Raw genomic sequence first — 57,671 nt, 5'->3', positions numbered from 1 at the left:
GTATTGGGTACGCATGGACATATTTCTTACCTGTCTGTATTCAAAATTAAAAATGATTTGATGCAGTGGATAACCACATCATTTATTTGGTGGGGAGATGCTCGGGAGCCACCACGCCCATGGAAACAATATACTTGAGTGCGGCATCGACACTCATGTCCAGCTCTATGGCTTCATCCCTGGGTAACATCAGGAAAAAGCCGGAGGTCGGATTCGGTGTAGTTGGCACATATACGCTGACAAAATCGCCTTTGAGGTGATTAACCACATCGCCACCCGGTACACCGGTCAGAAAACCTATGGTCCAGCAATCACGGCGCGGATATTCAATCAGTACGGCTTTGCGGAAGGCATTGCCGGATGATGAGAACAGCGTATCCGATACCTGCTTCACGCTCGAATAGATGGAGCTGACGATAGGAATGCGCTGTAACAGGCCTTCCCAGGCTTTGATGACATAATTGCCAATAAAGTTTTGCGCCAGCAAACCTGTCACAAAGACGATGAGCAAAGTCAAAATCGTGCCTATACCGAGCACCTTGAAGCCGACCAGTTTTTCTGGACGCCATTCCACTGGCAACAATAACAGGGATTGGTCCATGGTACTGATAATGGCGTGCAGTACCCATAGCGTGATCGCCAGAGGTACTAAAATCAGCAAGCCAGTAATAAAGTATTTACGCATGGTAATCGTCTGCTTTGTGAATGGAACGGCAATAATAAGGGATAAAAGACAATTCAGGCAGCCTTGCCAGCATCGCTGGCAGGGGCAGGTGCACTTGACTCAGCCGCTGGCGTCGCTGCCGGAGCAGGGCTTGTCGAAGTTGCTGCACCGCCTTCAGCGGTTGACGCTGCTGTTGGTGCAGCCGCGCCACCGCCAGAGCCATTGCGGAAGTCAGTCACATACCAGCCTGAGCCCTTGAGCTGGAAGCCGGCAGCAGTCACTTGCTTGCGGAAGGAAGACTTGCCGCAGGTCGGACAGACACTGAGCGGCTCGTCAGACATCTTTTGCAATACATCCTTGGCAAACCCGCATTCTTCACAGCGGTAAGCATAAATCGGCATGGCGTAGCCCTAAAAAACTGATAAAACCCTGAATTATAAAGGTTTTTGATCAGAATTTGCGCATTGCATCATGCCGAGTCCAGGAAAGGATCAAACTGCCGACTTCTTTTGGACAAATTGCGGCAGCAAAGACCCCGCAATCATGCCTGTCATGCTCATCAATACCCCTACCAGTTGTGGCGGCCACAAAGTCAGATCGTAGTTATTCAGAGATAAGACAGGGCTCAGAATTTCTACTAATTTCTGTGGCCAGGTTCCGTAAGCCTGGACAATTTCCATCGTTACCCATGTAGAAATACCAAGAATGATGGAAGCCAGGCCGCCCTGGGTAGTTGCCCGTTTCCAGTACAGGCCAAAAGCCAGTGGCACAAAGGCGGCAACCAAGGTTACTTTGTAAGCATTTTCCACCATTTTGTAGATGCTGGACTCGGTATTCATTGCAAAAACAGTAATAATGGCAGTAAATACCAGCACCACTGCACGCATCATCAACAAAAATTGCTTATCGCTTTGCTTGGGGAAAAATGGTTTCAGGATATTTTCAGAAAAAGTCACTGAAGGTGCCAGCAGGGTAGCACTGGCGCAGCTCTTGATCGCTGACAGCAGGGCACCAAAGAACATTACCTGGGCCAGCATGGGCACCTTGGTCATGATCAGGGTAGGCAAAATCAGTTGCGAGTCTTTATCGATCAGGCTTTCGACCATCTTGGGGTCGATCAGGGTTGCGGAATACGCCAGAAACATGGGGATGAAGGCGAAGCAGAAATACAATACACCACCGAGTACCGATGCGTTGCCGGCAATTTTTTCATTCTTGGATGAAGCCACACGCTGGAATACGTCTTGCTGCGGTATCGAGCCCAGCATCATGGTGATCCAGGCGGCAAAGAACCAGAGCGACTCTTTCGCTGTAGGCTGGGGCCAGAATTCCAGCTTGCCTGCATTTGCTGCATGTTCGATAACAACTTTGGCACCGCCAACCATGCCTGAGACTTCCCAGCCTATATACAACATGCCAATCACGATGATGATCATTTGCAAAAAGTCAGTGATCGCCACCGACCACATGCCGCCCATCAATGTATAGATCAGCACGCTGCCTGCACCGATGATCATACCCCACTCGTTGGTAATATAACCACCAGATACCACACTGAACACCAGGCCCAGGGCCTTGATCTGGGCAGCCACCCAACCGAGATAAGAGACGACGATACACAGGGTTACCAGCACTTCGGCGGTGCGGCCAAATTTATTACGGTAGTAATCGCCTATGGTCAGCAAATTCATGCGGTACAAAGGCCGCGCGAAGAACAAACCAACAAAGATCAGGCACAGCGAAGAACCAAAAGGATCAGCCACCACACCTCGCAAGCCCTCCTTGACGAAGGTCGATGAAATGCCCAGCACCGTTTCCGAGCCAAACCAGGTGGCAAATACGGTGGCGGTGACCACATACATGGGCAGGGAACGGCCAGCGACTGCATAGTCCTTGGAGTTCTTGACATAACGGGCAGCATAAAGGCCGATGCCTACAGAGATTACCCAGTACAGGATGACAAACCAGATGAGTGTATTCATGGGGAAACGTGCAATGATGTCAATAAAAAACCCGCTTTTTTTTGCTGCGGGCATTATAGACGTAAGTTACACGAAGTTTGATGCTGGAACAGGTAATTTTCTGCGATGTATTGCGCTTATTTGCTTAAAAAACACGCGAATTTGGCTTATGTATCAGAATGTACCTGTAAATAACATCCGCCTCGAACAAGCCGAAAATTTCACTCTCTATAAGTAACAATATCGGGAACAATACCGGAAACCAAATACTTATTACATAAGCAACAACTTGAAACACTTTGAAACATGAATTTCTTCATTTCTGTGTATTCAGATAAAATCAGCTGAAACTTGCAAACTTTGCAGTTTTTTTGAACAAGTTGTTAATCCAGCTTGCTCAGTAAAATTTCACTCAGGCAATACTCATCACATTTACGATAGGAACATCCATGGAACTGGCAAGCACCCAGCAAGGTTACGGACCAGCGCGTGAGCGTTTTATCAGCAAGACCTTTAATCATCTCGGCGGCGCAATTCTGGCGTTCACTGCGCTTGAAGTCATTTTATTCAAATCCGGCATCGCCGATGTCATGGCACAAGCCATGCGCCACCTGCCTTGGTTCCTGATCCTTGGCGCCTTCATGCTGATAGGCTGGCTGGCATCACGTGCAGCTCACACGGTAGAAAGCCTGCCCCTGCAATATGCAGCGCTGGGCGCCTACATCGTGGCTGAGGCGATTATCTTTATCCCCATCCTGTCCATCGCTAACAAGGTTGCGCCTGGTGCCATTGCCAATGCTGGCCTGGTCACCATACTGGCAACTGTAGGCCTGGTCGGTATTGCCTATGTGTCGCGCAAAGACTTTTCTTTCCTTGGCAGCGTCTTGAAATGGGGTGGCCTGGTTGCCCTGATCCTGATCGCCTGCGGCATGATCTTTGGTTTCCAGCTTGGCCTGTTCTTTTGCGTAGGCATGGTCGCCTTTGCCGGTGCAGCGATCCTGTATGACGCTTCCAACGTCATTCACCACTACCCTGAAGACCGCTATGTCGGCGCTGCGCTGGAGCTGTTTGCTTCTGTTGCCCTGATGTTCTGGTATGTATTGCGCATCGTCATGAGCCTGCGTGACTAAGCAGGGATCAGGTATTTATTCAGCACCAAGTAGTTTTAGTATTCAGTAGTTGCATTCATTCCAGCCTGCATACCTGCAGGCTGGAATGTAGTCCTCGCCTTCCTTGCCTGCTTACTTCCCGCCTTTATTTGCCCCCGCCACACCCGCAGCCTGCAAGTCTTTGCTCTTGTTCCTGAAATCTGTGGTCAACATGGCCTGGTCCAACAGGTAACTGGCTTTGGTCAGCAAATCCACCACACCAAGATAGAACTGTGGATTGATCTTGTCTGCCGTATCGGTAGGCTGGTGGTAGTCGGCATGGTCTTCGACACCAAAATAGATATGCGGCACTCCTGCCAGGAAGAAAGGCAGGTGATCTGACTGTTTTGTCCAGTCATCCTGCCCCTGCTCTGGCCTGTCATGGCCAAATTTGAGCTTCACGCCTTGCGTACCGTCGAGGCTGGCCAGCAAATTCTTGAGTGCAGGTGTATGGTAGGCCCCGCTGGCATACAGCTCGCCCTTGTCACCACGGGCTATCATATCGAAGTTCATGTTCATGCCTATGCGCGCCATATCCATGACAGGCTTGGCCGCAAAAGCACGTGAACCACTGAGCCCCATCTCTTCTGCATCAAACAGGATGTACATGAGGTCATGCTGAGACGGATTTTCTTTCATGGCAGCAGCAATCGCCAGCACCGCAGCCACGCCAGAGGCATTATCATCAGCACCGTGGTAAATCTTGCCGCCTTTCTCGCCAAGATGATCATAATGCGCTGTAATCGCCAGCACAGGTGCGCTTGCATGTCCGTTCATACTGCCGGGGCTGCAGGTAATGATATTTTTACCCTTTCGGCTGGCACCCTGGCGGGTCTGAAATTCAAACTCATGCACAAAATCGTCCTTGCATGGTGTCAGCCCCAATTGCTGCAGGCGACTGATAATGTAGTCACGTGCCAACGCGCTGCCCTTGCTGTCTGTCGCACGGCCTGCCATTTCTTCGCTGGCGAGTTTATTGACGTCGATCATGGCCTGAGCAGTCAGAGCTGCGGATTCAGCTGCCTGCACAGGCAAATGTGCGAGGCCAATGGCAAATACTGGCAACAGACTGGGTAACAAACTTCTAAGCGCTTGACGAATTTTTGACATGGATCATTAACCTGATGTTTGATGAGAGTGATATTGGTCGATGCTGGATCGTTGCAGCTAAATCTTTTACTAAGACAAGCGGGCATCAATATAAGTTCTACTTACATAAAACACCATGATCCTATGGCATTCATGTTCCAAAATCGCGCCAAACATGGCCGCAAGCTTGCAATTACTGGCATTACATGGCATAACCCCCCACCTGAGCTTATCGCGACAAAGTTTTTAACAATCCCTTGAAATCATTTTATAGCCAGCTTACGAAGCACAAGATTTATCCATAGATGTCGAACCTCACAAAACTTGTTGTCAACACAGATGCAGAATTTGAAGCCCTGGCGGCTTCATGGCGGCTGCTGGAAACACAAGTGCCGCACTTGTTGCCATTCCAGACCTATGACTGGAACCACGCCTGGTGGCAGGTTTTTTCGGATTCATCCTGGTACCACAAAGATGAACTGGCGATCTGCACCCTGCATGAACAAGGGCAACTGGTTGCGGTAATGCCGCTGACAAATACCCATGTCGGCCTGCACAGTCTGTTCATTTATCGTTATGTGCGCCCCTTTGGCTCAGATCCCAACCTGACAGAAATACGTATACCACTGGCCTTACCCGTTTACACCGAAACCATCTTGCAGCAATGGGAAGACCTGTCACGCCATGAAACCTTTGGCCTGACAGAGTTCCAGGTTATCCACACCAGACAACATGCGGCGCGATTTTTGGCCAGCAATGCGGCAGTGCACCCCCTGGAAGCGCGGGATATCCCCAACTACATCCTGCATCTGAACGAGAACTGGGCAAGTTTTAAATCCGGGCTCAAACGCAATATCAAGGAATCACTGCGTCACTGCTATAACTCACTGGCGCGTGACAACCTGAGCCTGAAGCTGCAAGTCTGGCAAGGCCGCGAAGAAATCAAGTCCAGGCTACAAGAATTTTATACCCTGCACGCGGCCCGCGCAGGTGCCGCCAATACGGTGGAACACCCAGACTATTTTGCTGCCCCCAAACACCGCGCCTTCATGGACGCCCTGCTGAACAATGATTTTGGCCAGCGCATGCGCCTGTTCAGTCTGGAACTTGATGGCCGCGTGGTTGCCGTGCGACTGGCATTTACCATGGGCGAAGAACTGTATCTCTACTATTCAGGCTATGACCTGAAGTTTGCCCGCTACAGCGTCATGACGACTTTGCTGGCAGAAATCATACAATGGTCATTTACACAGAACTTCAAGCGCGTCAATTTATCGGTAGGCGAAGATGTATCAAAAACCCGCTGGGGCCCAGCTGTCACGGAATATGTTGAATACCAGTGCGTGAAAAACCAGGCCTGGCGCAAGACACTGGGCAGCACCATCCTGAAGATGCGCAAATCACGTCGGACAAAAGCCTGAGCCTGCATCCTACATCAGCTTAAAAAAAACAGTTACACTTGCCTGCGTTGGCATACCATGCCCACCTGTATTTGCATAGGCTAAGGAAAACTCTTGCGCTTCATCCACACCTCAGACTGGCACCTGGGCCAAACCCTGCACAGCGCCGAACGCGGCCTGGAACACCAGCACTTTCTGGACTGGCTCATCATTGCGCTGGAACAGCAACAGGCAGACGCATTGCTGATCGCCGGTGATGTGTTCGACAACGCCAATCCGTCTGCAAGTTCACAAAAACAGTTTTACCGCTTCTTGCAGCAAGCCAAGGCACGCCTGCCCAAACTGGATATTGTTATCATCGCTGGCAACCATGACTCACCCGGCAGGCTGGAAGCACCTGGCCCGCTCTTGGATGGCATGGACATCAGCGTCATAGGCATGGTGCCTCGTCTGACAGATGGCAGCATAGATATAACAGCCATGGTCTTGCCATTACGGCAGAATGATGAAATTGTCGCCTGGTGCCTGGCGGTACCCTTCTTGCGTCCTGGCGACGTACCAAGGGTAGAAAATGCCAGTGATCCTTACATGACGGGCATCGCCCAGTTATACAAGGATGTGACGGCACATGCACTCAGCCTGCGCCAGCCTGGTCAGGCCGTCATCGCCATGGGGCATTGCCATATGGTAGGTGGCGAAATATCAGAAGACTCTGAACGCCGCATCGTCATCGGCGGTACCGAGGCTTTGTCCGCCAGCATGTTTGGCAATGAAATTACTTATGCAGCACTGGGCCATTTGCACCTGGCACAAAGAGTCGGCAAGCAAGAACACCTGCGCTATTGCGGCAGCCCCCTGCCCCTGTCATTTTCTGAAGTCGATTACCAGCATCAGGTTTTGTGTGTGGATATTGAGGGCGACAAACTCACGCAGGTGACACCGCTGCACGTACCACGGACGGTTCAACTCTTGCGCATCCCCAAACAGGCTGCAGCTCTCCCCACTGTGCTGGATGCACTCGATGGCCTTGATCTCGCCAGCATCACTGATGCGAGCAAAGGCAGGCACTATGATCCCTATCTGGAAGTCCGGGTCAAGCTGGAAGCACCAGAGCCCGGCCTGCGTGCCCGCATAGAAAGCTATATCGAGGGCAAGCCCTTGCGCCTGCTGAAGATAGATACGCACTACCCAGGCAAAGCGCAGGATGACAATAGCGACGAACAGGCAACGCAGGATACGCTTGACCGCTTGCAACCAGAAGATATTTTCCGCCGCCTGTATCACGGTAAATACCTGCAAGATGCTCCGGGCGACATGCTGCAGGCTTTTGGCGAACTCTTGCATGGTGAGGACACGCAATGAAGATACTCGCCATACGCGGTAAAAACCTGGCTTCTCTCGCTGGTGAATTTGCCGTCGATTTCACACAAGAGCCTTTGCAGTCTGCCGGCCTGTTCGCCATCAGTGGCCCCACCGGTGCAGGCAAAAGCACCTTGCTGGATGCCTTGTGCATGGCCCTGTATGAAAACACGCCAAGACTGATCAAGGCAGGCACGACAAAGTTACCCGATGGTGCAGATGCAGTAACCCAGCAAGACACCGGCAATCTGCTCAGGCGCGGTACTGGCGAAGGCTATGCCGAAGTGGATTTCGTCGGCACCGACGGCAATGCCTATCGCTCACGCTGGAGCGTGCGCCGTTCACGCAATAAAGCCACCGGCATCTTGCAGCCCACTACCATGTCGCTGCACCAGTTACCGCAACTGCAGCCCATAGGCGGCAAGAAAACCGAGGTCAAGGAAGAAATCATCAAACGCCTTGGCCTTAAATTTGAACAATTCACCCGCGCCGTTTTGCTGGCACAGAATGAGTTTTCCAGCTTCTTAAAAGCCGATGACAATGACCGTGGCGAACTGCTGGAAACCCTGACCGGCAGCGATATTTATGGCAAAATTTCACAACGCGCCTTTGCCCGCTCCAAGCTGGAACGCGAAGCGCTGGAACGCTTTCACGTACGCCTGGCAGACAACAAGCCACTAAGCGCAGAAGAACGTACGCAACTGGATACAGACCTGAGCCTCAGCAAAACCCAGTTGGAACAACTGGACGCCCAACTCGCAGAGCTGCAAACACATGTGCGCTGGCATACCGATGACAGCAGGTTGCTACTGGGAGAACAGCAGGCCCAGCAGAAATTGCAAATTCACGAACAGGAAAAAACAGCCGCTGCAACAAGAGCCGCTTATCTACAACAAGTAGAAAGCATACAAACTGCGCGCCCACTGCTGACAGAACTCGACCGCCTGCAACAGACAATCAACCAGGGACAGGCAGACATTGCCACAGCGCACAACAACATACAGACAAGCACACTCAGCGCACAAGAAAAACATCTGGCCCTGACGCAAGCACAGCAAGCATTGCAGAAAGCCGAACATGCGCTGCAAGAAGCAACGCCTATGCTGGATGCCGCCAAGGCACTCGACAGCAGCCTTAATATTTTGCGCAGCAACTGGCTGGCTGCACAACAAACAAAAGTGCAGGCAGAACAGGCACTGGCAACTGCAAGGCAACAACACAAGGGCAAACAGACTGACCTGGCACAACTGCAAAAAAAGCAGCAAGACCTGCAAATATGGCTGACCCAACACGCGGGCTTGCAAAGCCTGGCCGATAACTGGACAGCATGGGAATTATTATTGAAGCAGGCTGCAACTGCTAAAAAAGATGCCAGCTACCAGCAACAAAACATACTTGATCTACAAAAACAAAAAGACAAGCAAGAACAACTGCTGGCAGAACGTGCACTACAACTACAGGCGAGCGAACAAAGCTGGATAACCACTGAAAATTTACGCGAACAAGCGGCAGCAAAACTGGCACAGTTCGACTTGCCCGGCATGCAGGCACAAAGACTGGCACTTGATCAAAGGCGCGAACTGTTAAGTAATGCTGTTGACTTGCACAAGCAAATGCATGAACAGGCACAACGCAAACAGGTTTTGGATAACCTGCAGCAAGCCAGTCATTCAAGCATGCTGGCTACGGATAAAACCATTGCACAGATCAATGCTCAATTACCCAGCCTGATTGCTGCAAAAGAACAGGCACAAAAAAGCCTGCAACTGACCCAGGCCGCCTGCAACGCCAATGTAGAAAGCCTGCGTGATGCACTGCAAGACGAGCAAGCCTGCCCAGTCTGCGGAGCGACTGAGCATCCCTACAAAACCGGCAACCAGCAATTGCATGCCTTGCTGGTGCAACTGGAGAATGAACTCAAACATTGCCAGCAAGTTGAGCAAGACCAGCGCCAGTTACTGGCAACCGCAACGGCTGAGTACAGGCAATATCAACAACAGCAAAAGCAATTACAGCAAGAACTGACGGTATTGCAGCAACAGGAAAAAATCGTAGCAAGCACCTGGCAAGCGCAAAGCATCGCCACTGAATTGCAGAATGCGAAAATCGAGAATGAACAAGCCAGTACCTGGTTAAGCCAGCAACAAACTGGCTTGCAAGAACAACTGCAACAATTGCTTAAAACCGAGCAAGCCTATCAGCAAGCAACAAAGATCAGGGATGAGGCATTTGCCACTACAGAAAAAGTACGCTGCACCTTGCAAGAACATAGAGACAGCCACACAGCACTGACCCATGCCCTTGAGAAATTCACGGTCGCATTGGCGCAAGCAACAGAAAAAGAACAGGATGCCAGTCAAAGACTGGACGATGCCCTGGCACAATTGGCGGCAGCATTTGCCGCCCAATCAGATGAAGGCAACAGTTGGCAAGACAACTGGCATGCATCGCCACTGGAATTCCAGAACCAGTGTGCAATCCATGTACAGCAATGGCAGAGCCATCAACTTGCATCCAGCCAGAGTACTGAACAACTGGCAAAGCTGCAACTAGAAATCGACAAACTGCAAACACAATCCCAGCAATTGGAAGAAAAGCTTTCCAGCGACAACAAACGCTACCTGGATGCAGATACTGCATTAAAACAGCAGCAGGCCAAACGACAGGAATTATTCCAGGGACGCGCCGTCAGCGAGGTAGAAACGCAATTCACACTGAGCATCAATCAGGCAAAAGCAGTACTGCAAACCCAACTGCAAGCCCATGATGAGATACGCCAGCAACTGGCACGCCTGCATGAAGCGCAAGAACAAATCAATAAACGCATCGCCCAGCAAAACCAGGAACTGCAAATCGCAACTGAAAAACTGCAGGAGTGGATAACTCAGCAGCAAACCACTGTAGAAAACCTGGACGAGGCACACTTGCGTGAATTGCTGGCACATCCACATGAGTGGATTGATGCAGAACGCCAGGCCATGCAGGCCATCAATAATGCAGTCCAGCAAGCCACAACCATATTGCGTGAACGGAGCCAGCAAAGGCAACAGCACTTGCTTCAACGTCCCGCTCCACTCAGTTTTACTGAGGCAGAACCCATGCATGATGAGACTGAACAAGAAAGTGAGACTGCGCCAATTGATATAGGCGAGAGCGAACATCTGCAATCCGTGTTCAGCAATATCAGTGAGAAACGCCAACAGGCACAGCAAGAATACAGCCGCCATCAACTCACGATGGCACAGGATGAAGCACGCCACCAGCAAGCCAAGAGCCTGATCGCCACCATGCAGGAGCAAGAAAGCCAGACCCGCCTTTGGGCACAGATGAATGAATTGATAGGTGCAGCAGACGGCAAGAAATTCCGTAACTATGCCCAGCAAATCACGCTAGACGTCTTGCTCGCCTATGCCAACCAGCACCTGCACCAGCTCTCACGCCGCTACCGCCTGCAACGCGTGGCAGACTCGCTGGCCTTGATGGTCATAGACCAGGACATGGGCGATGAACAGCGCTCTGTACATTCGCTGTCCGGCGGCGAATCTTTCCTGGTATCGCTGGCCCTGGCGCTGGGCCTGGCATCGCTGTCGAGCAACCGCATCAAGGTTGAATCCCTGTTCATCGACGAAGGCTTCGGCAGCCTCGATGCAGATACCCTGCGCATCGCCATGGATGCCCTCGACAGTCTGCAAGCCCAGGGCCGCAAGGTCGGTGTGATCTCGCATGTGCAGGAGATGACGGAGAGAATATCGACAAGGATACAAGTACAAAGAGTATCGGGCGGAAGCAGCCTGGTACATGTGACTTAAAGTGGTGAACTACCTAATTTCTACGACGATTGCAATCAACTTAACCAAATAGCACTAAATACAATGTGTGTCCTATGCCGAGATAGAAGAGGAAGAGTTTAACAACTGTAATATGCTTGTATTCCATCACAGGTATTGCTTAATCTACATTTCACTGATATGTTACCTTTTAGGCATCTTCACGCCCTTGACATAACAATGACATGACCGGAAAAATTTAGCTGAATAGCATTTAGGGGAAATTAAATGAGTGAAACAACCGAATTATCAATAAAGGGCGAAAGTATACAAAGTCTATATGGTTCCTATTTGAAGGAGATATTTCTTGTAAACCGCCGGTACCAGCGCAAACTCGTTTGGACCATTGAAGAAAAACGCTCATTTATAGATTCCATAGTCAAAGGTTACCCAGTTCCCCTGATACTACTGGCGGAGGTTAAGACAGAAAAAGGGCGAAAACTTGAAATTATCGACGGCATGCAAAGGATGAATGCAATCATGTCATTCATTGATCAAGAGTTTGATCTAGGGGATAAGTACTTTAACTTAGATACAATGGCTGATACAAAATTCTTAAAAGATAGCGGAGTAATAACTCAAAAAGGCGAAGCTCTTGATCGCAAAATATGTGCTGAAATAGTTAGGTATCAAATTCCACTTTCAGTCTATCAAGAGTCTGGTGATAGCCACATTGATGAAGTTTTCCGTAGGCTAAATTCAGGTGGTAGACATTTGTCAAAACAGGAACTGAGACAGGCAGGTGCAGTAAGCAAGTTTGCATCGATAGTCAGAAAATTAGCCAGCAATATTCGTGGTGACTCGAGTGCATCGGACGTTTTAGATTTAAATGCAATGAAAAATATCAGCATTACAAATCGAAACTTAAAGTATGGGATTTCAGTTGAAAACATATTTTGGGTTAAAAATAACATCATAACGAAAGAAGCACTAAGGCAGTCTCAAGATGAAGAAGTAATTGCAGATATTGTTGCTTGGGTTTCCTCAGATAAAGGATTGAGATCTAGCTCTGATGTATTAAATCAGCTATATAACTTCAATACCGAAGGTGAAGATGAGTCATCGCTTTTTAATAGTATTGAGCTACAGATACAAAAAGTTAACGAAGAGATAGTAATTTCAAATATTCAAACTGTATTCGATGAAATTATCAAATTAGTGGAATCAACTGGAAAAACCTTCAACGCATTACTTTTCGAGAATCAGCAAGCAAAAATTTCCAGATACTTTCAAATTGTTTTCTACGCTTTTTACAAGCTATTAATAAATGAAGGCATGGAAATCTCTGATACAAAGAAACTTATTGATTTGTTGGATAAGGCCGGAGATAGGACGATATCGTTAGCAGCAGGTGGTGGTAACTGGTCGGCAAAGGAAAAACAAACTCAATCTGATGCTCTTTACGGAGTTATTAGAGGTTGCTTCATTAAGTCCAATAATAACGATCCAGCGAGAAATCAATGGATAACAAGATTTGAAAACATTTTAATGCAGTCCTCAACCGAACAAGCTCTATATGACTTCAAAGTTGGGCTTCACAAGATAGAAGAAAATCCTACTGCATTGGATAAAGATACGTTCTCCAAAATTATCAGGACGTTGACGGCTATGGCGAATACGTTTCCAGGCTCAACAGGCTACTGCTTACTTGGTGTAGCTGACAATAAGGCTACGGCAGATCGGCATCAATCAATATACGGAGCAGGCTACATTTCGTATTCGTCTTTTTACATTACAGGCGTTGGCGCTGAAGCAATAAAATACTATGGAGATATCGACAAATACTTTACAAGAATTGTGCAGCTTATTAGGGAGCAGCCAATAAGTGAAAGGGACAAGGATAATTTGGCGAGAAATATTACTACGGTAAGATATTTCGATAAAGATGTGGTTATCTTAAAAATTGAATCTGATGAAAAACCTTCAGTTTACGAAAGTGGCTATCATGTTCGTCATGGCAGCAATAATCACGAAGTGAAACCAGAAAACTTCAGTGAGCTATTTGCCCGATTTCAAAAGTAAGCAAATCTAACGAATCTAGGAATTATATTGATTCGCTCAAGTTAATTCCTGTGGTCGCACAAACTATAAAATGAAAGCTTAATGATAGACGCATTAATAGCCGGACGCATTTACGGCCAGGTTGAAGAACGCTCAGGACAAAATGGTTCTGTCTATGTCACCTGCAAGGTACGTGCCGCAACAGATGACGGTGACTTCATCATCTGCAATGTCATCGCCTTTAACGATGCAACGCGTAATACCTTGCTGGGCCTGGGCGATGGTGACAGCCTGTCATTGTCGGGAGCGCTGACACCTAAGGTGTGGACAGACAAACAGGGTAAAGCCAGGCCAGCGCTGGATTTGATTGCGCATGCTGTGATCACCGCGCATTTAAATACGGCTGAATAATCATTGCCACGCAGTAGGGTGCGCCGTGCGCACCATTCGGCAAAATTTGATTTTCAGATGGTGCGCATGGCGCACCCTACTGCCGATATTTTTTCAAGCCCGCAGCTACTTCACCAACACCAGCAAACGATTATTGGCCGGCATGGCGATGTCTTGCTGCAGTTGCATGCCATGCTGATTCGCCAGTTTAATGATCTTTTCAATATCGCGTATGCCCATGTGCGCAGCCTGTTGCCTGAGTGAGGCATCAAACTGCTGGTTGCTTTCGCTAGTGAACTGGCCTGCATAATTGAAGGGGCCGTAGATCAAAAAAAGTCCGCCATTGTTGAGCATGTTGGCAACACCGGCAAACATCAATTGCACTTCTTCCCATGCCATGATGTGGCAGGTATTAGCGGTAAAGACAACATCAAACTGTTTTTGCGGCCAGGGGCTTTTTCCTATATTCAGTTCCAGCGGTGGCAGCACATTTGGCAGCGCTGCCTCGTCCAGCCAGGCCAGTATGCCGGGATGATATTCCGCCCTGTCACTGGTTTGCCATTGCAGGTGCGCTAATTGCCGCGCGAACGTCACAGCATGCTGGCCTGTGCCACTGCCGATTTCCAGCAGGCTGTGACTACGGGTCAGCAAGGGAGTGATAGCTTGCAGTATGGGGCCACTGTTTCTTTCACAGGCAGCGGAATAGGGTTTGTTCATGGGTAAGCTTTCTTGACAAACATGGGGCTTTCATCGTGGCGCTACTCTACGCGGAAACTGGTCACTCTACAATCTGCTGATTTTGTCATGCGCTTGTTGCAAGTTTAGTGCGATACTTACAAAATCTGCAATCTGTGCAACTCCCAATGACAGGATTATCCATGCAAAAGAAATTGATCATGCTCGCCGCCTTGCTGCCACAACTTGCACTGGCACAAAATCCTGCAAATTCAAAAATCAGCAATGTGCTGGTCTATCCCGGTGGCGCCAATGTAGAAAGGCTGGCCAGGGTAGCGGCGGGTGCCAGGGAACTCAAACTCAATTGTCTGTCCGCCCGCTTTGATGTCGATTCCCTGAAAGTGCAGGCTGATGCTGGCATACAGGTAGGTGACGTCAGTGTGCAAACGGTGGACAGGGCGCGTGCGCCGGAATGTGCCAATACCACTCTGGATTTGCGCATACGTGAGTTGCAGGAACAGAAAGCCAGCATCAGTGCGGAGAGTGAAGCGCAAGAACTGGTAATTGGCTATCTGAAAAGCTTTGGCAATGAAAAGCAGAACGGCAATACAGCGCTGGTCACTACCGCAGAACAATTACGCCGCACCGGGCAAGATGCCTTGCAACGCCGTCTGTCTGCGCAAAAACGCCTGAATGAACTGGACCTGCAACTGACGCCCTTGCTGGCAGAACAGCGCAGGCAATTCCAGGCCAACCCACAAGTGCGCAGTGTGCAAATACGCCTGGCGGCGCAAAACGAAGGTGAAGTGAAGCTGTCTTATCGTCTGAGTCAGGCGGGCTGGACACCGGTATATCGTGCCTATCTGGACACCGTCAAATCACAGGTGAGGCTGGAGCGCCATGCCCAGGTTGCCCAGAATAGTGGTGAAGACTGGAATGGTATCAACCTGAAGCTATCGACTTCACAGCCTGATCAGTCCAGCCAGTTGTATCCACCTTCGCCATGGACCTTGAGCATCACCCCGCCCTTGCCTAAAGAAGCCTTGTATGCGCGCCCCATGATGGCACCACCCGCTCCTGCTCCTGTTGCCATGGCTGTTGCCGCTCCAGGTGATTATAGAGGAACCGAGATGCCCAGCTTTGATGTCAGCGTATTCCAGAGTGAATATGCGGCAGAATTCCAGGTGCCAGGAAAAATCAGCCTGAATAGTGACGGCCAGAAAACCGGTTTTGTACTGGGCAGCCAGATCATTGATGCACAGGTATTGGTGCGCGTGCAACCCAAACAGGAAGCCCAGGCTTACCTGCTGGCCAATGCCGCCCGCCCTGCTGGTTCATGGCCGAGTGGCAATCTGCAGTTATACCGTGACAATGATTTTATCGGCCAAAGCCAACTGGCTTTTGGCAGCCAGGAAAAACTGGAGCTCTTCTTTGGCCGCGATAATATGGTCAGGGTAGAAGTAGAACCAGAGCTGCGTGATGATGCGAACAAGGGTTTCATCAGCAGCCGTATAGAAAAGAAATATACCAACTCCTATGTCATAGAAAACAATCACAAAACCGCGGTCACATTGCAGGTATTAGAAGCCTCGCCGGTGGCGCGCCATGAAGACATCAAGGTAGAAACGAAGTTTACGCCTGACGCCACACAAAACAGCTGGAACAAACAACCCGGCATCATCGCCTGGCAATTGCCGCTGGAAGCAGGCAAGAAATTGAAGCTCAGGGCTGACTATACGATCAGCTATCCCAAGGATGCGATGGTGAATGGTTTGCGTTGAAGCCCAGGGAAATCGACATTGAGTTAATCCAGCTATCTTTCAAGTAATTTGCGTATTCGCATGACTATATCAAATCGCCTCAGCCAGTTTTTCATGCCAAAGAGTTCTGTAGTATTGACGCCCGCACTTCGGTCAAGCATCGCTGCTGGCACCGATTATTACTCTTTGGAAAATCCGGAATTTTATGAAATTTTCCTAGACTGGCGCACCGGTGTATCTGTTAACGATGAAAAGATATCAAGCCTTTCTGTGATGACTGCAGAACGTCATCTGCATCACAGAAATGGTTATTTGCGTGAATTCTGCTTGCGTGTACTGATCGTACATGAACGATTTTCTGCCTTCAGGATCATTATTGCCAGGCTAAACGACTATGCTACGGAGGTACGTGACCTGGCAGAAGCTACCGTACGCGACTGGATAAACATTTTGCCCGCAGAAGACATAATTGCAGCCTTGCCGGATATCTATGCACTACAAAAGCAAAGCCGAAGCAATGCGCAACAAGTGATGAAGCAGGTATTGGTAAGATTGGCAGCGCCACAATGTCATGCGATCATTCTGGAGGGAATCAGTTCACGGGATCACAAAATTCGCGCTCTGTGCTGGCAACTGGCACTGAATGTATTTCGCTGGGGCCCGATGGAAAAGATCGTACGGGCAATAGACAGCATGGATACCCTGTTGGGGCAATTTGTAAGTGCAGATGTAATGAATCTGAGTGATTCCGAGGTTCTAGAATTGTATGCGCGCTGGACAAAGATTAAGGTCATGCAATTAAGACGTGCCATCTTATTAGCACTGAAGCAGCGTCAACTACACCCCGAAGATGAATTGTTTGTTCTGGCGCTATGGGATAACAGCTATACCATACGTAATCTCGCGCGCGGCTGGGCTGGTGCACAAACAAAGAAACTGACTGCCGAATATCGGCACATGCTGGCCAATACCATGTCCATACGCAAGAAATTGTTCGCTCTGGAAGGTATACGCCTGCAAAAATCCGGTGCAATGCTGGATGTTTGTTTAGGTCTTTTACGTGATGAACATCCGGGTATACGCAAATCTGCCTTGCTCACACTTTGTAAAATAAATCCAGAAAAACTGCCTGAATATGTGCACGATTGCATTTATGATCCATCGATAATCGTGGTCAAGGAATGCATGAAAATTTGCATAACTACGGGAGATTTACTGCAATTTTCTGCCTTGGAACAAATTACAAAAAACAGGAAAACTGAACTGGATTTTTTTAGGCAGATAATTGAATATGCCACGCATACCACGCCGTGGCATGGTTTACATATTGTGTCATTAACCGAACTGGCAGACCAGGAGGTGCAGTCAGCTATTCAACAAAGCCTACGTTCTTTCCTGGCACATTGGTCCAGACGTGTTATTTATGGAAATCCCACGCCCTTGCAATTTAACGCAATTTTGTCCTGGCTCAGCAAAGAAAAACTTGATGCCATGGGTCATTCAGGCAGAGAAATAGGCTTCATTTTTGATGTCGAAATAAATAGACAAGCAAAGCTCGCTGATGATAATTGATTCGTAGAGCCAATATGAAGAAATTCCAATTCCCACCAAATCCACAACTACAACCATACATAGATCGCCTGTGGGGCTGGGAGAGTGAGGCGGATGAATTCATCGCCTTGCCAGAATTATTACCTGGCACAGGGGCGGAGCTGTATTTTCATTATGGTTCGCCATTTCAGTTTCATAATAGCGGCTCAGGTAAGCTGGAAAAGCTGGCTCCCAGTCATTTGCTGTGCGTGCGCCAGCAGAAGCTTGCTCTTGTTGCTGCGGCAGATATTGGCTTTATCGCAGTGCGTTTCAAGATAGGTATGTTACCGCGCTTTACCGACATCCCCATGAGTGAGCTGGCTGACCAGACCGTGACAGCAGAAGACATCTGGGGTCAGGCGGCAAGAGGCTTATGCAGTCAATTGTCATCTGCGGATACGCTGCAAGAAAAACTGAAATTGATCAATGCCTTCCTGCTCGGGCAACTACGCCTGGCAGCACCAGATGCATTGATAGAACAAGCCATGCCTCTGCTCTATCGACGATATGCAGACATCAGCATACAAGGGTTGGCCGATCATTTTCACATCGGGAGGCGCCAGTTTGAACGCCGCTTCCTGGCTGTCAGCGGGCAGACTGCCAACACGGTGAAATGCATGAGCCGCTTCCAGCATGCCGTTCGCAGCCTGATGTTAAGCGAAGCAAGTAATGCTGCGGTCACTGCACTGGATCACGGTTATTATGACCAGGCGCATTTCATCCATGACTTTAAAAAGCTCACTGGTAGCAGCCCCGAGCCATACCTGAAGCTGGCACGCACGAAGACGCATTTTTACAATGCCAGTCTGAGCCTTTAAAATAAACTGACTGCTCCTGAACATCACGGAGTAAAACATGTTGTTATTATTGGCTCAACTGCAAGCGAAAACTGCCGCAAGAGGCGAAGTTAAAACCATACTGAAAAGATTGGTCGCATCAACACAAGATGAAGCGGGCAATATTTTTTATGCAGTACATCAGCAACAGGATCAACCGGATAATTTCATGGTGTATGAGTTGTACCGCGACCAGGCTGCCTGCGATGTACATCTGCAATCTGAACCTGTTATGGCAGCATTGCAAGGCATGGAAGCTTTACTGGAAAATTCACCAGTGATCACTTTCTGCGATACCCTTGCTCATACAAGCATGAAGGCTTAGCGACATTGTCGTTCAGCGCCGGGGATCTCGCTCAGGCACGCAAACTCAGTATTTGCCATGCCGCGAACCCCAGCAATAAACACCCACCAGCGCGGTTAATCAGCGTCATTATTGTGGCGCTGATTTTCTTGCGTATCAATGCCACTCCACCGCTCAAGATCAACCACCACAAGGCTGATCCTGAAAATACGCCTGCGACCATGAGAGCTGCGGCAGAAGGATGCACGGCAACCGGGCCCGCGATGCTGGCAAACACGGCAATGAAAGACACGATGGTCATGGGGTTGGTGATAGTCAGCATGAAGATGGATAAAAATGTGCTGATCACAGTCTGCTTGTTTGCGACATCCTGGTCCACAAGTTGCGCTTTGCTCAATAGCAATTTGCCACCCATCCATGCCAGGAAGGCGGCCCCGGCTATTGCCAATGGCGTACTCAGCGACACAAAATAATCGGTGATAGCGACCATACCGAATGCACCTATCGCACCATACACCGCATCAGCAAAGGCTGCGCCCATGCCACTGACAAAACCGGTGCGCATGCCATATGCCAGCGTACGCTGTATGCACAGCAGGCCTATGGGGCCAACCGGTGCGGCAATCGACAGGCCTATCAGCATTGCCTTTAAAAACAGACTCCATTCCATGAATACTCCCCCAAATCAAATACGAGATGGCTCCAGTATGAAGATTTGAGTTCGGGAATAACATGGAAAATTTCAGGTAAAACTGCTACATTGCCTTCATAATTCTTGCGTATCCTCATCTGGACTTAAATATCATGGATATCGACGCCAAAGCCTGGAAAATCCTGGCTGCCCTGCAACGCGATGCCCGCATCTCCCTGAAGGCACTCGCCGATGAAACCGGTCTGTCACTGCCCGCCACCTCTGAGAGAGTCAAGCGCCTTGAAGAAGCGGGTATCATCAAAGCCTACCGCGCAGAGTTGAATGCAGAAGCCCTGGGCCTGCAAGTGCAGGCCGTGATTGGTATCACCGTGCCGCAGCCACAAAAAGCCAGCCTCATTACGCTTCTCAAATCTTTACCTGAAGTACTTGAATGTCTGCACGTAACGGGGCAGGATTCATTCTTGCTTCGTGTTGCGACCAAAGACTTGCGTCACCTGGAAAGCTTTGTGGGCAATATCAATCATTATGGCGAAACACGCACGTCCATTATCATGTCTGCACCGATACCCTTACGGGCTTTGACGCAGCTGGATGCTCATGGACAGTAGCCAGCTTTTCCACATGCTTGCGCTATATCAAAGCCTGCGTCAGAAACCGGCGGAACTAGTTCCATTGAGGAATAGCCTTTCAATTTTGTAGCGCCTAGTCTGCACTCCATCGTATTCACTATGTATATGGAGTTGGCATGCAACGCAGAACATTCATCACCGGCAGCCTCGTAACAGCTGCCAGCCTGACTTTGACTTTCCCTACCCTGGCCCAGGTCGCTGGCGTCAACGACGCCATCAACAAGGCTGGCCGTCAGCGCATGCTGACGCAAAGACTGGCCAAGGCTTACCTGCAAATTGGCCTGGATGTGGAAACAGAAGCATCAAAGAAAATACTGGACCAGTCCATGTCCAGCTTTGACCGCCAGTTGGTAGAGCTGCATGCCTTTGCGCCCACGGCGGATATACGCAGCAATTTATCCAGCATGGAAAAAACCTGGCAGGAATACAAACAGGCACTGGTAGGAAAAGCACCTAATCAGGGCGACGCCAGGCTGGTACTCAAGCATAGCGAAACCCTGCTGCACATGGCCGATGAAGTTACCACGCAACTGGAAAAACATGCTGGCAGCAGCGCAGGCAAACTGGTCAACCTGGCAGGCCGGCAACGCATGCTGTCGCAACGCCTGGCCAAACTCTACCAGGCCACCAACTGGAATATCGCACCCGGCAATGCTGCCAGCAGCATAGAGAGTACCCGCAAGGAATTCTCTACCGCCATGCAAACCCTGCAAGTATCAAGTGGCAGCAATACCAGGCTCAAAGATGAATTACTGCTGGCCCAGTCACAATGGACTTTCTTCGAAGCAGCCTTGCGCCAGTCCGGCGATGGAAAACTGCAGAGACATTCCGCCGCTAATGTCGCCACCATAAGCGAACGCATACTTGAAGTGATGGATAAGATTACCGGGATGTATCAGAAAATGGCGGTTTGAGAAGAGGATGTTCAATCGTAATGTGAATATTGGTAGCCCTGCTGTTGCTGTTGCTGTTGCTGTTGCTGTTGCTGTTGCGTTTGATTTTGACGTTGCTTTTGACTTTCAGCAGTTCCCATGTGTAGCCGCCGTTTGTGCAGTACAGAAAATGGATTAAGAAGGACCGCTGTTTGAGGTGTAGCAGGGGTTTCGGACAGCATGCTGTCCGCCAGCGTAACGGCAATCGCTTGCAAGCGGCGCAGTGGAATCGACGCCTGGGTCGCCTTTCTTTGAATACGTTCTTTGGCGACGCAAAGAAAGTATTTCGGCTGCCGGGCCTAGACCCGGCTTGTGTCCACGAAGGGCAATCGCTTTAGTCAAAGCATGGCATGTAATAAACGACACGGCATGCTACAAACGACACTGGATTCCAGCCAAAAAACGCGCTGGAATGACGTCTTTGGTATTGCAGTTTATTGAAGAATAGTCAGCTTGGTAAATATTTTCAAATCTGTAAATCTTCAAATCACGTCTACCAAAATCCCTCGTCCGTTTCCAGCCAGCCCAAACCAACAACACCCCGCATACTTCCTCCATCAAACCGAAGGTCTTATAACATTCAAGCGAGGACAGCATGCATATCAGCAGCGAATCAGCCATACTCTATTTCGGCACCCCCGTCATCCTGGTCAGTACAGTCAATGAAGATGGCAGTTTTAACCTGGCCCCTATCTCATCCATTTTCTGGCTGGGCTGGCGTGCCGTCATCGGCGTGGGCTCCAGCGCACAAACCGCCAGCAACCTGAAAAGAAATGGTCAGTGCGTACTCAATCTGGCCTCAGTCAATGAAGTAACTGCCGTCAACAAACTGGCGCTGACCACAGGTTCGGATGCGATGTCGCCCTGGAAGGCAGCGCGTGGCTACCGGCTGGAGAGAAATAAATTTGAGCTGGCAGACTTGACGCCGCAAGCATCAGAAACTGTGAGCGCGGCGCGGGTACAGGAATGCCTGGTGCAGCAGGAATGTACAGTCGCCGCCATGCATGGTATTGCGGAAGACGAAACCATGCTCAAGGGTGGCATACTGACTTTCGAGTTGCGCATACAACGCCTGCATGTGGATGCGTCTCTACTGCTGGATGGCAATCCTGACCGGATAGACCCGGACAAATGGCAGCCGCTGATCATGAGTTTTCAGAAGTTTTATGGTCTCGATAATCAGCAGGTACATACATCGACCCTGGCTACGATACCGGAAAAAGCTTACCGCAGTCCGGATGTCGATAAGGCCCGTCAGATCAGCAAGATAACTGTCCTGTCAGAGACTTAGACCTTCATCATCGACGCGGTCCGGGGTTGGGACAAGAGCTCGGCAAAGACTTGCCAGCGGCTTTGTTCATCGCCAGGTTTGGCAAGTTTTTCTACATAGGCCTTGGTCATATCCTGGCCAAGGTTGTAGTTGATGACGTAAGACCTGTGCTTTTCCATGAAGCGCAGGCGTTGCCGCGATCTGGCTTCGTCAGACAAGGCATATTTCATCAGCATGGCGACGGCGGCTTCGGTTTCTATATCACCATCAAGATACAACTTGGCGACCATATTGCCAGCGTAAGTCAGCTTTTGCAGGACGGCCTGCACCTGGTAGTAATGTTCAACTTTGGCCGGGTCTATGCCCGCCAGCGGGAACAGGACTTCTTTTTCAAAGGCCATGCGCTCTGCATGTGGGAAGGCGACTTCTATGCCGTAGTTGGCACTGCCCTCGGCCAGGAAAGACATCGGTGAATACAGGGGATAGACGCTGTACTCCACCCAGGCGTTGTCATTGACCAGGTGCTTTTCTATCAGCAGATTAAAGACATGATGGCCGGGGTAGCCCTCATGGCTGGCCAGGTCTATCGCGCGGCTGATAAACATGGGGAAGTCGGTATTGACCTGTATCAGGCTGTAGCTATTGCCCTTGTACCAGTTGTAGGCACTCCAGACCTGGTCCTTGACATATTCAATCTCGAAATTTTCTTCTTCCGGCAGGCTGATATGTTTCCTGGTGCGGGCGCGGGATTCGTTGATGGCAGCCTTGAACACGACATCAAGCTTGTCTTGCGGGATTTCAAACTGCTTTGCATAAGTGCTGAGGCGGGTATTCAAATCACCTTCACCCGGCAGTAGCTCACTCAGTTCAGCCAGGATGGGGTCGAAATCTGCCGGGCTCAGTTCAGGTGACCGGGCATCGTACAAGGCTTGCGATTCATCATCGAAAGATAGTTTATGACCTGCCAGATGAGCAATGTAGGTGCGCACGGCGGCGACATGCAAGCGTAAAAAATCCTGGCGCAGCTCTTGGCCGGCCACTGCTGCTGGCAGGGCTTGCGCCTGTGCTGTCAGTTCTTCTGCCTGCTGCAACAAGTCTGCCAGGGGCAGTTTTTGCGATGCTGCCTGCCATTCTGCAGGGCCGTAATAGGCATCGACATAGCCGGGATCATGCTGACCAACTGCCAGGACGAGTTTGACATAGGCTTCTGCCACCTGATTAAGTTCCATGAAATGTTCTCCGCATGTATTTATAGAAATATTGTTGCCAGTATTTTACTGCGGTTGGACACCTCAGGTTTGCTCAAGTTCAGGCTGATGTCATCAGCGCAGTGCACAAAAATTGACATGCAGTTCAGCTAACACTATATTGCGCTACCGCCTGAGCTCATCCTTACAAAAATTGAGCCATGGCGTGACACTGAGGATAGATATGCGGCCCACGAGGCAGCAGATCACAATCAGGGCTTACGCAAAATTGTAATTGCCAGTCTTTGCTGTGCAGTCGGGGTGGTTTTGCGTCAGTCCTTAATAAAAATGGAGGATACATGGCTCTGCAACAGCTTGATGATGAACAGATACGCACCTGGACACGACGACAGAAGGATCAGTGGTGGTTTGATAATATCTACCGCAAGGACATGGCACAGCTCACCCTGCGCTCTGCCCTGACAGGTTTCTTGCTGGGTGGCATACTGGCCGCCACGGCATTGTATATCGGTGCCAAGACCGGTATAGGTATTGGTGTAGGCCTGACTTCGGTGATTTTGTCGTTTGCGATTTTCAAGATTTTGCATAGCATGGGCGTGACTGCCGACTACAGCATACTGGAAAACAACCTCACGCAATCGGTCGCCACTGCTGCTGGCTACATGGTCAACCCCATGATTTCCAGCCTGGCGGCGTATATGCTGATCACCGGCAAGATCATCCCCTGGTGGCAGATGCTGATCTGGGTCGTGGTGGTCGCGCTGATAGGTGTGCTGGTCGCCTTCCCGCTGAAACGCCGCTTTGTCAATGAAGACCAATTGCCCTTCCCCGAAGGCCGCGCCTGTGGCGTGGTACTTGACTCGCTCTACACCGACGGTGCAGGCGGTGGCATCTACAAGGCCAAGCTGCTCGGTTATACCAGTTTGTTTGCCGGTTTGTACCAGATCATCGTCAGCGATGGCTGGATGCGGCTGATACAGTTCAAGATTTTGCGCATGGACAAATGGGCAGGCATGACAGAAGCCTGGAACCTGCCTGAGCGCATGGATACTTATTACTACACGGCAGCCATGAAGTTCCAGTGGTGGATACCCAAGATCATGGGTACCGATATACGTCAACTCGGCCTGCGCCTGAATCTGGACGTTGCGATGTTTGGCGTTGGTGGCCTGATGGGCATACGGGTTGCCAGCAGCGTCATGCTGGGTGCTTTCATCAACTTTGTGATCCTCGCGCCGTGGATGATACAAAACGGCGATATCGCTGCGCGCACTTTGCCAAATGGCACGGTAGTCGCCATTTCCCGTACCGAGATTGTCAACCAGTGGGGCCTGTGGTGGGCAGTGACGATGATGGTGGTGGGCTCCATGGTTGGTTTGCTGGCCAAACCTAAGCTGTTCAAGGCGGCCTTCAAATCCATGACTGGCGGCGGCAAGAAAGAAAAAGAGTCCGGACCCGATCCTTTGAAGGATATAGAAGTACCGCTGTGGATTTCTTATGTAGGTGTACCTATCCTGTGTGCACTTGCTGCCTGGCTGGTGAATACCCTGTTTGGCGTGCCTTACATCATGGCGCTGATTGCCTTCCCGCTGATTTTTGTGCTGACCATCATCTGTATCAATGCCATGGCGCTGACTTCCTGGGCACCTATTGGTGCGCTGGCCAAGATCACGCAATTCAGCATGGGCGCGATAGACCGCAGCAATCCGGCCAATAACCTTTTACCAGCCGGTATGACTGCAGACATCGCCTTCAATGCGTCGTCACTGCTGTCTGATATCAAGCCTGGTTATATGCTGGGTGGCAAGCCGCGCCACCAGGTCATCGGTCATATCATTGGTATCGTCTCTGGTGCACTGGCTTGCGTGCCGCTGTTCTTCCTGTTGTTCCTGCCACCAGATGCAAATGGCTTGCGCAGCACGGCGACTATCGTCAGTGAGCAATTCGCCTTCCCGTCTGCCTTGCAGTGGAAGGGTGTGGCCGAGATCATTGCCAAGGGCGTCAGTGGCTTGCCGACTTCTGCCATCATCGCCATGGCGGTAGCGGGCCTGTGCGCAGTGTTCATTGAAGTGACCAATGTCATCACCCGTGGCCGCTTGCCGCTGTCTTCAGTATCCATAGGCTTGGGCGTAGTCTTGCCACCAGAATCCTGCTTCGCGATGTGGCTGGGTGCCTTGATCTTCTGGTACATGGGCAAGCGGAATGCTGAAAAAGGCACGAAAGGCCATACTTTCTGGGTAGAGGGTTGTGAGGCTATCAGTGCAGGGTTGATCTCGGGTGCGGCTATCCTGGGGATAGGTAATGCCATTATTAATGTGATGATGTAGTTGTACATTCGTAGGTTGGGCTGCGTTTGTAGGTTGGGCTGCGGGGTACCAGCCCAACACTCGGCGTTTAAATAACGTATACGTTTGCAGAAGCCCAGTGTTGGGCTGGTAAAGCGTAGCCCAACCTACGAAGCTTCGCACAACCTACGCCCCGTCCAGGTCTATGCCTGCAAATACCTTTGCAGCATACCGACCAATTCACTCTTCCCCCGCAACTGAAACTCCACCGGTGCCTGGTCTATTACCAGCCTGTGCGTGAAATGCTCAATCGCATGCACGACAAAATAAGCCTGCATCTGGCGGTCAGCAACTGCTGCAACGTCAGCTCGCAAACTCAGGCTGCGTGCCACTTCTTCTATCAAAAACTGTTCTGCCTGCTTCGCAGTCTGCCGCAATTGTGCTGGCAGCAAGCCTTCTTCATATAACAACCTGTGCAAACCTGGATTGTGCTCATGCAAGGCAATCATGTGGCCGACGATGTCATGCAATACCGGCTCCAGCGCTTGTGTGGTCGTGCGCAGGGTCTCAAGCAGGCGCATGCTGAGAGCCAGTCCCTCGGCCAGATGCTGCTCGGCCAATGCCGTCAATATCGAGTCCTTGTTGGGGAAGTATTGGTAGAGTGAACCTATCGAGACCCCGGCGCGGCTGGCGATACGTGAAGTAGTGCCTGCGGCATAGCCAAATTCATCGAAAATATGAATAGCTGCTTCCAGTATGGCTTGCACTGTGACCCTGGATCGCTGCTGGGAAGGCTGTTTTAAAGGCCGGGTGAGAGGCTGACCACGTGATTTACTCATGGCAATAAGCAGCTCCTGAATGCGAATAGACAATATGAATGATTATTCATATTATAGTCCGACAAACATTGACCGGACTATCGCAGCATGAATATGAATATGAATATGAATATCAATATGAATCAGGCACGCTCCAGCCAGACTTACTGGCACTGCTATCACGACCCAGCTCTGCTGGCACGCGTGCTGGCCGTAGTGCAAACCCGCCACCTACTATCGACAGGAGTGGAGTTGCATATAGACCTGTACCGGCAACAGGATAAAACTGCCCCTGTGCTGATATTGAATCACGGTGGCGGTGGCTATGGAGGTTTGTTTGTTGGCCTGGCCCTCGCTTTTTATGAGCAGGGCTATACCGTCATCGTGCCTGACCAGAAAGGTCAGGGACGCTCTGGCGGCGCGATGGGCGACTTTACCGTGGCAGAGGCTGTGCAAAACATCGTCGATGTGGCAGCCTGGGCAAGAACAGAGTTTAGCGGCCCGCTCTACCTTTGTGGGGGCAGCATAGGTGGTGGCCTGACGTACGCCGCCGCTGCCGTGCTGGCAAAACAGGGCCGACCACCGGTCGCGGCTGTTTGCCTTAACCTGTATGACTTTGGTGACCCCGTCACGGGCCTGGCGTTTACCCGCTTTGCAGCCTTGGCAAACATCCCCGGCCTGGCCAAAGCATGCAGAGCCATGAGCGTTCTGCTGGCAAAACTGGCACCACGCATGCGCCTGCCCTACCGCCCGCTGGCGCGTTTTGAAAACATGATGGATGAACGCGATCTGGCAACCGGCTTTTACGCCAAATGGCAGTCCGACCCATTGACCCTGCGTACGGTGACGGCACGCTACTTCGCCAGCATGCTCGATACCGCATTTGTGATCCCGCTGGAAGCAAATACACAAGTGCCCGTACTGGTCATCAACCAAAAGCGGGACAAGATGGTCAACCCACAAATGACACGCGATTGTTATCAGCGCCTGTCAGGTCAAAAAACGTATGCAGAAATTGACTGGGGGCATTTTTCTTTGGAGCCAGAATTCAATGCAGAATTGGTCACCCTGGGTCAGCAATGGCTGGGCAAGATCAAGAACATGGGGATTTAGTCGAACAAAATCAAGCACTTGTGCAATGCACAGCAGAAATTCCAAATAATGTGAAATACCTGACATCCAAAACCCCTGCTCGTGCGTTAAGGTAATTAAGGAGCAAATTTGCTCACCCACATTACTCGCGCAGGAAGAAATTCATGTCAGCATATACTCAATCGCGTAGCAAACCCTTATTGAAAATTGCTGCCCTGGCTGTTGCCAGCCTGTTTTACATAGGCGTGGCCCACGCACAGGATGAGCCGCCAGGCCGTGTCGCCAGGGTCAGTTACTCCTACGGCAATGTCAGTTTTGCCGATGCGGGCAGTAATAGCTGGAGCTTATTGGTGCAAAATCGCCCCATCTCTACCGGCGATAGCCTGCAGGTGCCCTATGCGGGCAGGGCAGAAATGCATGTAGGCCCGAATGCCTTGCGCCTGGCAGAAAACACACGCATGAGCTTTAGCCTGCTTGATGATGACAATACGCAAATCGACCTGAACCAGGGCAGCATGGTGATACGCGTGCGTGAGCTCAACAATAGAGAAAACTTTGACATCCGCACACCCAACCTGGTGTTCTCACTGCAAGAGCCAGGTGAATACCGTATCAATGTCAACGACGACAATACCACCACCGTAGTGGTGCGGCGTGGTACCGCGATTGCCCGTGGCGAGCGTGATACTGTCACGATAAGACAGGGTGAGCAGTCGCGCTTCTCTGGAGCGAATCTGCAACATACGATGATAGGCTATGTACCGCCGCCAGATACTTTTGATATGTGGGCAGCAGACCGCGACCGTGCAGAAGAAAGTGTAGAAACCGTGCGCTATGTCTCGCGCGAAGTCATAGGCTATGAACAGCTTGATCAATATGGTTCATGGGAAACCACCAGCGATTATGGCGCAGTCTGGTACCCGCGCCAGGTCAGCGCGACTTGGGCGCCGTACCGCGATGGTAGCTGGGTCTGGGTTGCGCCCTGGGGCTGGACCTGGGTAGATCGTGCCCCTTGGGGATTTGCACCTTATCACTATGGCCGCTGGGCCTATGTAGGTACACGCTGGGCCTGGGTGCCCGGACCGCGCCAGCATCATATCCGTCCGGTATATGCACCGGCGCTGGTAGCTTTTGTCGGCGGCAACACTTACATCAATAATTATTATGGCTCCAAGCCGGGTTCACATCCTTCGGTTGCCTGGTTCCCGCTAGGGCCTGGTGAAGTCTATAAGCCAGGTTACGCTCATAGTAACCAATACATACAACGCCTGAATCAAAACATGGTGGTCAACAGCACGATCACGAATGCCCGCTTTGTGAACCAGGGCGTGCGTAATGCCGTGACCATCGTACCCACCAACACCTTTGTACGCGGTGAGCATGTATTGCCAGTCTCCAGAAACCCTGTTGCAGCAGTACAAAACCGCCAGGCCCCGGTAGTAGTCACAGAGGCACCGAATATCACGCCGGTCAGTAATAACCGTTTTGGCGAAGCACGCCAGGGCAACTTGCGTAACGCTGAACAATTCAGGCAAAGAAATCTGGACATGCCACCGGCACGCAATGACCGCGTGGGCACAATCACCAACCTGAACCCGAATGAAGCCAGGCCAGTAAACCGCCCGGCAGAAATCAATGGCAACCCACGTGGACAAAATAATGCAGTCGCAACACCGAATGCACAGCCAAATACTGTGTCGGGCATTATTTCAAATGCAGTTAATACGCCACCTGCCAACGGTAATAGTCTTGCCCCTGCGAATAACCCATCCAATCAGGGCGTGGGTAATATGAACCGCAGCCCGGAAACACAGGGTAACGCGCCCCGCATCTATGGCAATGGTGCGCCTAACAACGTCAACCAGGGCAACAATGTCTATCAGCGTCCGCAACTGAATAATCCATCAGCTAATCCACCAGCGGCAACAGTGAATGTGCAACCAAACAATAATGCTGCACCGAATGTGGCACCGCCGGTCAATGTTATCAGTAATCCACCTGTGCGCTCGCCTGCTGCGAATGCCCCGGTCAATAATGCGATCATGGGCAGCCCCAATCCTGTGAACCAAAACAGACCAGCTGAAAACAATGACAGGTCTTCCAGATATGGCAATGGCATCAACAATAATCCAGCACAGGAAATACGTGTGGAACGCCAGCCAGAGCGTATAGACCGTGGCAATGAAAGACCGGTTGAACGAGTCAGGGAGAGACCAGTGCCAGTCGCACCGGTAGAGCGGCCTGTGGAAAGACCGGTAGAAAGACAGGCACCTCAACCCATGATACAGCCAGCACCACAGCAGGCTCCACGCATGGAACAGAGGATGGAGCCAAGAATGGAACAGAGACAGGCTCCGGCACCGGCGATAGTGCATACACCGGCTCCTGCTCCAGTAGCAGCCCCGGCTCCACGGGCCATGCCAACCCCGGCACAAGCGCCAGCTCCGGCACCAAGGGCAGAACCGGCAAAAGAAAAGGATGATGCACGCAATGCGAAGATGCGTGGTCTGAGCGAACGCTAGAACCTAATGCCCCGCAAAAAAAACCAGCCTGCCCTGTCACAGGGATTGCAGGCTGGTTTTTTCGTCGCGTTTTCTAAAGCTGCTTGAGCTGACACGCATGTCTCGCGGCGGATGTGGCAATCGAGCCCCTTCCCCTCCCCCTTTTCATTTTCATTTTCATTTTCATCATCATTCCTGTATTTCCCTCCTTACTCTCTCACGCTTTACTGTGATGTGACGAAAGCTTGCTGCCGAGGTTTGGATTTTTTGAACCAGGCTTGCCGTCTCTTGCCCAAAGCTGTGTGCCATATCAAGGCTGACAGCTTCACTACCTTCACCCAATAAAGAGAGACGACCATGCATGCATCACATAGCTTGCGGCTGATACTGGCTGCTACCGGTATCTGTATTTTGTTTTCTGCCAGCCGCATCAAGGCGCAAGACATGCCCTCTGCTTTTGCAATCACGCTGGAGATGCGGGGCGTGCGTTTTGCATTACACCAGGCAGCGACACCACAAAATGCACAACAAGAAATCAAACTCAAGCAGCAAGTAATACTACAAAAAGATGGGAGGTTTCGCACCATCAGTGAATCTGTTTGGCCAGGCAATATACGCTTTCAATTTCTGACGACTGGCGACAAAGACGGTGCGGCAGCGGTGGATTTGCTGCAATGGCGGCAAGGCATAGAGATAGAGCGCGAGAATGCAGCTGAGGCACGCAATGAATATGCCGACCTGCTATTCCTGAGCCCGGTACTCTTGCTGGAACTTGGCAGCATGCGCATGCCCATCGATTTGCCCGGTGCTGAAAATAAAAATTACCAGCAAGTGAATTTCAATGATGTCGCAGGCCGCCCTGCCAGCATGATCATAGAGCGCAGCAGCGGCCAGGTATTGAGTGCAAAAACCGCGGCCTCCACTTATGAATACGCCGATTACAACAGTATGCAAAATTTCAGGCAACCCCGGCAGATCACAGTAAAAGACGGTGGGCGGCTGGTACTGCAATGGAAGATCAGTGCGGCGGCAGCAGAACATGTTAATGCCCACAGCTTTGCGCTGCCCGCAACGTATATAGAAAAACAGGACAAGGGAGCACTGCGTGCCACCATGATAGCCCCCGGCACTTACCGGGTTGATGGTAGTGAGTCTGGCTATCACACGGCTTTCTCGGTCGGTACACATAGCGTGGCAATCTATGATGCGCCTGTCAGCGCAGCAGAAGCAGCCAAAGTCAGGACATTGATAGAACAGACAGCTCCTGGCCGCAAGCTGGCCTACATGGTACTGTCACATAGCCATCGCGACCACATAGCCGGTACGCCGTCATACATACAGGATGGCCTGCACATTCTCGCGGGCAAGGATGGCCGCCTGGCCATCGAACGGCAACTGGGCCAGGCAGTCGCCAGCAAGGTACAGGAAGTCACCAGCGTGTTTGATATCGACCTCGGTGGCCGCAGCATACACATTTATCCCATCGTCAGCAGCCACGCATCTGATATGCTGATAGCTTATGACAAAAGCACCCAGACGCTGTTTCAGGGTGACCTGTTTTACCTGCCTGAAATCGGCCCCATCCCACCGGTGTTTGATGTAGGCCTGGAGCTGGACAGCCTGATCACACAACATCAGCTGCAAGTCCAGCAACTAGTTGGCGTACATGGCCGCAGCGGTAGTTTCACAGAATTTAAAAAGGCATTGGAATTGAGGATGACAGAAAAACCATCTGCTGAAAAAAACTGACAAGCTGCCAGAAACTCAAATTCCATTTGTAGAAAACTGTGTCGGCATGCGTCATAAGCGACACAGTTTTTGCGTACAGCTATCTTCAGCGCAACAATTGTTGTAAATTCCGGTAATGCAATACACACGCAAGACACTATCATCGCAGTCCGCAAATGCTACTTACATTTTGCATAACAAGATAATGGTTCAAGATGCGCCGGGAAAATCTCTCCACCTGCAAGGCTTATTCGCACCTGCTTAACATCCTGCTGCTTGGTATGCTGGCATTGCCCGGCTTGATGATGCCTGCAATGGCACAAGATTTGCAAATTTTCACCGAAGACTGGCCTCCCATCAGCTTTGGCAGTGGCAATAAGGCAGAGGGCATGGCTGTTGAGGTCGTGCAAGCCATGCAGGCACACATAGGCAACAGCCAACCCATACAAGTCGTACCCTGGGCACGCGGCTACAAGGCCTTGCTGGAAGAACCCAATACCCTGTTGTTTACGGTTGGGCGTTCTGAAGAGCGCGAAAAACTCATGGTCCTGCTAGGTCCGATTGCGGTCTCAACCACATCTTTATATACCCGCAAAGGCAATGCCGCTCGTCTGCATAGCATGGGCGATGAAATACAAAAACTCAAGGTAGGCGCCTATCGTTCCAGCATCTTCGCAGATACCGCGCGCAAGAAGGGCTTTCAAAATATAGAACAGGCACCGACACCGCAAATCATTGCGAATATGCTGCTGGCCAAACGATTCGATTTATGGGTGGAAGGCAGCCTGGTAGTTTCATCGGTGCTCAAGGAAATAGGCCACACTGCAGATGATGTGGAAAAAGTCAAAGTCCTCGACAGTCTGGAACTGTACCTGGCATTCTCCACCTCCACCTCGCCAGCCACGATCAAGGTCTGGGAAGATGCCTTGCGCTGGCTGAAGAAGGAAGGCCAATTCGCCCGCATCCATCAGAAGTGGCTACCGAATGAGCCACCACCGATGGCAGTAATACGGCTTGATCCGCCCGGCAAGCCCTGAGTCAAACCTGAGTGCATCAGGACATGTCAGGTTTTGCCGGCGTGGTTTCAGGCGTAGCGTATATTTTCAAAATGAAAAGCAAAAGGTGTGGAATTGGCACCGGGGCCGCCGCCTGTCATGACGATATCGGCCTCGGCAATACCAAGCAAAGACAGTTCGGTATTGATGTTGGAGATGATCGCAGAATTCATGACCTGCCCCTGGGCCACCTCTGAGGCAACGCCTATCCAGATGACAGGTTTGAACTCAAAAGCGGCTTTTTGCGCTGGTGCGATGGATGTGTGAGTCGCCAGCAAAGAACCATCCTTGTAAATCGACGCATTGATAGCTCCTTTGGTCAATTCATTTGCTACATGTATCTGCGCCGGATTGCCCGCATCGCCAGCCAGTGATAATTGTGTGCCAGAGTTACTCAAAGCAACATGGAACAAATTTCCATTTTGCGCAGCGAGTTGGGGCGTGTAATTACCCCATGAATCACTTGCACTCACTTGAGAACTTATTGGATACGCAAAAGGGTGATTATCACCAACGCCGCAATTTTCTATGACCTTCCATGCTACGGCAGTCTCATCAAAATTGGTCGCAAGGTTTTTTTGAAAAATCACGACACTGGAATTATTCAAGTCATTCGACCGGTTGATGAAGTTCAGTTTGATATCCATATAAAACCTTTGTGCTGGGTTAGAGGGTCGGTGAGGTAAAGAAAAATTTAACAGAAAATTTGATAGCGAGTTTGACAGCGAATTTATCAAATCTTTCGCTCAAAAGAATTTTCGCCCAACCCGGCAACCGCCAAATAAGATAGCATAAATTCAATTATCCAAACACGGATTTATGTCTTCGTTACTACCGTATTTCTGTAATTACCTATTATCTCAAGACAACAAAGCCACCAGCGCCGTTGGATGTATATGCCAACCCATCAAACCTGCCAGACCCATCAGCACACCAAAACCGGTAGGAACCAGGGTCACGAAATATAGCCAGCGCTGTTTGGTCAGCGCAGTGACTGCCAGCAAGGAGATGGCAATCGCCAGCAAGGCATCTGACAAGTCGAACTGGTCGTCCTTGTAATTGGCGTTGTCATAATCGACCTGGTCTTGCTCAGCCTGTTTTTTCAGTTCTTCTTTTTTGTCGTGCTGCTCTTTCGCCAGTTTTGCATAGCTATCGATAGCGGCCTGATATTCTGCTTTCTGGTCGGCAGGGACATTTTTGGAAGCCAGGCGCAGTTGCAGCTCCGTTGATTTGGCCAGTTCTTCCCGCATATTGCGCGCCTGGTAAAACGCCCAGTGATCTATCTTGTTGGCCTGTGATTGCTGCATGGCCTGGACGATATTGTCATCCTTGACCTTGCATATACCCATGAAAGTCGCCAGCAAAGCGACAGTAATGGCAACCCAGATATTCAATTGGTTGCTTGCCTTGTCTTGTTTGGCATCTTCCTGTTGCTCTGTTAATTGCTCTACGGTTTCCAGAGGATCGATGTCCATATATGCTCCTATGTTTAAAAATACATCAAAACAGCATTGTCGCACCAAGTTCAGAAAAATTTACTGAAATTCAATACGCCTTCAATACTGCAGGGCTTCCATGCCCCAAAATCTTGGACTCGTCAGTTTTTTTTTGCTTTCGTCGGAAAATGCGAGACGAAAGCCGCGCAGGCAATTATTCTTGGCAGCAATCGCAAATAAGAAGGAAATAACAATGTTCACGACTATCTGGTTTATCTTACGCTCCAGTTTTGGCTGGGGATTGCTGATCATGTTCACCACGATCTTGATCGTGAATGGCATTTTCAGAAACCACTTGCCAGGTGAGTTTATTCTCATCCCTTTCAGTCTCGTGGCCCTGGTCATGGGGATCAGCTTCTCGCATGTGCGTCGGGTGCGTCTAATTGCCAGCAAGGTTGATACCAACACGCTGGCCAATCGCCAACGCCGCCAGATAGAAATCCCGCTGGAAGCCAGTGAAGCTTTTGAACTGGTCGATGCCGCCATCCGCGAATTGCCGGGTGCAGAAGATACCGAGAGCGCCAGGGACAGCCTGCAAATACGCGCCAAGATCAAGCGCATAGACCCCTACCAGGCTAACTTCATTGATGAATTGAAGGTACTTGATTTCTTGACGACCAAACGCAACCAGATTCTCGCCACCATCACTCCCGGCGATGGCATAGGCAGCCTGACCCTGATTTGCGAACCTGAGCGCCCGGCCTGGACAGATTTTTTCCTCGTTGATAATGGTACCAACCTGGAAAATGCAGAAGCCATCACCCGCGCCATTACCCGCCGCATTGCAGAACGCAGGCGCAAGGAAAAAGCCAGTGCAGCGCAATCTGTGACGGAAAAAGAATTGACGGTCGCCAAACTCAATTTGCTGCATGCCCAGGTAGAACCACACTTCCTGTACAACACTCTGGCCAGTGCGCAATTATTGACACGCGCTGATCCAGCGGCGGCTGACCAGATGCTGGGCAATCTGATTACCTACCTGCGCCATTCATTGCCACGCACCGAAGATACAGCATCAAGCATAGGCGAAGAACTGGAACGATCCATCGCCTATCTCGATATCATGAAGATACGCATGGGCACACGCCTCAACATACAAATCCAGGTACCAACAGAATTGAAAGCCCTGCCCTTCCCCATGATGATGCTGCAAACCCTGGTGGAAAACGCCATCAAGCATGGCCTGGAACCCAAGACTGGCGGCGGCACGATATGGATCATCGCCAGGCAGCATGAGGGCAATGTCGCCGTCACAGTGGCTGATGACGGCAATGGCCTGGGGACAGAAATTGGCGGTACTGGCATAGGGTTGAAGAATGTACGTGAGCGCCTGCGTTTGGCGCATGGCAATGCGGCGAGTTTTGTACTGGTCGGTAATTTCCCCAGCGGGGTTGCTGCGACCATCACCGTACCTGTTGTAACTGCCAAGGGAGAACAACATGCCTAAGTGCGTTGTCGCCGAAGATGAGAGCCTGCTGCGCGAAGCCCTGTTGCAGCAACTGAGCCTGGCCTGGCCAGAGCTGGAAATCGCCGCTGCCTGTGAAGATGGCGGCAGTGCGCTGGAAGCCATTGCCATGCATCAACCAGATGTAGTGTTCCTTGATATACGTATGCCAGGTTTGAGCGGACTGGAAGTAGCCGCTGCCATGACCGAGGTCAGCCCACAAAGCCAGATCGTGTTCGTCACTGCCTATAACCAGTATGCGATTGATGCCTTTGAAAAAGGTGCGGTCGATTATCTGTTGAAGCCAATTACCCAGGACAGGCTGCTCGCTACCGTCAAGCGCCTGCAGATGCGTGCGCTGACCGGCACGGCTGATTTGCAGGCTATCAGCACCCTGGTACGCCAGCTCAGCGGTGGTCCGGCGGACATGCCCAAACCTGCGCCGCTGGTGTGGATCACCGCCAGCGTCGGCAATGAAACCCGGCTCATCATGGTCGATGATATTGCCTACTTCCAGGCAGACAGCAAATACACCGTGGTCATGACGGCTGAGGGTGAATCGCTGCTGCGCAAACCCATACGCGATTTACTGCAAGTGCTGGACAACAGCATGTTCAAACAGATACATCGCTCCACCATCGTCAACCTGAGGGCGATTGCCTCGATCAGCCGCGACGATAGTGGCAAGGGTCTGGTCAAACTCAAGATCAGGCCGGAGACGCTGAGCGTCAGCCAGCCCTTCATGGTCTTGTTCAGGAATATGTAAAGCATGCGCAATCTCAATGAACATACTTTCGTGCAAGCACTGGCACACGCAGCCAAGTCCTTGTTAGCTCTGTCAGCAGCAGTCAGCCTCAAAGTGCTGGATGCACAGGACAGCAATGGCAATTACCTGTATGCACGTGGCCGCCACAAGTATTTTGGCATAGGTGCGCTGGTGATTTTCTTTGCCCTGTTTGCCGGTTATGGCATGGCACATATGCTGGCCAGCATGGTGAATGTCAGCAGCACCGGTGCCATCATTGCCGGTTGTTTGTGGGCGGTATTCCAGTGGTGCCTGGAACGGCAGATGATCATGTCGATACAATCAGATGCCGGTTGGCGGGCAAAGAGCATGGGCCTGTTTTGGCGCAGCCTGCTGGCACTGTTATCCGCAATTACCATGGTCTATCCTTTTTTTGTCGATAGCAACCGTGCCGAGATCACGGTAAAAACCGGCGAACTGGAACGCACCCGCCTGATACAAAACCTGCAAAGCGCGCAACTGGCAACTGGCTTGCCAACGCTTCAACAGGATGTAGCAGCGCTGGATGACAAGTTGCAAAAGGCAGAAGACAAACTGCACAGCGAGCCACCGCAAATGGCAGAGATGCGCCAGCAATTACAGACCCTGCGTGAACAGGCAAAAGTTGAGGAGCGACGCGCCAATGCGCAGATCGCCAACTGGCGCAAAGCCCTGACTGTCGCATTGCCTGAGCAGGCTGTCTTGCTCGAACAAAAAATCAGCGCTGCACAAAACCGCATCAACACTGCCAAAGCCAGATGCCTGCGACAAGAGCAAGACATCAACACGACTCTGATCGCCTGGCGTAAAGAAAAACTGGCAGAGAAAGCGCAAGTCGCAGAAGAACGCCATGAGGCCAATGTCATCGCCAGCAAAGCCAGGGCCGATGCGCAAGTACTGGAAAAAACCCAGACTGAACACATACAGGCAGCATCCCATGCAGGTTTTGCGGCTGACTTCGCAGCCACCTGGGACATGCTGCAAAACGATATGCACAGGCGCTTGCAATTCATTTGGTGGCTACTGTGGTTTTTGACGATAGAGCTGGTCGCCATCATCGTCAAGTTCACCAGCCATACCGATGTCGATGCACGATTGAATGCCGATGAACACTTGCTGAAGTTTGACATCAGCAGCAAGTTCACTTTGCGCCGGGAGCAAATTGAAGTCGGGCAATTGCGCGAGATGACTGCACTCAAGGGTGAACGTGCCGCCCTGCAAGCGGACGACGGTATCAGTGCGGCTGCACTGGCGACTATCAGGCAAATGCGGCAACTGGAGCAACAGGCCGAGCTTAACTCAGGCAATGTCCCATCAGGCTTGCGGTCTTTGTTGCAAGAAACCCTGAACACCATGAATGCGAATTTTATACGCTTGCTAGTGCATAAATAAGGAATGCAAGGATTACAATAGCATCACGATTATTCCTTGTTCATATCCTCATGAAACTTGCTCGTATTGGCTGCGTAATCCTGTTCAGTGTATTCAATATCGCTAATGTTGCCTGTGCTGGCGACGCCTGGGTCCCACAAACCAGTGGCACTGAAGTTGAATTACGCGGCCTGTCTGTCGTCAGCCCCAAGATTGCATGGGCCAGCGGTGCCAAGGCCACGGTGTTGCGCACTACCGATGGTGAACGCTGGCAAGTGATGGAGGTAGCAGGTGCAGAAGGCCTGGATTTTCGTGACATCCATGCCTTTGATGCCAGGCACGCTATTATCATGAGCGCCGGGCCGGGTGCCCTGTCGCGTCTGTATGAAACCAGGGATGGCGGCAGCAGTTGGCAATTGCTCAAAACCAATGAAGCGAAGACAGGCTTTTGGGATGCGATCTCTTTTTCCAGCACCAAACAGGGCATCTTGTTTGGCGACCCGGTCGATGGCCAATTCCAGATACTGATAACGGCAGACGGCGGCCTGAACTGGCAAGAAAACAAACACCCCGGTCTAACCGCCCTCCCCAATGAAGGCGCATTTGCCGCCAGCGGCACCTGTGTGGCCACTTATGGCAGCCAGCATGCATGGATAGTCACTGGCGGTGCCAGCCAGGCGCGGGCTTATGCCAGCGCAGATGGCGGCATAAGCTGGTCAGCAGCCACGCTGCCCCTGCCTGCCGCAGCTGCCAGCAAAGGTGCGTTCTCGGTAGCGTTTCTGGATGAAAAAAATGGCATGGCAGTAGGCGGTGATTACAAACTCCCGCAACTCAACAGCCTCAACGGTGCACGTACTGAGGACGGCGGCCAGACCTGGCAGCCAGCCCAGGTATTACCGCAGGGCTTTTTGTCTGTGATAGCCACCGTACCGGGCGCAGCAAAGACCTATGTTGCAGCAGGCCTGGCAGGTTCAGGCATCTCACATGATGCAGGCAAAACCTGGAAGGTGCTGGATAAAACGCCAGTCAATACAGTAGCTTTTGCAAATGCAAAAAACGGCTGGGCAGTAGGGCCAAAAGGTTTGCTCATGAAGTTCAATGATGGTCTAAAATGATTCATCACAGGCCTGACTGAAAAGTCTGATGAAAGTGTCCGCAGTGTCCGAAGTGTCCACCCATCTATACACAAGCGGACACTTTGCTGCCTGATTTGCAACACGTATGGCCCCTGAAATTTGAATTCTCACTTGTTTTAGGTGCTGGCATGTTCTTTGCACAGAGTCTTGCCAGACTGTCACTCTGAAACAGCTGCGCCGTCGTAAAAAGGGATAAAAATGAAAACGAGACTGAATTTACTGGTCAAACTGGGCATAGCCAGTTGCATGCTGGGCACGATGCTGATCGCCAGTGCCGCACCTTTGGCAGTATCCAACCTGGACGCCCAATTGATTTCCTACTTCCGTCCATACGCACCTGCAGCTGAAGTGCTGGTCAAAAAGGTAGAGAAAAACTTGCCCGCAGACAAGAGCGACTCCACGGCCAAGTCCAAAAACAAAGCCGTCAATGACACCCAAGTGTGCGTTGATAGTGAAGCAGACAAGAATCTGGAAGCAGAAGGCTTGCAGGGCAAGCAGTCTGATATGCCAAAACTGCGCTAAGGTATGGCTGTCGGTATCAGCATTGGCACCACCATCAGCACACCGACAGCATCACCATCTTCAATTAGTATTAGGCTATCAAGCGCGAAGCTGCAACGCAGTTGTAACTTCGAGTGAACCTTCCCGCCTAATGAGTCGCCCCGCCGGCAATACGTAAATCCTTGTCGGTCTTCAATACACTCTCAAGCACTTTCAGTATCGCTGTCTTTAGCATTTCCAGCGGCATGCTGGCGGCTCCAGCATGGGCCACGGCCTGCTCAGGCAGATAGGGGATGTGGATAAAGCCAGCTCTTTGTATGCCACTGTCTGCCTTGCTTGCCAGATGCATGAGACCATAAAACACATGGTTGCAGACAAAGGTGCCAGCGGTCTGTGAAATCGATGCGGGTATGCCACTCAAATGCAGTTCCTGCGCTATGGCCTTGATAGGCAGGCTGGTGAAATAGGCAGCGGGGCCGCCCTCTACCACAGGTACATCTACAGGTTGTACGCCGACATTGTCGGGTATGCGGGCATCATCAATATTGATGGCGATACGCTCCAGGCTGATGTCGGCACGTCCACCAGCCTGGCCCAGGCCTATCACAATCGCGGGATGATGCTGCCTGAGTGCGGCGTCCAGTATCTGCAGGGAATTCGTGAATTCACAAGGCAGGCGGGCGCTGACGATCTGGTGATTGTCACCGATGAGCAAGCCATCCAGCCTGCGCACCACTTCCCAGGAGGGATTGCTTTGCTCGCCGCCAAAGGGATCAAATCCCGTCAGTAAAATGCGTTTCATGCCAGCCTCCAGGCCACTCAGGGAAAAACAAAGAAATGTATTAACAGGATATTGCAGGTCAGCACCAGCAGGGCTGTCGGTATCTGCACTTTAATCACTTGATACTTATCTTGCAACTCCAATAAGGCCGCAGGCACTATATTGAAGTTAGCGGCCATCGGTGTCATCAGGGTGCCGCAATAGCCAGAGAACATGCCTATCGCCACCAGCGCGGCCGGATTGGCATGGTGCTGGTTGATCAGGAATGGCAAGGCGATACCGGCAGTCATGACGGGGAAAGCCGCAAAAGCATTGCCCATGATCATGGTGAACAAGGCCATGCCTGTGCAATACATGATGATCAGGGTCAGGCGGCTGTCGGGGTTGATGAAAAGTTTGACGATGTCCTGTATAGCTTGCCCGGTTTTGGCAGCAACAAACACACCACCCAGCATGGCCAGCATTTGCGGCAAAATCAACGCCCAGCCTATGGCATCTACCAGGCGCCGCGACTCGCGCACGGCTTGTAGCGGCGTGCCACGGGTGTACAGGCAAGCCAGGCCCAGAGCGCAGATACAGGCTATGCATAGCGCAGTCAGGGTCAAATTCTTTTGGTCCAGCAAAAACCAACTACCAATCTGAAAGTCTTTCACCACCACAGTCAATATGACAGTAACGATAGGTATCGTCAGTGCCGGGATAAAGATGCGGTTACCAAGTTTGTTGGTAATGTGCAGGCGCGCTGGCCTGCCATGATCCACGTGCTTGCCCATGCCCAGTAAATTCGCGCCTGCCAGCACCGCCATCAACAAGACCGTAATGCCAACAATGCGGTAAGTCAGCGGCTTGCCCAGCGTGGCCAGCATGAGGTCGCCAAACAAAAAGCTGAAGCCGAACAGGAACCAGAACAAGGCCGTTGTGATACGGCGCGGGTTACTGGTATCGCGCAGCGTCATATAAGCCACCAGCATGACGACGATGCCGATGAGGTAAAGAACCAGATTAATGCTGACCAGGCTGTTCATGCGTTCACCACCGCATTTGCCTGATCTGCTTGATTAATCTTCTGCCAGGCCGCAATGTCTTTGGCAATGCTGGCGTCCAGCCGCGACAGACGGAACAGGTGTATGAGCAAGGCACACAATGCCGTTGGTATGCCCCAGATACCTATCGCCAGCGGCTCAATACCATTGATACCATTTTCCTTCAAAAAGGCCGTCATCAGCAATACTGCACCAAAGGCAATAAAGATATCTTCGCCAAAAAACAGGGCGACATTATCACAGGCAGCGGCGTGGGCAGCGATGCGGTCGCGTATTACAGGTGGCAAGTCGCCATGCAAATTGCTAGCGGCACCTTCAGCCATTGGTGACAGCAAAGGCCGCACAGTTTGCGCCTGTCCGCCCAGACTCAGCAAACCCATGGCGGCGCTGGCTTCACGTACGACAAAGTACAGCATGAGGATGCGACCCGTCGTGGCGCTGCGTATGCTCGCCACCCACTGCTGGGCGCGTTCACGCAAGCCATAGTGTTCCAGCAAGCCGATGATGGGTAGTATCAATAATGAACTGGTGAGTTGCCTGCTATTGAGGAATTTTTCACCAAAAGTTTCCAGCAGGCTCATGAAATCCATACCGACGGCAAAGCCTGTACCGAGGCCGGCGACGGTAACAACGAGCAAGGGGTTGAAGCGCAGTGCAAAGCCGATGACGACCAGGGGTATGCCTATCAGTGGCAGTAGTAATGCCAGGTTCATGCGGTCTCCTGTTTTGTTTTTCTATAGTATCTGGCCGAACATATTCCCTTGATAAAAACAGCTAAGACCTCTCAACACAGAGACACGGAGACACAGAGATGTCACAGAGGAAAACAAAGAGAATAAAAGAACCCGGCGCGTATCTTGAAATAAATTTCTCTACAAAACCCTGTACGCCAACCTGTCCAGCCGCGTGCCACTGAGCCGTCCCAGCAACTTGCGCACGGGATCAGGATAATCCGTATTTTTTTCCAGTTCACGGTAATGTGAAATGACGGTCGTTTTCTCCATGATGCTGCTCAGCTCATCCTGTCTTTGCTGCTGCAATTGATGCTGGGGATCATGGATCAGCAAGGCATTTTCCAGGTCAAGGCGGAAGGCGCGCGGGTTGAGATTATTGCCTGTCATGAGGGCATAATCCTGGTCTATCCACATGCCTTTCAGGTGATAGGTATTGTCGTCGTCCTTCCACAGACGCAATTGCAATTGCTGGCTGGTGATTTCTGCCTGATGGGATTTGGCAAAGCGGCGCAAGTTAACCTCGTACAGATAAGGCAGGGCAGCAATGACCTTGAAAGGTTCTTCTGGCGGAATGAAGAAGTCATTGGCAGTCTTGTCGCCAACGATGATACAGATGCGCACGCCGCGCTTGAGCGCGCGATTGATTTCACGCGTGACAGCGAGCGGGAAATTAAAATAAGGCGTGCAGATAGTGATCTGCGTCTTGCTGGCGGCCAGCAACTGGCAAATAACTTTATTCAGGGGATTGTTTTTACCCACGCCCACCAGCGGCGTCACGCTCAGGCCATGCCTGTCATGTTCTTGTTCCACTACATTGCAGTCATAGCGCGCGCTTTTCAGCTTGCTCCTGAATTGCTTGATTTCACGGCGTATGCTGCGGGTTGCGGGTATCTCGGGCATATCCAGCCGGTGCACGGCGGCAGAGGATAACAAATGCTCGCGGATAAATTGCACCATGCTGTTGGCCAGCACTTTATTGTGTATCAGCAAATAGCGGTCATGGCGGTATTTATCCTGCTTGTGCAAATACACATTATTCAGACTGGCACCGCTGTAGATGACTTCATCGTCAATGACAAAGCCTTTGAGGTGCAGCACGCCAAAGAGTTCACGCGTCTGCACGGGTATGCCATACAGTGGCACGGTATAGGCATGAGCCTTGCTGATCTCTTGATACCAGGCTGCATTGCCGCCACTTTTTGCGGCACCGATCAAGCCCCTTTGTGCCCGGTGCCAATCCACCAGCACAGCGATATCAAGCTCAGGCCTGGCCTTCTTGGCATCATAGAGAGCCTGCAATATCTCAGCCCCTGCTTCATCATTTTGCAGATACAGGCTGCATAAATAAATCCTGTGTTTTGCCCGGGCAATTCTGGTCAGCAAGGTGCTGCGGTAATCTGCTGCGGTATGTAGGGTATAGACGTCATCTGCCTGCAGGGGAATGCCATTTAGATGCGTAAGGTCGGAAGCGGACTTGAATAGGCGCATGTCTGTCTAATGAATACCAGTGGAAACCAGATGATGGTAACACTAGTCCATAGCCAGATACAAAAAACCCGCTAAGGAAGTACAAGCGAGGTATTGACAGAAGTTAACGAAACAGATGCGCCATCCTGAAGCTGGATTGTTGCCCCAGTTGTTCAAAATGCTGATCCAGCCAGACTTGCGCCCTGGCCCGCCCTTCTGCATGCAGGCTATGCAAAAATGTTGCCTGTGCATTCAATTTGCTATGGCTGCTCAACTGGCTCATGAGTTCAGGTGCGGCAATCACATGCAGATTGAGCTTGCGCAGGCGGCGCTCCAGCCTGCCCCAGGTCAGCCAGCCACGGTCTGCTTCCCGCTTGGCCAGCAGCAAGCCCTGCAATTCAGTATGGAAGGTAGAACTGAAACCCATCTCGGTCAGGCGCTGCCAGATTTCATTGGAAGAAGTCGGCACTTGCGCCCTTGGCTGGGCATGCAGCAGGATGGCAATAATGTCGCGGGCAGCGCATTTGTGTACCAGCGGGAATAAAGGCGGGTTGGCAGTCAGGCCGCCATCCCAGTATGCCACACCTTCTATCTCCACTGCCCTGTGCACCATAGGCAAACAGGCAGACGCCAGCAAGACATCCAAGCTCATCTGGCGGTTGCGGAACAGCTTCAGCGTGCCCGTGCTGACTTGCGTAGTGGCAATAAAAAGTTCTATGCCCGATTGTTCGCGCAATCGCTGGAAATCTATCTGCGCCGCCAAAATGTCGCGCAAAGGGTTGATGTCGAAAGGGTTGAGCTGGCTGGGAGAAAAGAAACGTGTCCAGGCAAACAAATGTTTCATGGCAGCTGGCAGTTCAGATTGCGCTGCGATATCCGCCGTCAGTGCATGCTCATCCAGAGGCGCGCTGAACGGAGAGCTGCTGGCGACGCTATCCCAGAATTTTTTCAGCGCCTGCCTGGCACCATCTGCCCCGCCATCAAGATAACCATGCGCCAGCGCTACGGCATTCATGGCACCGGCACTGGCACCACTGATCGCCTCTATGCTGACACGTCCATCTTCGAGCAAGCGATCCAATACGCCCCAAGTCAGTGCGCCGTGTGACCCACCACCTTGTAATGCCAGTGTGACTGTTTTATTCATTGATTCCCTTTCAAGAGGCAGATGCCATGAGGGAGAGTGAAGCATAGAGGTGACCGGCTTATGACGTGGTCAGTGTGAAGGAGTAGCAAGCAAGGGGTATGCCTGTGAGGATGACAGTTGGGCCGGGTATTGTAAATATCGTAGGTTGGGCCGGGCCTCGCTAGGCTACGGTTTGCTGCGGTTTACCAGCCCAACAATGGGCGATTAAATAACATAGACGTTTTTTCAAGGTCATTCACCAACCAACACTCGGCGTTTAAATAAGATATACGTTTGCAGAGGCACAGTGTTGGGCTGGTAAACCTTAGCCCAACCTACAATCCTACAACCTGCGCCAAACCTGCCACCGCTCCTTATTCGCAAACACGGGGATGGAGTCACTGACAGCCTGCTCTTCCAGCAAGCTAAAATACGGCGACATCAATTCACGAAATGCGGCGCTATGTATGGTAAACGGCGGCCCCTTGAGCGATGCATCTGGCGCGTCATCAAAGAAGAAATACCCGGCCAGCAAAGCGCCTGCTGGCAACAATGCAGCCCAGCGTTTGACGATATCTGCCCGCATCGCAGGAGGTAATGCGCAAAAGAAGGCACGCTCATAAATCAGGTCCAGCGGCTGCGCTGGAGTGTAGGCGAAAAAATCGGCCTCGATAACATGTTTGCCCCACTCGCCTATTGCTGCCTGCGCGCTGCGCACGGCAGCAGGAGAAAAATCGATGGCGACAACAGGCCAGCCTGCTTGGGCCAGGAAGGCTGCTTCATAACCATTGCCACAACCCGGAATCAGCGTATTCATGGACTGCGGCGCAGCCTGCATAAAAACCTGCAATTCAGCGGGCGCATTGCCCTTATCCCAAGGGATGAAGTTTTTTTCAAAACGCTCGTCCCAGAATTGCGGATTGCGCGGGTCGCGGTTTATGAAATCAGCCATGCTTCTGTATGAATTGATGCGTCAGATTTTGAAATAAAAATGCAGCAGCAATTGCGCCACCACCACGCCAGAAAACAAGCCCGCACCAAAATACACGATGGTGCGTAACAGGCGGTTGGTGCGTCTTTGCTCTGACAACAGCGCCATCAACATCTCATCACTATGCCGGGGTTCGGCAGCGCGTGTCAGAGCCTGATGTGCAAGGCGCGGCAATTGCGGGAAGATATGGCTGTAACGTGGTCCCTCAGCCTTGAGTTTGTCCAGCAGGCCACGCCAGCCTACCTGCTCGCTCATCCAGCGTTCCAGATACGGTTTGGCAGTTTTCCACAAGTCCAGGTCAGGATCCAGCTGACGGCCCAGACCTTCGATATTGAGCAGGGTTTTTTGCAGCAGCACCAGTTGCGGTTGTACTTCTACATTGAAACGGCGTGAAGTCTGGAACAGGCGCAGCAATACCTGGCCGAAAGAAATATCTTTCAATGGCCGGTCAAAAATGGGCTCACAACAGGCGCGTACTGCTGCCTCAAGCTCATCGACACGCGTCTCTTTCGGTGCCCAGCCGGATTCTATATGCGCCTCGGCCACACGCTTGTAGTCACGCTGGAAGAAAGCCAAAAAGTTTTGCGACAGATAATCCTTGTCGAAATCATTGAGGGTGCCGACGATACCAAAATCCAGCGCGATATAACGGCCAAGTGTCGCTGGCGCGGTTGATACCAGAATATTACCGGGGTGCATATCGGCATGGAAGAAACCATCGCGAAACACCTGGGTAAAGAAAATGGTCACGCCATCGCGTGACAGCTTTTGCAAATCGACACCAGCTTCGCGCAATTTATCCAACTGCGAAATAGGTATACCCTGCATACGCTCCATGACGATGACCGAAGACGAGCAATAATCCCAATGCATCTCTGGTACCAGCAGCAAATCCGAATCAGCAAAATTGCGGCGCAACTGGCTGCCATTGGCAGCTTCACGCATGAGGTCCAGTTCGTCATGCAGATATTTGTCAAACTCGGCCACGACTTCCTTGGCCTTCAAACGCTTGCCATCTGCCCACAATGTTTCCAGCCAGCCTGCGGCGATTTGCATGAGGGCAACATCATCATCAATGGCTTCTTTCATGCCGGGGCGCAGCACCTTGACGGCAACTTCACGGCCATCCTTCAAAGTGGCGAAATGCACCTGAGCGATAGACGCAGAAGCCACTGGCACACGCTCAAAACTGGCAAATAACTGATCAGGGTGTGAGCCCAGGGATTTCTTGATTTGGGCTATCGCCAGGTCGGGGTCGAACGAGGGCACGCGGTCTTGCAGGTGTGTCAGTTCATCGGCGATGTCCGGCGGCATGAGGTCACGCCGGGTTGATAATACCTGGCCAAACTTGACGAAGATGGGGCCCAGCTCTTCCAGCGCCTTGCGCAGGCGTTCCCCACGCGGTGCAGAGATGTCGCGCCAGAATATAATGGTATCAATCAGGCGTGCCGTACGTGGCACGGACAGACCGGAAATGGCGATTTCATCAATGCCATATTTAATGGCGATACGTATGATTTTCGCCAGCCTGAGAAACTTCAATATCATCCGCGCCTCCTTTCCAGTTTTTCGATGCGCTTGATAAGACGCTCGACATCATCCCGCGTCTTGTTGACTTCGGTACTAAAGCCCTGCACGGCCTGAGGCCGGACCAGCATGGGGTTTTCTTCTAAAAAATATTCAGCCAGGTTTTCCTGGATTTTTTGATGGGTGTCCAGTGCAGTCTGGTGCAGGGATTTGGCAAAGCCAACCATGCGTACTGCCGCGACATCACCAAACAGCTTGCTCAAATCTTCTTCTGCTTCCCAGCGCAGGTTCTGGCTAAGGTTGGAGATGGTATTGGCAAAGTCTGCATCGCCTTCTATTTTGACATAAGAAAAGGCACGGTCACGGTTTTGCGCGATCAGCGGCAAGTCGCTGAGTTTGACGTAGATGGTGACTTGCGCCAGCTCGTCAGCGGCGGCGTTTTCCAGCAAGCCATCTGGCGCAACTTTGAGGCGCAACTGCATGGTTTGCAAGTCTATGCAGGCAATTTTACCGGCATGCGGCAAGAGCTTGTTTTTAGCCCAGCTCTCTTGCGCCAGCAGATGATTGATAAAAGTTACAAAAGGTGCGGAGGGGATCATGTTCAAATCAGGGCTGTTGCAAAACACCGGCCAACTAGAAATGGCAACCAGATATATCGTGCAAATAAAAAACCGCCCAGCATTTGCGGGGCGGCTTCCAGTTTAACAGCTTATCGCAACGAGCATCGCTGCGCGGCATCAAAACTTAATTACATTTGTTGAATACCGGCCAATACCCAACCACCCTGACCATTGACTGGCTTGGACAAGTTCCATACTTCATTGAAGGCTTCTGCCGGTGCATTGGCAGCTTCCTTGATCATGCCAGTGAAATTGATACTTGCCAGATAATCAGCGCCTACGGTTTCTACGCCCAGCATATCTGCATTCAAGGTCACGACATCAGTGACATTGGAAGATGCACCGCGCTCCTGAATTTGCAGTTTCAGTTCAGCATACATTTCTGCCGTCGTGAATTCACGCAGATCATTGATGTCAGCCTTGTCCCAAGCCGCTTGCAGGCGGATGAAATAGCTTTTTGCATTACGCAGGAAGCCTGGTACATCAAAGTCAGCCGGAATAGTCCAGGTGGCATTGGTGTCAGCATTGCCGCCTGAAGAAGCCGGGGCATTGTTTTGGAAAGCCATAGACTGCGGTGTCACAGACGAAAGTGGCGCTGCGCCGGCAAACGCTGGCTGATTAAAACTATTGCCCGTGCTTTGACCATTCTTGTTACGGAACAGGCGGATCACGAAGAAAATCGCAAAACCGATCAGGGCAAAGGTCAGCAAGCTACCCAGCATGCTGGCAGCTGCACCACCCAGGCCAAAATGCGACAAGGCTGCGCCCAGCAAGGCACCACCGATCAAACCACCGGCAATACCCTTCCAGGGGATGCCTGGTTTAGGTGCAGCTACCGCAGGCGCACCAGCAGCAGGCGCTGCGGCCGGTCTGGCAGCATTGCTTGGAGCAGGCGGTGTCGCCTGGCGTGACACATTATTGGACTGACGACCGATAGAGCCGCCGCCACCAAGACGCTTGGCTTCTGCGTCAAACACTGTCATTGTCATCGTACTGGCTACGACGAGCATGGCGATCAGAAACTTTTTCATCATTCGACTCCTGTTTGTTTCAAGGGTTGCTACAAAACTCATCTACTTCATCATTTACTTCATCACTTACTTCAGTATCAAGTTTTCAGTACTTGATACCGGTGTGTAAAGCGGCAACACCTGCCGTCAAATTAAAATATTGCACGCTGTCGAGCCCTGCTGTTTCCATCATCGTTTTCAGGGTTTCCTGATCAGGATGCATACGTATCGATTCAGCCAGGTACTTATAGCTGTCTGCATCTCCAGCTATCTTTTGCCCCATCCAGGGCAAGACCTTGAAAGAATACAGGTCATAAGGTTTTTGCAGGATTTCTGGTACTTTTGAAAATTCCAGCACCAGCAATTTGCCACCTGGTTTCAGTACACGCTGCATTTCTGCCAGTGCCTGATCCTTGTGTGTCATATTGCGCAAACCAAACGCCACGGTCACTCTGTCAAAGTAATTATCCTGGAAGGGTAATTTTTCTGCGTCGCATAACAAGGTGGGGGTGATCAGGCCCTTATTCAAGAGGCGGTCACGCCCTACCCTGAGCATGGATTCATTAATGTCGGTATGCCAGACCTCACCTGTCTTGCCTGCCTGACGCACGAATTCCTTGGTCAAATCACCCGTACCGCCAGCGATATCGAGCACCTTGAAGCCAGGGCGCACACCAGCCTGGGCGACCGTGAAGATCTTCCATACCCTGTGCAAGCCAGCCGACATCATGTCATTCATGACATCATATTTGGCGGCAACGGAATGAAAAACCTCGGCAACCTTATGGACCTTTTGGTCTTCTTCTACGGTGGTGTAACCAAAATGGGTGGTATTGCTCATGTTATCTGCCCTGTTTTCTTCAAGAATCCTGAATTATCACGGTTTTCTGACGACTGTAGAAATTTCCGTTGGCTGACATTCATCTTGTTATGTAACGGATTGTATCTCAACCACTGCAAATTTCCGCACCTGGCTAAAAAAAATCACGCCCGCTCTGCCAGTACCCTGCCCACCTTCTGCTGCCACTGCGCTGCGTTCCGGGTATTCCAGACCAGATGCACTTCTTCCACGCATTGAAAACCGCAGTCTGTCACCTCAAGGCGAACCAGGCCAGCATCGTCGAGGGCAAAATCAGGCAGGTAGGCCAGCGCCTTGCCCGACCTCACCATGGCCAGCAGCAATTGCAAATCATCTATCCAGTAAGCGATGCGACGCGGGAACTCGTCATCGCGCCAACCATCAGAATGCTTGCCACGCTGCTTGCCGCAAAACAATGATCGCGCCGGGCTGACAAAGTCATGGACCAATACCTGTGCGCTGGTAAAACTCTGCTCCTGCTGGCCGACAGTATTGGCCAGCAAGGGATGTTGCCTGCCCGCCAGCAGTTGCAGCCTTAACATACCGAGCGAGATGCTGGCCCAGTCGGCAGACCAGTGCGCAGTGCGGCCGTGCAAGACTTCACTGGTGACCAGGGCATGACTGGCCTCGCCTATTGCTAATGCTGCCAGAGCATCTTCTTCATACATACTGAGCAAATGCATGTCTGCCGCCGGGTAAGCTGCCATGGCTTGCGCCAGTTGTTCTGCATGCCGCCACAGCAATATGGCCGGGCCAGCCACGCGGCAACTGATGCTGGCATCGTCACCACGTACATCGGCCTTGGCCTGATCAGCCATGGACAACATATTGCGGGCAAAGTCCAGCATGCGCTGGCCACTGGCATTCAGGCTGAGCTGCTTGGCAGAACGGTCAAACAACACCGTATCCAGGTCACCCTCCAGCCTGCGCAAGGCCTTGGAAATGGCAGAAGGAGTCAGGTGCAGCTCCAGTGCTGCCGCTCCCAGCGATGGCTGTCTTGCCACGCAGGCAAAGATTTTGAGGTCTATGAGGTTCATCTTATTGAGGCTTCTTTAGGCTTCTCGCTTAAATTTCCAATTTGGACATTAAAAGTGAATTTATATTGCTTTACGAGACATTTTAACAGACCTACTATGTCAGCATCTCTTACTAAACTTGATCCCGCCATGACCTTCACTGAAAACCTGATACACCAGCAATGGATATACAGCCGCCATCCCACAGGCATAGTCAGCGATGAACACTATGAATTGCGCAGTCAGCCACTTGATACCTCCCTGGACCGTGATGAAGTATTGATAGCCGCCCGCTACATCAGCGTAGATCCTTACATGCGCATCAACCAGTCATCCAAGCCTACCTATAACCCGGAACCGCATTCACTCGACACCGTGCAGGCCGCTGGCGTGGTCGGCCAGGTGCTGGCATCGAATGCCGCCAGCCTGAAGGCCGGTGACTGGGTATTTGGCATGACGGGCTGGCAAAGCCATGCGCGCGTGCATGTCAGCGCACTGACCAAGATAGACCCCACCATTGCACCTGTCAGCACAGCGCTGGGCGTACTCGGCATGCCCGGTCGCACGGCCTGGTTTGGCCTGACCGAGGCAGGCAAGCCGCATGCAGGTGAAGTGGTCGTGGTATCTGGCGCAGCTGGTGCAGTTGGTTCACTGGTGGTGCAATTCGCCAAACGCCATGGCGCAAAAGTACTGGGCATAGCCGGTGGTGCAGAAAAATGCGCGTGGCTGAAAGACAAGCTGGGCGCTGACTGGGCGCTTGATTACAAGGCATACAACAATGATGAAACATTGAGCCAGGAGATACTCAAACTCACAGGCGGCGTTGATGTGTATTTCGACAATGTCGGTGGCATGGTCACCGATGCCATCCTCCCCATCATCAAACGCCGCGCCCGCATCATTATCTGCGGCCAGATCAGCCAGTACAACGGCGGCCTCGACGTGCCAGAAATGGGCCCGCGCCTGCTGCAACACATGCTCTACCAGCGCGCCACCATACAAGGCATACTGGCCCGCGATTACCTGCACCGCATGGATGAAATGCTGGCCATCGTCTCGCCCTGGGTCAAGGCGGGTGAACTGGTGTTTGAAGAAACCATCATCGACGGTTTTGAACAATTGCCAGGCGCCTTGAATTCTTTATTCACAGGCGAACACCGCGGTAAATTGCTGGTGAAGGTATAAGCACATGAAACGCTTGCTCTCTTTCTTCCTGCTCAGCTTTTGCTTCATCTTCAGCACCCATGCAGAAAACAAACTCGGACCCACCTGGGGCATACACGGCATGCTTTTGTTTGGCAACAGCGAAGGTATGTATGTCTCGCACCTGCCCATGTTCCATGCACCGCATGATTACCAGGTCGTCTTGCAGATACGCTGCCTCGATCAAAAGCTGGATACTGCCATCAAAGCCAGGCTGGAACAAAAACTGGTCTTGTGGACCATGGAACCAGAACAATTCGAGATAGCCAGACTGGCCGCAGACAGCAAGTCGCTGCTGAAGCAGTTCAAGGCCAATATCGTGCTTGGGCATTTTGAACAGGGTGGTAAAACCGAGTACAAGGATGTGCCGGTAGTCGTAGAAAAGACCCTGATCTTCCGCCAGTTATCACCGCAAATGCATGAAAGCAAGCAGGCGGTTTATCATCAGATAGGCAGTGGCTCGCAACGATTCCTGTTGAAGGAAATTGATAGCAGGCCTGACTTTGATCATGTGCTGGCGATCAGTGTGTCTGCGGCTGCGGCGATGGCGGATGTGGTGCTGAAGAAGACGGGATTGCAGGCGTTGAGTGATGCGGAGTTTTTGCAGGTGTTGCAGAGTAAGGTAGATAAGCGGGCTGGTGTGAAGGGGACGGTTTATCTTGATAAGGCGGATTTGGAGTAAGTGACCAAGCTGGGCACGCATCACGCACCAGCGCACATATTAGCGTCGGTTTTGAAGTTGGGTTTGACTTTGGGGTTGCTTTTGAATTTTGCAGCTCCCATGTGTCGACGCCGTTTGTGCGGTACAGAAAATGGAAAGAGAAGGACCGCTGTTTGAGGTGTAGCAGGGGTTTCGGACAGCATGCTGTCCGCCTGCGTAACGGCAATCGCTTGCAAGCGATTGTGCGCCCTGCAAGGGAAGCGAGTTTCGGGCCTTCCCATTTTTTGTACTGCACAAACGGGAACCCCCTTCAGGGGGCAACGACGCCTGGGTCGCCTTCTTTTGCTTCCTTTTCTTGGCGACGACAAGAAAAGGGAGTAGCTGCCGGGCTACCCCCGGCCTGCAATCTTTAATAACGTATGCAGGTAGTTAAAAGCGAACTCAGAAATATCGCTTTGTTTTTTAAGAATACGTTGATCGGAGGCCGAGTGTTGGGCTGGTGAAGCGTAGCCCAACCTACGGACCGCAATCGTAACAAGGCGTGAAACCGTTTTAAAATCGACTCACAAAATCACACGATTCTGACATTAATAAACTGCACGGTAGACTGCGAACGCCGCTGGATTCCAGCTAAAAGCACGCTGGAGCACCAGCCCGGTGGAATGACGTTAATGTGTGTACGGCTTAACAAAAAGTGGCAGTGTTGGTTTACATCTGAGACCTAAAATCTGAGATCAACGCGCGCTCAATGCTTAGTCCCACAACTCCCCCCACCCTTCATTGGCATAGGCGCATCCCGCCCCGTCTCTCCAGCAAACCCCGCCGCCTGCAATTTCTCCAGATATTCCTGCCAGACCTGAGCCTGGTTTTCACCCAGCCAATACAGATAATCCCAGGTAAAAATCCCTGAACTATGCTGATCAGAAAAGATGGGCTTGATCGCATAATTACCAACTGGCTCTATGCCAACAATGCCAACATCGCGCTTGCCGGTTTGCAGCGTCTCTTGCCCCGGCCCATGGCCACGCACTTCGGCAGAAGGCGAAGATATACGTAGTAATTCAAACGGCAAAGAGAACTCTTTACCATCATCAAAGGCGACTTCAAGCACCCGCGATTGGGTGCGGGCATTCAGGGAAGTGGGTTGTGGATTACCTATACTCATGATGCGAAATTCGACATAATGGTTTGCCTTAATTGCGGCAACAAGTTGCGACGTGCGTCCAATGCAGACTGATCAGGCGCATCGCTGCGTACGGCCGCCCATATAGGGTTAGGGAAATGCGCATCATCGGTATACCGTGGAATCAGATGCCAGTGCAGATGCGGCACCATATTACCCAGGCTGGCGACATTCATCTTGTGCGGCTGCATGACTGCACGTATGGCCGCTTCCACTTTCCAGACAGCCTGCATGAACACATTTCTGTCTGCATCAGACAAATCCGTCATCTCTTTGACATGGGCATTCCAGATAACGCGGCAAAAGCCGGGGTAGTTGGCGTCATCAACCAGGATGACGCGTAACTGATCTGTGCTGACGAGGATATCGCCAGCACTGGCATCACATAATTCACAAACAATGCTCATTACACCAGCACCCTTTCTATACCGCCGTTATTGGCTTTGGAGACATACTCTGGCATCCAGTTTGGTCCGAGGATATGCTTGGCCATTTCGACGACGATGTAGTCTGCGGTCGTGCCAGAATCTTCATCGTAGCGCGTCAAGCCTTGCAAACAGGCCGGGCAGGATGTCAGGATTTTGACGTCGCCGGTAAAGCCGTCAGCGCGCAGTTTATCTGCGCCCTTGTTCATTTCTTCTTCCTTGCGGAAGCGTATCTGGGTAGAGATATCAGGGCGCGATACGGCGAGCGTACCAGCCTCACCGCAGCAGCGATCATTCTTTTCTATCTTGACATCATCAACCGTGGTGATCAATGCATTCACCGTTTTCAAAGGGTCTTGCAATTTCATCGGCGTATGGCAAGGGTCGTGATACATATAACGCGTGCCATTCACTGCCGCCAGCTTGACGTCTTTTTCGAGCAAAAATTCATGGATGTCGATGATGCGACATCCTGGGAATATCTTGTCGAATTCATAGCCCTGTATCTGGTCATAACAGGTGCCGCAAGAAACGACCACGGTCTTGATATCCAGATAGTTCAGGGTATTCGCCATGCGATGGAACAACACGCGGTTGTCGGTGATCATCTTCTCGGCCTTGTCGAACTGGCCGGCACTGCGTTGCGGGTAACCGCAGCACAGATAACCTGGTGGCAGCACGGTTTGCACGCCGACATTCCACAGCATTGCCTGGGTTGCCAGGCCGACTTGTGAGAACAGCCTTTCCGAACCACAGCCGGGGAAGTAAAACACGGCTTCAGTATCTGCTGTCGTGGTTTGCGGATTGCGGATGATGGGAACCATCTTGTCATCTTCAATATCCAGCAAGGCACGCGCGGTTTTTTTGGGCAGGTTGCCCGGCATTTTCTTGTTGATAAAGTGAATCACCTGCTCGCGTATGACAGGCTTGCCCAGGCTCGCTGGTGGGGCCTTGGTCTGCTTTTTGGCGAGTTTTTTCAATACGGTATTACCGAGGCGTTGTGCCGCCACACCCCAGCCAAAAATCACCTGACGTGCGGCCTTGATGGTGGCCGGGTCTTTGGCGTTCAAGAAGAACATGGCTGATGCCGTGCCGGGGTTGAATGACTTCTTGTCCATCTTGCGCAAGAGATTGCGCATATTCATCGACACATCACCAAAGTCGATATCTACCGGACAGGGCGTTACGCATTTATGGCAAACCGTACAGTGGTCGGCCACATCCTCAAATTCTTCCCAGTGCTTGATGGAGATACCACGTCGCGTCTGTTCTTCATACAAAAAGGCTTCGACCAGCAACGAGGTTGCCAGAATTTTGTTACGCGGCGAATACAGCAAATTGGCGCGTGGCACATGGGTGGCGCAAACGGGCTTGCACTTGCCGCAACGCAGGCAATCCTTGACGCTGTTCGCAATCGCACCGATATCGCTTTGCTGCATGATCAGCGACTCATGCCCCATCAGGCCAAACGAAGGCGTGTAGGCATTGCGCAAGTCGGCAGCAAAGTCTGGCAGGTTCAGCAGTTTGCCCTTGTTGAAGCGGCCTTCAGGATCGATGCGCAATTTATACGAGCGGAAATCCTTGATTTCATCTTCAGTCAAGAATTCCAACTTGGTGATGCCTATGCCATGCTCGCCCGAGATAACACCATTCAATGAACGGGCCAGTACCATGATACGGGCAACGGCATGATGTGCCACTTGCAGCATTTCATAATCATCAGAATTGACTGGCAAGTTGGTATGTACATTGCCATCACCTGCATGCATGTGCAAGGCGACGAAGACGCGGCTGCGCAATACTTTCTTGTGCACGGCCACGCATTCATCCAATATCAGCTTGAAGGCAGAACCACTGAAAATCTGGCGCAGGTGTGCACGGATTTCTGTCTTCCACGATACCCGCACTGTCCTGTCCTGGACGATGGAAAATACCGTCACATCAGGCTGCTGTTGCAGTCTTTCATCAAAAACAAATTCCAGCTTGTCCAGGCCAAGCTCCAATAATTCTGCTTTGGCTGCACTAAGTGGCTTGTCGAGATTATTCAGCAAATAAGTCCAGCGTGCTTCTGCTGCCTGCAGAAGTGCATTGGCTTCATTGACGCGGTCTTCCAGCAATTCAGATGCGGGGATGTCATCACCAGCAGCATCTTCGCTCTTGCCCAGCGGCAGATTGCGCCTGGCGAAAAAGCCTTTCAGGGCATCGAGCAAGGCCAGCTTGTTTTGTATCGATAATTCTATGTTGATGCGCTCTATGCCGTCGGTATATTCACCCATGCGGTTGAGCGGTATCACCACGTCTTCATTGATCTTGAAGGCATTGGTGTGTTTGGAAATCGCCGCTGTCTTGGCGCGGTCCAGCCAGAATTTTTTGCGTGCCTCAGGGCTGACGGCCACAAAGCCTTCACCGACGCGGGTATTGGCAATGCGTATGACTTCAGACGCGGCCTGGGCCACGGCATTTTCATCATCGCCGACGATGTCACCGAACAGCGCCATCTTGGGCAAGACGCCGCGCTTGGATTTGGTCGTATAGCCGACAGCACGCAGATAGCGCTCATCCAGATGTTCCAGACCCGCCAGAATAGCGCCGCCCTTGCTGGTTTCGTTATCGAGGTAGTCCTTGATTTCAACAATGCTTGGTATGGCATCACGTGCCTGGCCGAAAAATTCCAGGCAGACGGTGCGGGCAAACTTGGGCATCTTGTGCAGGATCCAGCGAGCCGATGTAATGAGGCCATCGCAACCTTCTTTTTGCACACCAGGCAAACCCGCGAGGAATTTGTCAGTCACATCCTTGCCGAGGCCTTCTTTGCGGAAGACGCGGCCCTTGATATCAAGCTGCTCGGTCTTGAACGGTTGCTTCTCGCCAGGGTGTGTCCATTCCAGCTTGAACTTGGCAACTTCCACGTCGTGGATTTTGCCGAGATTATGCTCAAGGCGTGTCACTTCCAGCCAGTCACCGTTAGGATCAACCATGCGCCACGAAGCCAGGTTATCCAGCGCTGTGCCCCACAATACCGCCTTCTTGCCGCCCGCATTCATGGCGACGTTGCCGCCTATGCATGAAGCTTCGGCCGAAGTTGGGTCAACGGCAAATACAAAGCCGGCTTTTTCAGC

The 57,671-nt window shown here is 51.4% G+C and carries 51 protein-coding genes (2 of these 51 cut by a window edge); 26 read left to right on the top strand and 25 right to left on the bottom strand.

Annotated elements, in window-relative coordinates; genetic code table 11:
• From aspS to ACO0LN_RS21810, 4 genes are all read right to left on the bottom strand, one after another.
• Positions 1-21, bottom strand: the 5' portion of a protein-coding gene (aspS, locus tag ACO0LN_RS21825) for an aspartate--tRNA ligase (protein ID WP_422977411.1). It extends 1,782 nt beyond the left edge of the window; the window shows 21 of its 1,803 coding nt (coding positions 1-21); the start codon lies at positions 19-21; the stop codon falls past the left edge of the window.
• A gap of 61 nt (positions 22-82) precedes the next feature.
• Positions 83-685, bottom strand: a complete 603-nt coding sequence (locus tag ACO0LN_RS21820; protein ID WP_422977409.1) for a DUF502 domain-containing protein — start codon at positions 683-685, stop codon at positions 83-85.
• Positions 686-738: 53 nt separating this feature from the next.
• The gene (locus tag ACO0LN_RS21815; protein ID WP_422977407.1) at positions 739-1,065 is read right to left on the bottom strand and encodes an FmdB family zinc ribbon protein; all 327 of its coding nucleotides are present in this window, start codon (positions 1,063-1,065) and stop codon (positions 739-741) included.
• A 90-nt stretch (positions 1,066-1,155) separates the two neighbouring features.
• The gene (locus ACO0LN_RS21810) at positions 1,156-2,646 is read right to left on the bottom strand and encodes a sodium:solute symporter family protein (RefSeq protein WP_422977405.1); all 1,491 of its coding nucleotides are present in this window, start codon (positions 2,644-2,646) and stop codon (positions 1,156-1,158) included.
• A gap of 428 nt (positions 2,647-3,074) precedes the next feature.
• On the opposite strand from ACO0LN_RS21810, the gene ACO0LN_RS21805 reads away from it, so the two are divergent.
• Complete coding sequence (locus tag ACO0LN_RS21805) at positions 3,075-3,755, top strand: Bax inhibitor-1/YccA family protein (protein WP_422977403.1); 681 nt, start codon at positions 3,075-3,077, stop codon at positions 3,753-3,755.
• A gap of 111 nt (positions 3,756-3,866) precedes the next feature.
• Here ACO0LN_RS21805 and ACO0LN_RS21800 read toward each other — a convergent pair whose 3' ends face one another.
• Positions 3,867-4,883: a M20/M25/M40 family metallo-hydrolase gene (locus tag ACO0LN_RS21800; protein WP_422977401.1), complete on the bottom strand. Its 1,017-nt coding sequence runs from the start codon at positions 4,881-4,883 to the stop codon at positions 3,867-3,869.
• Positions 4,884-5,167: 284 nt separating this feature from the next.
• Between ACO0LN_RS21800 and ACO0LN_RS21795 the strand changes: the two genes are divergently transcribed.
• The 5 genes from ACO0LN_RS21795 (at position 5,168) to ACO0LN_RS21775 (ending at position 13,860) form a co-directional block, all read left to right on the top strand.
• Positions 5,168-6,283: a GNAT family N-acetyltransferase gene (locus ACO0LN_RS21795; RefSeq protein ID WP_422977399.1), complete on the top strand. Its 1,116-nt coding sequence runs from the start codon at positions 5,168-5,170 to the stop codon at positions 6,281-6,283.
• A 93-nt stretch (positions 6,284-6,376) separates the two neighbouring features.
• The gene (locus ACO0LN_RS21790; protein WP_422977397.1) at positions 6,377-7,624 is read left to right on the top strand and encodes an exonuclease SbcCD subunit D C-terminal domain-containing protein; all 1,248 of its coding nucleotides are present in this window, start codon (positions 6,377-6,379) and stop codon (positions 7,622-7,624) included.
• The gene (locus ACO0LN_RS21785; protein WP_422977395.1) at positions 7,621-11,430 is read left to right on the top strand and encodes an AAA family ATPase; all 3,810 of its coding nucleotides are present in this window, start codon (positions 7,621-7,623) and stop codon (positions 11,428-11,430) included. Before ACO0LN_RS21790 ends, ACO0LN_RS21785 begins: the two co-directional genes overlap by 4 nt.
• A 246-nt stretch (positions 11,431-11,676) precedes the next feature.
• Entirely contained in the window at positions 11,677-13,470 is a 1,794-nt protein-coding gene (locus tag ACO0LN_RS21780; RefSeq protein WP_422977393.1) for a GmrSD restriction endonuclease domain-containing protein, read from the top strand.
• An 81-nt stretch (positions 13,471-13,551) separates the two neighbouring features.
• Complete coding sequence (locus ACO0LN_RS21775; RefSeq protein WP_162039786.1) at positions 13,552-13,860, top strand: single-stranded DNA-binding protein; 309 nt, start codon at positions 13,552-13,554, stop codon at positions 13,858-13,860.
• Positions 13,861-13,965: 105 nt separating this feature from the next.
• Here ACO0LN_RS21775 and ACO0LN_RS21770 read toward each other — a convergent pair whose 3' ends face one another.
• Positions 13,966-14,556 (bottom strand): DUF938 domain-containing protein, encoded by a 591-nt coding sequence (locus ACO0LN_RS21770; protein WP_422977391.1) that lies wholly within the window; start codon positions 14,554-14,556, stop codon positions 13,966-13,968.
• A 161-nt stretch (positions 14,557-14,717) separates the two neighbouring features.
• On the opposite strand from ACO0LN_RS21770, the gene ACO0LN_RS21765 reads away from it, so the two are divergent.
• From ACO0LN_RS21765 to ACO0LN_RS21750, 4 genes are read left to right on the top strand one after another with little or no spacing between them, the layout of a single operon-like run.
• A complete protein-coding gene (locus tag ACO0LN_RS21765) occupies positions 14,718-16,295 on the top strand; it encodes a DUF4139 domain-containing protein (RefSeq protein WP_422977389.1) in 1,578 nt (525 codons plus the stop codon).
• Positions 16,296-16,343: 48 nt separating this feature from the next.
• A complete protein-coding gene (locus ACO0LN_RS21760; protein WP_422977387.1) occupies positions 16,344-17,846 on the top strand; it encodes a hypothetical protein in 1,503 nt (500 codons plus the stop codon).
• Between the two features lie 14 nt (positions 17,847-17,860).
• Positions 17,861-18,682: a helix-turn-helix domain-containing protein gene (locus tag ACO0LN_RS21755; RefSeq protein WP_422977385.1), complete on the top strand. Its 822-nt coding sequence runs from the start codon at positions 17,861-17,863 to the stop codon at positions 18,680-18,682.
• 37 nt (positions 18,683-18,719) lie between these two features.
• Entirely contained in the window at positions 18,720-19,025 is a 306-nt protein-coding gene (locus ACO0LN_RS21750) for a putative quinol monooxygenase (protein WP_422977383.1), read from the top strand.
• A gap of 31 nt (positions 19,026-19,056) precedes the next feature.
• Here ACO0LN_RS21750 and ACO0LN_RS21745 read toward each other — a convergent pair whose 3' ends face one another.
• Positions 19,057-19,674: a LysE family translocator gene (locus tag ACO0LN_RS21745; protein ID WP_422977381.1), complete on the bottom strand. Its 618-nt coding sequence runs from the start codon at positions 19,672-19,674 to the stop codon at positions 19,057-19,059.
• Positions 19,675-19,808: 134 nt separating this feature from the next.
• Between ACO0LN_RS21745 and ACO0LN_RS21740 the strand changes: the two genes are divergently transcribed.
• From ACO0LN_RS21740 to ACO0LN_RS21725, 4 genes are all read left to right on the top strand, one after another.
• Positions 19,809-20,264: an Lrp/AsnC family transcriptional regulator gene (locus ACO0LN_RS21740; protein WP_162039780.1), complete on the top strand. Its 456-nt coding sequence runs from the start codon at positions 19,809-19,811 to the stop codon at positions 20,262-20,264.
• Between the two features lie 137 nt (positions 20,265-20,401).
• Positions 20,402-21,199 carry a type IV pili methyl-accepting chemotaxis transducer N-terminal domain-containing protein gene (locus ACO0LN_RS21735; protein ID WP_422977379.1) on the top strand — a complete coding sequence of 266 codons (798 nt, stop codon included), beginning with the start codon at positions 20,402-20,404 and terminating at the stop codon, positions 21,197-21,199.
• 7 nt (positions 21,200-21,206) lie between these two features.
• Positions 21,207-21,356 carry a hypothetical protein gene (locus ACO0LN_RS21730; RefSeq protein ID WP_422977377.1) on the top strand — a complete coding sequence of 50 codons (150 nt, stop codon included), beginning with the start codon at positions 21,207-21,209 and terminating at the stop codon, positions 21,354-21,356.
• A gap of 456 nt (positions 21,357-21,812) precedes the next feature.
• Positions 21,813-22,508, top strand: coding sequence for a flavin reductase family protein (locus ACO0LN_RS21725; RefSeq protein WP_422977375.1), 696 nt, complete (start codon positions 21,813-21,815; stop codon positions 22,506-22,508).
• On the opposite strand, the gene ACO0LN_RS21720 is transcribed toward ACO0LN_RS21725, so the two are convergent.
• Entirely contained in the window at positions 22,505-23,716 is a 1,212-nt protein-coding gene (locus ACO0LN_RS21720) for a hypothetical protein (RefSeq protein WP_422977374.1), read from the bottom strand. The genes ACO0LN_RS21725 and ACO0LN_RS21720 overlap by 4 nt on opposite strands.
• Before the next feature lie 317 nt (positions 23,717-24,033).
• Here ACO0LN_RS21720 and ACO0LN_RS21715 point away from each other — a divergent pair, with 317 nt between their 5' ends.
• A complete protein-coding gene (locus ACO0LN_RS21715) occupies positions 24,034-26,022 on the top strand; it encodes an OPT family oligopeptide transporter (protein ID WP_422977372.1) in 1,989 nt (662 codons plus the stop codon).
• A 161-nt stretch (positions 26,023-26,183) separates the two neighbouring features.
• Here the strand turns inward: ACO0LN_RS21715 and ACO0LN_RS21710 are convergent, their stop codons facing one another.
• Entirely contained in the window at positions 26,184-26,819 is a 636-nt protein-coding gene (locus tag ACO0LN_RS21710; protein ID WP_422977370.1) for a TetR/AcrR family transcriptional regulator, read from the bottom strand.
• 87 nt (positions 26,820-26,906) lie between these two features.
• On the opposite strand from ACO0LN_RS21710, the gene ACO0LN_RS21705 reads away from it, so the two are divergent.
• The 4 genes from ACO0LN_RS21705 to ACO0LN_RS21690 all read left to right on the top strand — a co-directional run bounded on the left by ACO0LN_RS21705 (position 26,907) and on the right by ACO0LN_RS21690 (position 33,156).
• Positions 26,907-27,911, top strand: coding sequence for an alpha/beta fold hydrolase (locus tag ACO0LN_RS21705; protein ID WP_422977368.1), 1,005 nt, complete (start codon positions 26,907-26,909; stop codon positions 27,909-27,911).
• A 143-nt stretch (positions 27,912-28,054) separates the two neighbouring features.
• Entirely contained in the window at positions 28,055-30,412 is a 2,358-nt protein-coding gene (locus tag ACO0LN_RS21700; RefSeq protein WP_422977366.1) for a DUF6600 domain-containing protein, read from the top strand.
• 336 nt (positions 30,413-30,748) lie between these two features.
• Complete coding sequence (locus tag ACO0LN_RS21695; RefSeq protein ID WP_422977364.1) at positions 30,749-32,140, top strand: MBL fold metallo-hydrolase; 1,392 nt, start codon at positions 30,749-30,751, stop codon at positions 32,138-32,140.
• A gap of 194 nt (positions 32,141-32,334) precedes the next feature.
• Positions 32,335-33,156 carry a substrate-binding periplasmic protein gene (locus tag ACO0LN_RS21690; RefSeq protein WP_422977362.1) on the top strand — a complete coding sequence of 274 codons (822 nt, stop codon included), beginning with the start codon at positions 32,335-32,337 and terminating at the stop codon, positions 33,154-33,156.
• A 47-nt stretch (positions 33,157-33,203) separates the two neighbouring features.
• Here the strand turns inward: ACO0LN_RS21690 and ACO0LN_RS21685 are convergent, their stop codons facing one another.
• Together ACO0LN_RS21685 and ACO0LN_RS21680 are read right to left on the bottom strand one after the other, a co-directional pair.
• The gene (locus tag ACO0LN_RS21685; protein WP_422977360.1) at positions 33,204-33,821 is read right to left on the bottom strand and encodes a hypothetical protein; all 618 of its coding nucleotides are present in this window, start codon (positions 33,819-33,821) and stop codon (positions 33,204-33,206) included.
• Positions 33,822-34,034: 213 nt separating this feature from the next.
• The gene (locus tag ACO0LN_RS21680) at positions 34,035-34,649 is read right to left on the bottom strand and encodes a DUF4337 domain-containing protein (protein ID WP_422977358.1); all 615 of its coding nucleotides are present in this window, start codon (positions 34,647-34,649) and stop codon (positions 34,035-34,037) included.
• A gap of 214 nt (positions 34,650-34,863) precedes the next feature.
• Here ACO0LN_RS21680 and ACO0LN_RS21675 point away from each other — a divergent pair, with 214 nt between their 5' ends.
• The 5 genes from ACO0LN_RS21675 to ACO0LN_RS21655 all read left to right on the top strand — a co-directional run bounded on the left by ACO0LN_RS21675 (position 34,864) and on the right by ACO0LN_RS21655 (position 39,927).
• Positions 34,864-36,117: a sensor histidine kinase gene (locus ACO0LN_RS21675; protein WP_422977356.1), complete on the top strand. Its 1,254-nt coding sequence runs from the start codon at positions 34,864-34,866 to the stop codon at positions 36,115-36,117.
• Positions 36,110-36,880 (top strand): LytR/AlgR family response regulator transcription factor, encoded by a 771-nt coding sequence (locus ACO0LN_RS21670; RefSeq protein WP_422977354.1) that lies wholly within the window; start codon positions 36,110-36,112, stop codon positions 36,878-36,880. Before ACO0LN_RS21675 ends, ACO0LN_RS21670 begins: the two co-directional genes overlap by 8 nt.
• A gap of 3 nt (positions 36,881-36,883) precedes the next feature.
• Complete coding sequence (locus ACO0LN_RS21665) at positions 36,884-38,290, top strand: DUF4407 domain-containing protein (protein ID WP_422977352.1); 1,407 nt, start codon at positions 36,884-36,886, stop codon at positions 38,288-38,290.
• 50 nt (positions 38,291-38,340) lie between these two features.
• Positions 38,341-39,384 carry a hypothetical protein gene (locus ACO0LN_RS21660; RefSeq protein WP_422977350.1) on the top strand — a complete coding sequence of 348 codons (1,044 nt, stop codon included), beginning with the start codon at positions 38,341-38,343 and terminating at the stop codon, positions 39,382-39,384.
• Between the two features lie 219 nt (positions 39,385-39,603).
• Positions 39,604-39,927 (top strand): hypothetical protein, encoded by a 324-nt coding sequence (locus ACO0LN_RS21655; RefSeq protein WP_162057599.1) that lies wholly within the window; start codon positions 39,604-39,606, stop codon positions 39,925-39,927.
• Between the two features lie 127 nt (positions 39,928-40,054).
• Here the strand turns inward: ACO0LN_RS21655 and pcp are convergent, their stop codons facing one another.
• From pcp to ACO0LN_RS21600, 11 genes are all read right to left on the bottom strand, one after another.
• Complete coding sequence (pcp, locus tag ACO0LN_RS21650) at positions 40,055-40,708, bottom strand: pyroglutamyl-peptidase I (RefSeq protein WP_422977348.1); 654 nt, start codon at positions 40,706-40,708, stop codon at positions 40,055-40,057.
• A gap of 17 nt (positions 40,709-40,725) precedes the next feature.
• The gene (locus ACO0LN_RS21645; RefSeq protein ID WP_422977346.1) at positions 40,726-41,712 is read right to left on the bottom strand and encodes a DUF979 domain-containing protein; all 987 of its coding nucleotides are present in this window, start codon (positions 41,710-41,712) and stop codon (positions 40,726-40,728) included.
• Complete coding sequence (locus ACO0LN_RS21640; protein WP_162057596.1) at positions 41,709-42,443, bottom strand: DUF969 domain-containing protein; 735 nt, start codon at positions 42,441-42,443, stop codon at positions 41,709-41,711. Before ACO0LN_RS21640 ends, ACO0LN_RS21645 begins: the two co-directional genes overlap by 4 nt.
• A gap of 159 nt (positions 42,444-42,602) precedes the next feature.
• Positions 42,603-43,952, bottom strand: a complete 1,350-nt coding sequence (gene pssA, locus ACO0LN_RS21635; protein ID WP_422977343.1) for a CDP-diacylglycerol--serine O-phosphatidyltransferase — start codon at positions 43,950-43,952, stop codon at positions 42,603-42,605.
• A gap of 103 nt (positions 43,953-44,055) precedes the next feature.
• Positions 44,056-45,078 carry a patatin-like phospholipase family protein gene (locus ACO0LN_RS21630; RefSeq protein ID WP_422977341.1) on the bottom strand — a complete coding sequence of 341 codons (1,023 nt, stop codon included), beginning with the start codon at positions 45,076-45,078 and terminating at the stop codon, positions 44,056-44,058.
• A 322-nt stretch (positions 45,079-45,400) separates the two neighbouring features.
• Complete coding sequence (locus tag ACO0LN_RS21625) at positions 45,401-46,009, bottom strand: methyltransferase (protein WP_422977339.1); 609 nt, start codon at positions 46,007-46,009, stop codon at positions 45,401-45,403.
• 21 nt (positions 46,010-46,030) lie between these two features.
• A complete protein-coding gene (gene ubiB / locus ACO0LN_RS21620) occupies positions 46,031-47,596 on the bottom strand; it encodes a ubiquinone biosynthesis regulatory protein kinase UbiB (protein ID WP_422977337.1) in 1,566 nt (521 codons plus the stop codon).
• Positions 47,593-48,174, bottom strand: a complete 582-nt coding sequence (locus ACO0LN_RS21615) for a ubiquinone biosynthesis accessory factor UbiJ (RefSeq protein WP_422977335.1) — start codon at positions 48,172-48,174, stop codon at positions 47,593-47,595. The genes ubiB and ACO0LN_RS21615 overlap by 4 nt, the downstream gene beginning before the upstream one ends.
• Positions 48,175-48,323: 149 nt before the next feature.
• Positions 48,324-49,226, bottom strand: a complete 903-nt coding sequence (locus ACO0LN_RS21610; protein ID WP_422977333.1) for a Tim44 domain-containing protein — start codon at positions 49,224-49,226, stop codon at positions 48,324-48,326.
• An 85-nt stretch (positions 49,227-49,311) separates the two neighbouring features.
• Entirely contained in the window at positions 49,312-50,046 is a 735-nt protein-coding gene (gene ubiE / locus ACO0LN_RS21605) for a bifunctional demethylmenaquinone methyltransferase/2-methoxy-6-polyprenyl-1,4-benzoquinol methylase UbiE (protein WP_422954125.1), read from the bottom strand.
• Between the two features lie 143 nt (positions 50,047-50,189).
• Positions 50,190-51,101, bottom strand: a complete 912-nt coding sequence (locus ACO0LN_RS21600) for a LysR family transcriptional regulator (protein ID WP_422977331.1) — start codon at positions 51,099-51,101, stop codon at positions 50,190-50,192.
• Between the two features lie 96 nt (positions 51,102-51,197).
• Here ACO0LN_RS21600 and ACO0LN_RS21595 point away from each other — a divergent pair, with 96 nt between their 5' ends.
• Together ACO0LN_RS21595 and ACO0LN_RS21590 are read left to right on the top strand one after the other, a co-directional pair.
• A complete protein-coding gene (locus ACO0LN_RS21595) occupies positions 51,198-52,265 on the top strand; it encodes an NADP-dependent oxidoreductase (protein WP_422977329.1) in 1,068 nt (355 codons plus the stop codon).
• Positions 52,266-52,269: 4 nt separating this feature from the next.
• A complete protein-coding gene (locus ACO0LN_RS21590) occupies positions 52,270-52,965 on the top strand; it encodes a hypothetical protein (protein ID WP_422977327.1) in 696 nt (231 codons plus the stop codon).
• Positions 52,966-53,689: 724 nt separating this feature from the next.
• Here the strand turns inward: ACO0LN_RS21590 and ACO0LN_RS21585 are convergent.
• The 3 genes in view from ACO0LN_RS21585 to ACO0LN_RS21575 are tightly spaced (each overlapping or abutting the next) and all read right to left on the bottom strand, a layout consistent with a single transcriptional unit that may run on beyond the window.
• A complete protein-coding gene (locus tag ACO0LN_RS21585) occupies positions 53,690-54,109 on the bottom strand; it encodes a gamma-butyrobetaine hydroxylase-like domain-containing protein (protein WP_422977325.1) in 420 nt (139 codons plus the stop codon).
• Positions 54,106-54,534, bottom strand: a complete 429-nt coding sequence (locus ACO0LN_RS21580; protein WP_422977323.1) for an HIT family protein — start codon at positions 54,532-54,534, stop codon at positions 54,106-54,108. Before ACO0LN_RS21580 ends, ACO0LN_RS21585 begins: the two co-directional genes overlap by 4 nt.
• On the bottom strand, positions 54,534-57,671 hold the 3' portion of the coding sequence (locus tag ACO0LN_RS21575) for a DUF3683 domain-containing protein (RefSeq protein ID WP_422977320.1). It continues 834 nt past the right edge of the window; the window shows 3,138 of its 3,972 coding nt (coding positions 835-3,972); its start codon lies off the right edge, out of view — the gene reads right to left on this strand; it ends in the stop codon at positions 54,534-54,536. The genes ACO0LN_RS21580 and ACO0LN_RS21575 overlap by 1 nt, the downstream gene beginning before the upstream one ends.

Origin of the sequence: Undibacterium sp. TC9W, assembly GCF_049339865.1 — a bacterium.
In the GTDB taxonomy this organism is placed as follows: domain Bacteria; phylum Pseudomonadota; class Gammaproteobacteria; order Burkholderiales; family Burkholderiaceae_D; genus Undibacterium.
Note: the sequence above shows the minus strand (reverse complement) of the source record. Positions and strands in the feature narration are given on the sequence as shown.

Excerpts from the sequence above, each read along its gene's own strand:
- ACO0LN_RS21770 (WP_422977391.1), bottom strand. The coding sequence starts at position 14,556 with ATGAACAAACCCTATTCCGCTGCCTGTGAAAGAAACAGTGGCCCCATA.
- ACO0LN_RS21785 (WP_422977395.1), top strand. The coding sequence starts at position 7,621 with ATGAAGATACTCGCCATACGCGGTAAAAACCTGGCTTCTCTCGCTGGT.
- pcp (WP_422977348.1), bottom strand. The coding sequence starts at position 40,708 with ATGAAACGCATTTTACTGACGGGATTTGATCCCTTTGGCGGCGAGCAA.
- ACO0LN_RS21720 (WP_422977374.1), bottom strand. The coding sequence starts at position 23,716 with ATGGAACTTAATCAGGTGGCAGAAGCCTATGTCAAACTCGTCCTGGCA.
- ACO0LN_RS21590 (WP_422977327.1), top strand. The coding sequence starts at position 52,270 with ATGAAACGCTTGCTCTCTTTCTTCCTGCTCAGCTTTTGCTTCATCTTC.
- ACO0LN_RS21610 (WP_422977333.1), bottom strand. The coding sequence starts at position 49,226 with ATGAAAAAGTTTCTGATCGCCATGCTCGTCGTAGCCAGTACGATGACA.
- ACO0LN_RS21670 (WP_422977354.1), top strand. The coding sequence starts at position 36,110 with ATGCCTAAGTGCGTTGTCGCCGAAGATGAGAGCCTGCTGCGCGAAGCC.
- ACO0LN_RS21795 (WP_422977399.1), top strand. The coding sequence starts at position 5,168 with ATGTCGAACCTCACAAAACTTGTTGTCAACACAGATGCAGAATTTGAA.
- ACO0LN_RS21695 (WP_422977364.1), top strand. The coding sequence starts at position 30,749 with ATGCATGCATCACATAGCTTGCGGCTGATACTGGCTGCTACCGGTATC.
- ACO0LN_RS21715 (WP_422977372.1), top strand. The coding sequence starts at position 24,034 with ATGGCTCTGCAACAGCTTGATGATGAACAGATACGCACCTGGACACGA.
- ACO0LN_RS21680 (WP_422977358.1), bottom strand. The coding sequence starts at position 34,649 with ATGGACATCGATCCTCTGGAAACCGTAGAGCAATTAACAGAGCAACAG.
- ACO0LN_RS21625 (WP_422977339.1), bottom strand. The coding sequence starts at position 46,009 with ATGGCTGATTTCATAAACCGCGACCCGCGCAATCCGCAATTCTGGGAC.
- ACO0LN_RS21665 (WP_422977352.1), top strand. The coding sequence starts at position 36,884 with ATGCGCAATCTCAATGAACATACTTTCGTGCAAGCACTGGCACACGCA.
- ACO0LN_RS21765 (WP_422977389.1), top strand. The coding sequence starts at position 14,718 with ATGCAAAAGAAATTGATCATGCTCGCCGCCTTGCTGCCACAACTTGCA.
- ACO0LN_RS21705 (WP_422977368.1), top strand. The coding sequence starts at position 26,907 with ATGAATATGAATATGAATATGAATATCAATATGAATCAGGCACGCTCC.
- ACO0LN_RS21750 (WP_422977383.1), top strand. The coding sequence starts at position 18,720 with ATGTTGTTATTATTGGCTCAACTGCAAGCGAAAACTGCCGCAAGAGGC.
- ACO0LN_RS21690 (WP_422977362.1), top strand. The coding sequence starts at position 32,335 with ATGCGCCGGGAAAATCTCTCCACCTGCAAGGCTTATTCGCACCTGCTT.
- ACO0LN_RS21640 (WP_162057596.1), bottom strand. The coding sequence starts at position 42,443 with ATGAACCTGGCATTACTACTGCCACTGATAGGCATACCCCTGGTCGTC.
- ACO0LN_RS21700 (WP_422977366.1), top strand. The coding sequence starts at position 28,055 with ATGTCAGCATATACTCAATCGCGTAGCAAACCCTTATTGAAAATTGCT.
- ACO0LN_RS21735 (WP_422977379.1), top strand. The coding sequence starts at position 20,402 with ATGCAACGCAGAACATTCATCACCGGCAGCCTCGTAACAGCTGCCAGC.
- ACO0LN_RS21710 (WP_422977370.1), bottom strand. The coding sequence starts at position 26,819 with ATGAGTAAATCACGTGGTCAGCCTCTCACCCGGCCTTTAAAACAGCCT.
- ACO0LN_RS21655 (WP_162057599.1), top strand. The coding sequence starts at position 39,604 with ATGAAAACGAGACTGAATTTACTGGTCAAACTGGGCATAGCCAGTTGC.
- ACO0LN_RS21580 (WP_422977323.1), bottom strand. The coding sequence starts at position 54,534 with ATGAGCATTGTTTGTGAATTATGTGATGCCAGTGCTGGCGATATCCTC.
- ACO0LN_RS21810 (WP_422977405.1), bottom strand. The coding sequence starts at position 2,646 with ATGAATACACTCATCTGGTTTGTCATCCTGTACTGGGTAATCTCTGTA.
- ACO0LN_RS21660 (WP_422977350.1), top strand. The coding sequence starts at position 38,341 with ATGAAACTTGCTCGTATTGGCTGCGTAATCCTGTTCAGTGTATTCAAT.
- ACO0LN_RS21630 (WP_422977341.1), bottom strand. The coding sequence starts at position 45,078 with ATGAATAAAACAGTCACACTGGCATTACAAGGTGGTGGGTCACACGGC.
- ACO0LN_RS21685 (WP_422977360.1), bottom strand. The coding sequence starts at position 33,821 with ATGGATATCAAACTGAACTTCATCAACCGGTCGAATGACTTGAATAAT.
- ACO0LN_RS21725 (WP_422977375.1), top strand. The coding sequence starts at position 21,813 with ATGCATATCAGCAGCGAATCAGCCATACTCTATTTCGGCACCCCCGTC.
- ACO0LN_RS21800 (WP_422977401.1), bottom strand. The coding sequence starts at position 4,883 with ATGTCAAAAATTCGTCAAGCGCTTAGAAGTTTGTTACCCAGTCTGTTG.
- ACO0LN_RS21820 (WP_422977409.1), bottom strand. The coding sequence starts at position 685 with ATGCGTAAATACTTTATTACTGGCTTGCTGATTTTAGTACCTCTGGCG.
- ACO0LN_RS21780 (WP_422977393.1), top strand. The coding sequence starts at position 11,677 with ATGAGTGAAACAACCGAATTATCAATAAAGGGCGAAAGTATACAAAGT.
- ACO0LN_RS21740 (WP_162039780.1), top strand. The coding sequence starts at position 19,809 with ATGGATATCGACGCCAAAGCCTGGAAAATCCTGGCTGCCCTGCAACGC.
- ACO0LN_RS21745 (WP_422977381.1), bottom strand. The coding sequence starts at position 19,674 with ATGGAATGGAGTCTGTTTTTAAAGGCAATGCTGATAGGCCTGTCGATT.
- ACO0LN_RS21600 (WP_422977331.1), bottom strand. The coding sequence starts at position 51,101 with ATGAACCTCATAGACCTCAAAATCTTTGCCTGCGTGGCAAGACAGCCA.
- ACO0LN_RS21815 (WP_422977407.1), bottom strand. The coding sequence starts at position 1,065 with ATGCCGATTTATGCTTACCGCTGTGAAGAATGCGGGTTTGCCAAGGAT.
- ubiE (WP_422954125.1), bottom strand. The coding sequence starts at position 50,046 with ATGAGCAATACCACCCATTTTGGTTACACCACCGTAGAAGAAGACCAA.
- ACO0LN_RS21755 (WP_422977385.1), top strand. The coding sequence starts at position 17,861 with ATGAAGAAATTCCAATTCCCACCAAATCCACAACTACAACCATACATA.
- ACO0LN_RS21645 (WP_422977346.1), bottom strand. The coding sequence starts at position 41,712 with ATGAACAGCCTGGTCAGCATTAATCTGGTTCTTTACCTCATCGGCATC.
- ACO0LN_RS21730 (WP_422977377.1), top strand. The coding sequence starts at position 21,207 with ATGTTCAATCGTAATGTGAATATTGGTAGCCCTGCTGTTGCTGTTGCT.
- ACO0LN_RS21585 (WP_422977325.1), bottom strand. The coding sequence starts at position 54,109 with ATGAGTATAGGTAATCCACAACCCACTTCCCTGAATGCCCGCACCCAA.
- ubiB (WP_422977337.1), bottom strand. The coding sequence starts at position 47,596 with ATGATATTGAAGTTTCTCAGGCTGGCGAAAATCATACGTATCGCCATT.
- pssA (WP_422977343.1), bottom strand. The coding sequence starts at position 43,952 with ATGCGCCTATTCAAGTCCGCTTCCGACCTTACGCATCTAAATGGCATT.
- ACO0LN_RS21595 (WP_422977329.1), top strand. The coding sequence starts at position 51,198 with ATGTCAGCATCTCTTACTAAACTTGATCCCGCCATGACCTTCACTGAA.
- ACO0LN_RS21775 (WP_162039786.1), top strand. The coding sequence starts at position 13,552 with ATGATAGACGCATTAATAGCCGGACGCATTTACGGCCAGGTTGAAGAA.
- ACO0LN_RS21615 (WP_422977335.1), bottom strand. The coding sequence starts at position 48,174 with ATGATCCCCTCCGCACCTTTTGTAACTTTTATCAATCATCTGCTGGCG.
- ACO0LN_RS21805 (WP_422977403.1), top strand. The coding sequence starts at position 3,075 with ATGGAACTGGCAAGCACCCAGCAAGGTTACGGACCAGCGCGTGAGCGT.
- ACO0LN_RS21675 (WP_422977356.1), top strand. The coding sequence starts at position 34,864 with ATGTTCACGACTATCTGGTTTATCTTACGCTCCAGTTTTGGCTGGGGA.